This window comes from Mesorhizobium sp. RCAM 06353 (genome assembly GCF_059683585.1).
The window spans coordinates 5966720-6024390 of sequence record NZ_CM185031.1 but is presented as its reverse complement, the minus strand read 5'-3'; the positions used below and the strand labels follow the sequence as shown (position 1 = coordinate 6024390).

At 60.8% G+C, this 57671-nt stretch carries 50 protein-coding genes, 1 tRNA gene and 2 pseudogenes (2 of these 53 running past the window's edge); 33 read left to right on the top strand and 20 right to left on the bottom strand.

The annotated features are described in order from the left end of the window. The 3 genes from smc to AC56QX_RS29260 all read left to right on the top strand — a co-directional run. Positions 1-2639, top strand: partial view of a chromosome segregation protein SMC gene (gene smc, locus AC56QX_RS29270; protein WP_497111991.1) — the 3' portion only. Its footprint begins 820 nt before the window's first position; the window shows 2639 of its 3459 coding nt (coding positions 821-3459); the start codon falls outside the window, past its left edge; it ends in the stop codon at positions 2637-2639. 333 nt (positions 2640-2972) lie between these two features. Beyond that, positions 2973-3974, top strand: coding sequence for a class I SAM-dependent methyltransferase (locus tag AC56QX_RS29265; RefSeq protein ID WP_497111989.1), 1002 nt, complete (start codon positions 2973-2975; stop codon positions 3972-3974). Further along, positions 3971-4786 (top strand): phytanoyl-CoA dioxygenase family protein, encoded by an 816-nt coding sequence (locus AC56QX_RS29260; protein ID WP_497111987.1) that lies wholly within the window; start codon positions 3971-3973, stop codon positions 4784-4786. Before AC56QX_RS29265 ends, AC56QX_RS29260 begins: the two co-directional genes overlap by 4 nt. Before the next feature lie 34 nt (positions 4787-4820). Here the strand turns inward: AC56QX_RS29260 and AC56QX_RS29255 are convergent, their stop codons facing one another. Then, complete coding sequence (locus tag AC56QX_RS29255) at positions 4821-6899, bottom strand: hypothetical protein (protein ID WP_497111986.1); 2079 nt, start codon at positions 6897-6899, stop codon at positions 4821-4823. Positions 6900-7174: 275 nt separating this feature from the next. Here AC56QX_RS29255 and AC56QX_RS29250 point away from each other — a divergent pair, with 275 nt between their 5' ends. Then, positions 7175-7648, top strand: a complete 474-nt coding sequence (locus AC56QX_RS29250; protein ID WP_497111984.1) for a DMT family transporter — start codon at positions 7175-7177, stop codon at positions 7646-7648. Positions 7649-7732: 84 nt separating this feature from the next. Here the strand turns inward: AC56QX_RS29250 and AC56QX_RS29245 are convergent, their stop codons facing one another. From AC56QX_RS29245 to AC56QX_RS29225, 5 genes are all read right to left on the bottom strand, one after another. After that, complete coding sequence (locus tag AC56QX_RS29245; protein ID WP_497111983.1) at positions 7733-8488, bottom strand: class I SAM-dependent methyltransferase; 756 nt, start codon at positions 8486-8488, stop codon at positions 7733-7735. Between the two features lie 129 nt (positions 8489-8617). Then, positions 8618-9520 (bottom strand): glycoside hydrolase family protein, encoded by a 903-nt coding sequence (locus tag AC56QX_RS29240; RefSeq protein WP_497111982.1) that lies wholly within the window; start codon positions 9518-9520, stop codon positions 8618-8620. A gap of 48 nt (positions 9521-9568) precedes the next feature. Then, complete coding sequence (locus tag AC56QX_RS29235) at positions 9569-10495, bottom strand: glycoside hydrolase family protein (RefSeq protein ID WP_497111981.1); 927 nt, start codon at positions 10493-10495, stop codon at positions 9569-9571. Further along, on the bottom strand, positions 10492-11157 hold the full coding sequence (locus AC56QX_RS29230) for an acetyltransferase (protein ID WP_497111980.1): 666 nt from the start codon (positions 11155-11157) through the stop codon (positions 10492-10494). Before AC56QX_RS29230 ends, AC56QX_RS29235 begins: the two co-directional genes overlap by 4 nt. Continuing rightward, positions 11154-11765, bottom strand: a complete 612-nt coding sequence (locus AC56QX_RS29225) for a class I SAM-dependent methyltransferase (RefSeq protein WP_497111978.1) — start codon at positions 11763-11765, stop codon at positions 11154-11156. Before AC56QX_RS29225 ends, AC56QX_RS29230 begins: the two co-directional genes overlap by 4 nt. Positions 11766-11887: 122 nt before the next feature. Here AC56QX_RS29225 and AC56QX_RS29220 point away from each other — a divergent pair, with 122 nt between their 5' ends. Beyond that, positions 11888-12868 (top strand): class I SAM-dependent methyltransferase, encoded by a 981-nt coding sequence (locus AC56QX_RS29220; RefSeq protein ID WP_497111976.1) that lies wholly within the window; start codon positions 11888-11890, stop codon positions 12866-12868. Here AC56QX_RS29220 and AC56QX_RS29215 read toward each other — a convergent pair whose 3' ends face one another. Beyond that, positions 12869-13867 (bottom strand): glycosyltransferase family 2 protein, encoded by a 999-nt coding sequence (locus AC56QX_RS29215; RefSeq protein WP_497111975.1) that lies wholly within the window; start codon positions 13865-13867, stop codon positions 12869-12871. It lies immediately after the preceding gene. A gap of 340 nt (positions 13868-14207) precedes the next feature. On the opposite strand from AC56QX_RS29215, the gene rffA reads away from it, so the two are divergent. Together rffA and AC56QX_RS29205 are read left to right on the top strand one after the other, a co-directional pair. Further along, positions 14208-15296 carry a dTDP-4-amino-4,6-dideoxygalactose transaminase gene (gene rffA, locus AC56QX_RS29210; protein WP_497117954.1) on the top strand — a complete coding sequence of 363 codons (1089 nt, stop codon included), beginning with the start codon at positions 14208-14210 and terminating at the stop codon, positions 15294-15296. A gap of 59 nt (positions 15297-15355) precedes the next feature. Further along, a complete protein-coding gene (locus AC56QX_RS29205; RefSeq protein WP_497111974.1) occupies positions 15356-16057 on the top strand; it encodes a WbqC family protein in 702 nt (233 codons plus the stop codon). Between the two features lie 56 nt (positions 16058-16113). On the opposite strand, the gene AC56QX_RS29200 is transcribed toward AC56QX_RS29205, so the two are convergent. Continuing rightward, positions 16114-16188 (bottom strand) — tRNA-Gln (locus AC56QX_RS29200). A gap of 128 nt (positions 16189-16316) precedes the next feature. Beyond that, positions 16317-16661, bottom strand: a complete 345-nt coding sequence (locus AC56QX_RS29195) for a VOC family protein (protein ID WP_497111973.1) — start codon at positions 16659-16661, stop codon at positions 16317-16319. 225 nt (positions 16662-16886) lie between these two features. On the opposite strand from AC56QX_RS29195, the gene ppdK reads away from it, so the two are divergent. From ppdK to AC56QX_RS29180, 3 genes are all read left to right on the top strand, one after another. Next, positions 16887-19565, top strand: coding sequence for a pyruvate, phosphate dikinase (ppdK, locus tag AC56QX_RS29190; protein ID WP_497111972.1), 2679 nt, complete (start codon positions 16887-16889; stop codon positions 19563-19565). 128 nt (positions 19566-19693) lie between these two features. Further along, positions 19694-20797, top strand: a complete 1104-nt coding sequence (locus AC56QX_RS29185) for a glycosyltransferase family 9 protein (protein WP_497111971.1) — start codon at positions 19694-19696, stop codon at positions 20795-20797. 260 nt (positions 20798-21057) lie between these two features. Continuing rightward, positions 21058-21798 carry a polysaccharide deacetylase family protein gene (locus tag AC56QX_RS29180; protein ID WP_497111970.1) on the top strand — a complete coding sequence of 247 codons (741 nt, stop codon included), beginning with the start codon at positions 21058-21060 and terminating at the stop codon, positions 21796-21798. A 25-nt stretch (positions 21799-21823) separates the two neighbouring features. Here AC56QX_RS29180 and AC56QX_RS29175 read toward each other — a convergent pair. Next, positions 21824-22212, bottom strand: a pseudogene (locus AC56QX_RS29175) (DUF427 domain-containing protein). Between the two features lie 129 nt (positions 22213-22341). Then, positions 22342-22698, bottom strand: a complete 357-nt coding sequence (locus AC56QX_RS29170) for a hypothetical protein (protein ID WP_064989949.1) — start codon at positions 22696-22698, stop codon at positions 22342-22344. A gap of 321 nt (positions 22699-23019) precedes the next feature. On the opposite strand from AC56QX_RS29170, the gene AC56QX_RS29165 reads away from it, so the two are divergent. Together AC56QX_RS29165 and AC56QX_RS29160 are read left to right on the top strand one after the other, a co-directional pair. Beyond that, positions 23020-24648: a fatty-acid--CoA ligase gene (locus tag AC56QX_RS29165; protein ID WP_497111969.1), complete on the top strand. Its 1629-nt coding sequence runs from the start codon at positions 23020-23022 to the stop codon at positions 24646-24648. 80 nt (positions 24649-24728) lie between these two features. Then, positions 24729-25514 carry a DUF1499 domain-containing protein gene (locus AC56QX_RS29160; protein ID WP_497111968.1) on the top strand — a complete coding sequence of 262 codons (786 nt, stop codon included), beginning with the start codon at positions 24729-24731 and terminating at the stop codon, positions 25512-25514. A gap of 71 nt (positions 25515-25585) precedes the next feature. Here AC56QX_RS29160 and AC56QX_RS29155 read toward each other — a convergent pair whose 3' ends face one another. Beyond that, a complete protein-coding gene (locus tag AC56QX_RS29155) occupies positions 25586-26599 on the bottom strand; it encodes a LacI family DNA-binding transcriptional regulator (RefSeq protein WP_497111967.1) in 1014 nt (337 codons plus the stop codon). 198 nt (positions 26600-26797) lie between these two features. Between AC56QX_RS29155 and AC56QX_RS29150 the strand changes: the two genes are divergently transcribed. Genes AC56QX_RS29150 through AC56QX_RS29130 form a run of 5 tightly spaced genes read left to right on the top strand, consistent with a single transcriptional unit; the run spans position 26798 to position 31520 of the window. Beyond that, entirely contained in the window at positions 26798-27841 is a 1044-nt protein-coding gene (locus tag AC56QX_RS29150) for an ABC transporter substrate-binding protein (protein ID WP_497111966.1), read from the top strand. A 37-nt stretch (positions 27842-27878) separates the two neighbouring features. Further along, entirely contained in the window at positions 27879-28916 is a 1038-nt protein-coding gene (locus AC56QX_RS29145) for an ABC transporter ATP-binding protein (RefSeq protein WP_497111965.1), read from the top strand. After that, on the top strand, positions 28913-29800 hold the full coding sequence (locus tag AC56QX_RS29140) for an ABC transporter permease (RefSeq protein WP_497111963.1): 888 nt from the start codon (positions 28913-28915) through the stop codon (positions 29798-29800). Before AC56QX_RS29145 ends, AC56QX_RS29140 begins: the two co-directional genes overlap by 4 nt. Further along, positions 29793-30584, top strand: a complete 792-nt coding sequence (locus AC56QX_RS29135) for an ABC transporter permease (RefSeq protein ID WP_497111962.1) — start codon at positions 29793-29795, stop codon at positions 30582-30584. Before AC56QX_RS29140 ends, AC56QX_RS29135 begins: the two co-directional genes overlap by 8 nt. A 15-nt stretch (positions 30585-30599) precedes the next feature. Beyond that, positions 30600-31520, top strand: coding sequence for a phosphorylase family protein (locus AC56QX_RS29130; RefSeq protein ID WP_497111961.1), 921 nt, complete (start codon positions 30600-30602; stop codon positions 31518-31520). Between the two features lie 35 nt (positions 31521-31555). On the opposite strand, the gene AC56QX_RS29125 is transcribed toward AC56QX_RS29130, so the two are convergent. Beyond that, positions 31556-32464 (bottom strand): MBL fold metallo-hydrolase, encoded by a 909-nt coding sequence (locus tag AC56QX_RS29125; RefSeq protein ID WP_497111960.1) that lies wholly within the window; start codon positions 32462-32464, stop codon positions 31556-31558. Between the two features lie 114 nt (positions 32465-32578). Between AC56QX_RS29125 and AC56QX_RS29120 the strand changes: the two genes are divergently transcribed. From AC56QX_RS29120 to AC56QX_RS29065, 12 genes and pseudogenes are all read left to right on the top strand, one after another. After that, positions 32579-33169: a biotin transporter BioY gene (locus AC56QX_RS29120; RefSeq protein ID WP_497111958.1), complete on the top strand. Its 591-nt coding sequence runs from the start codon at positions 32579-32581 to the stop codon at positions 33167-33169. Between the two features lie 36 nt (positions 33170-33205). After that, positions 33206-34240 (top strand): NAD-dependent epimerase, encoded by a 1035-nt coding sequence (locus tag AC56QX_RS29115; RefSeq protein ID WP_497111957.1) that lies wholly within the window; start codon positions 33206-33208, stop codon positions 34238-34240. A gap of 82 nt (positions 34241-34322) precedes the next feature. Then, the gene (gene rfbA / locus AC56QX_RS29110; protein WP_497111955.1) at positions 34323-35204 is read left to right on the top strand and encodes a glucose-1-phosphate thymidylyltransferase RfbA; all 882 of its coding nucleotides are present in this window, start codon (positions 34323-34325) and stop codon (positions 35202-35204) included. 3 nt (positions 35205-35207) lie between these two features. Then, positions 35208-35759 (top strand): dTDP-4-dehydrorhamnose 3,5-epimerase, encoded by a 552-nt coding sequence (gene rfbC, locus AC56QX_RS29105; RefSeq protein WP_497111953.1) that lies wholly within the window; start codon positions 35208-35210, stop codon positions 35757-35759. Then, a pseudogene (rfbB, locus tag AC56QX_RS29100) lies at positions 35759-36830 on the top strand (dTDP-glucose 4,6-dehydratase). The gene rfbC and the pseudogene rfbB overlap by 1 nt, the downstream one beginning before the upstream one ends. After that, positions 36827-37714 carry a dTDP-4-dehydrorhamnose reductase gene (rfbD, locus tag AC56QX_RS29095; protein ID WP_497111952.1) on the top strand — a complete coding sequence of 296 codons (888 nt, stop codon included), beginning with the start codon at positions 36827-36829 and terminating at the stop codon, positions 37712-37714. The pseudogene rfbB and the gene rfbD overlap by 4 nt, the downstream one beginning before the upstream one ends. 92 nt (positions 37715-37806) lie before the next feature. After that, positions 37807-38028, top strand: a complete 222-nt coding sequence (locus AC56QX_RS29090; RefSeq protein WP_497111951.1) for a sugar phosphate nucleotidyltransferase — start codon at positions 37807-37809, stop codon at positions 38026-38028. A 163-nt stretch (positions 38029-38191) separates the two neighbouring features. Next, complete coding sequence (locus AC56QX_RS29085) at positions 38192-39565, top strand: phosphohexomutase domain-containing protein (RefSeq protein ID WP_497117952.1); 1374 nt, start codon at positions 38192-38194, stop codon at positions 39563-39565. 3 nt (positions 39566-39568) lie between these two features. Then, positions 39569-40984: a mannose-1-phosphate guanylyltransferase/mannose-6-phosphate isomerase gene (locus AC56QX_RS29080; protein WP_497111949.1), complete on the top strand. Its 1416-nt coding sequence runs from the start codon at positions 39569-39571 to the stop codon at positions 40982-40984. A gap of 109 nt (positions 40985-41093) precedes the next feature. After that, positions 41094-42083 carry a GDP-mannose 4,6-dehydratase gene (gene gmd, locus AC56QX_RS29075; RefSeq protein WP_497111948.1) on the top strand — a complete coding sequence of 330 codons (990 nt, stop codon included), beginning with the start codon at positions 41094-41096 and terminating at the stop codon, positions 42081-42083. 21 nt (positions 42084-42104) lie between these two features. Further along, the gene (locus tag AC56QX_RS29070; RefSeq protein ID WP_497111946.1) at positions 42105-43061 is read left to right on the top strand and encodes an NAD-dependent epimerase/dehydratase family protein; all 957 of its coding nucleotides are present in this window, start codon (positions 42105-42107) and stop codon (positions 43059-43061) included. 48 nt (positions 43062-43109) lie between these two features. Then, positions 43110-44354, top strand: coding sequence for a class I SAM-dependent methyltransferase (locus AC56QX_RS29065; RefSeq protein ID WP_497111945.1), 1245 nt, complete (start codon positions 43110-43112; stop codon positions 44352-44354). Between the two features lie 100 nt (positions 44355-44454). Here AC56QX_RS29065 and AC56QX_RS29060 read toward each other — a convergent pair whose 3' ends face one another. Next, on the bottom strand, positions 44455-45243 hold the full coding sequence (locus AC56QX_RS29060) for a hypothetical protein (RefSeq protein ID WP_497111943.1): 789 nt from the start codon (positions 45241-45243) through the stop codon (positions 44455-44457). 216 nt (positions 45244-45459) lie between these two features. Here AC56QX_RS29060 and AC56QX_RS29055 point away from each other — a divergent pair, with 216 nt between their 5' ends. The 3 genes from AC56QX_RS29055 (at position 45460) to AC56QX_RS29045 (ending at position 47992) form a co-directional block, all read left to right on the top strand. After that, entirely contained in the window at positions 45460-46269 is an 810-nt protein-coding gene (locus AC56QX_RS29055; RefSeq protein ID WP_497111941.1) for an ABC transporter permease, read from the top strand. A gap of 8 nt (positions 46270-46277) precedes the next feature. Continuing rightward, complete coding sequence (locus AC56QX_RS29050) at positions 46278-47018, top strand: ABC transporter ATP-binding protein (RefSeq protein WP_497111940.1); 741 nt, start codon at positions 46278-46280, stop codon at positions 47016-47018. Positions 47019-47206: 188 nt separating this feature from the next. Continuing rightward, positions 47207-47992: a hypothetical protein gene (locus AC56QX_RS29045; RefSeq protein ID WP_497111938.1), complete on the top strand. Its 786-nt coding sequence runs from the start codon at positions 47207-47209 to the stop codon at positions 47990-47992. A 34-nt stretch (positions 47993-48026) separates the two neighbouring features. Here the strand turns inward: AC56QX_RS29045 and AC56QX_RS29040 are convergent, their stop codons facing one another. Beyond that, positions 48027-49643 carry a glycosyltransferase gene (locus AC56QX_RS29040; protein ID WP_497111936.1) on the bottom strand — a complete coding sequence of 539 codons (1617 nt, stop codon included), beginning with the start codon at positions 49641-49643 and terminating at the stop codon, positions 48027-48029. Between the two features lie 67 nt (positions 49644-49710). Then, positions 49711-50481, bottom strand: a complete 771-nt coding sequence (locus AC56QX_RS29035; protein ID WP_497111933.1) for a Stf0 family sulfotransferase — start codon at positions 50479-50481, stop codon at positions 49711-49713. Between the two features lie 222 nt (positions 50482-50703). On the opposite strand from AC56QX_RS29035, the gene AC56QX_RS29030 reads away from it, so the two are divergent. Then, positions 50704-52329, top strand: coding sequence for an FkbM family methyltransferase (locus AC56QX_RS29030; RefSeq protein WP_497111932.1), 1626 nt, complete (start codon positions 50704-50706; stop codon positions 52327-52329). Positions 52330-52449: 120 nt separating this feature from the next. On the opposite strand, the gene AC56QX_RS29025 is transcribed toward AC56QX_RS29030, so the two are convergent. From AC56QX_RS29025 to AC56QX_RS29010, 4 genes are all read right to left on the bottom strand, one after another. Continuing rightward, positions 52450-53628, bottom strand: coding sequence for a glycosyltransferase (locus tag AC56QX_RS29025; protein ID WP_497111931.1), 1179 nt, complete (start codon positions 53626-53628; stop codon positions 52450-52452). After that, positions 53618-55954 (bottom strand): glycosyltransferase, encoded by a 2337-nt coding sequence (locus AC56QX_RS29020; RefSeq protein WP_497111929.1) that lies wholly within the window; start codon positions 55952-55954, stop codon positions 53618-53620. The genes AC56QX_RS29025 and AC56QX_RS29020 overlap by 11 nt, the downstream gene beginning before the upstream one ends. Before the next feature lie 199 nt (positions 55955-56153). Continuing rightward, positions 56154-57269 carry a glycosyltransferase gene (locus AC56QX_RS29015; protein ID WP_497111928.1) on the bottom strand — a complete coding sequence of 372 codons (1116 nt, stop codon included), beginning with the start codon at positions 57267-57269 and terminating at the stop codon, positions 56154-56156. Position 57270: 1 nt separating this feature from the next. Beyond that, positions 57271-57671, bottom strand: the 3' portion of a protein-coding gene (locus AC56QX_RS29010; protein WP_497111926.1) for a glycosyltransferase family 4 protein. It continues 718 nt past the right edge of the window; only the last 401 of its 1119 coding nucleotides appear in the window; its start codon lies beyond the right edge, outside the window — the gene reads right to left on this strand; its stop codon occupies positions 57271-57273.

Below are 57671 nucleotides of genomic sequence, written 5' to 3'. Positions count from 1 at the left end.
TCAGTGCGCATCGCCTGCCTGACCTGCGCGACGCGGAAGCCGCGGCCGCCGCCGCCTTCCAGCGCCTGTCGATCGCCAAGTCGCAGATCGAGGAAGAGGCCGGCCGCATCCGTGCCCGCCAGACGGAAATCGAGCGCCGGTTGCAGCAGCTCGACGGCGACATCGCCCGCGAGGAGCGGATGGTGCGCGACAATGCCGATGTCCTCGAGCGCCTGCGCACCGAAGAGGCTACGCTGAATTCCGAGAACGCCGGTGCTGCCGAGCGCGAGGCCACCACCCGGGCGGCGTTCGAACAGGCGGCATCGACGCTTGCGCAAAGCGAAGCCAAACTCGCCGCGCTGACCGCCGAACGCGCCGAGGCCGCCGCCTCTCGCCATCAGATCGAACGCACTTTGCGCGAAACCGCCGAGCGCCGAGACCGCTTCGCCCGCCAGCTCGCCGAGGTCGACCGCGAACTGTCTGATATTCTCTCCAAGGTCGCCGGCCTGCCGGATCCGGCCGAAAAGCGTGTTCTGGTCGAACAGGCGATGGAGATTCTCGAGGAATCCGAGGCTGCCGTGGCGCAGGCCGAGCAGTCGGTCATCGATGCCCGTGCCGCCGAAAGCACTGCCCGTCCGCCGCTTCAGGACGCCAGGGCCGAGTTGGCGCGGATCGAGACCGAAGCGCGCACGCTGGCCAAGATCCTCAACGCCGCCAGCGGCGATCTCTTCCCTTCGGTGCTCGAACAAATCAGCGTCGAGCGCGGCTTCGAGACAGCACTTGGTGCAGCCCTTGGCGAGGACCTCGACGTGCCGCTTGATCGCAGCGCGCCGGCGCATTGGGGCGAAAGCCAGATCCAGCCCGGCGACGCGGCCCTGCCGGAAGGCATCAAGAGCCTGGCCAGCGTGGTGCGTGCCCCGGCGCAACTTGCCCGTCGCCTGGCGCAGATCGGCATCGTCGAGACCACTGATGGCCGCCGGTTGCAGGGGCTGCTCGCGCCGGGCCAGCGTCTGGTCAGCCGCGAGGGCGCGCTCTGGCGCTGGGACGGCCTGACCGCCAGCGCCGATGCGCCGACGGCCGCGGCACAAAGGCTGGCGCAGAAGAACCGGTTGGCCGAACTCGATGCCGAAGCGGTGCAGGCGACACTTGTGCTGCGCCACGCCGAGGAAGCGCTGGCGCAGGCCGAGCAGGCACTTCGCCAGGCGAGCGAGGCAGAACGCAACACGCGCCAGGCTGGGCGCGACGCCCAGCACCGGCTGGATGCTGCCCGCAATGCACTGGCCGAGGCCGAAAAGGCCGGCGGCGAGTTGGCGAGCCGGCGCGCGGCACTCGACGAGGCCCGCGCCCGCATCGTCGACAGCCATGAGGAAACCTCGGCGGCATTCGTCGAGGCCGAAATGCTGTTACAGGACGCGCCCGATCTCGGCGACCTGCAATTGCAGCTCGAACAATCCTCGGCCAACGTCTCCCGCGACCGTGCCACGCTTGCCGACGCGCGTGCCGTGCATGAGGGGTTGCGGCGCGAAGCCGAGGCACGCGTACGCCGGCTCGATGCCATTGGCGCCGAACGCAGCAACTGGCTGGTGCGTGCCGAAAACGCCTCGACGCAGATCGCCTCGCTCGGTGAACGCAAGGCCGAGGCCGAGGCCGAGCGCGAGCGGCTGGCCGATGCACCCGACGAGATCGACGCCAAGCGGCGCGCATTGCTGTCGCAGCTCACCGAGGCTGAGACCTTGCGCAAGGCGGCGGCCGATCGTCTGCAGGAAGCGGAGAACAGGCAATCCGAACTGGACAAGGCGGCCACATCAGCCATCCAGTCGCTGGCCGAGGCGCGCGAGACCCGTGTCCGTGCTGAGGAAAGGCTGACTGCGGCCGACGAACGGCGGCTGGAGGTCGAGGCGCGCATTCAGGAAACGCTGAACACGCCGCCGCACCTGGTCATCCGCCATACCGGCCTGGAAGCCGACGATCCGATGCCCGATATGCCCGAAACCGAACGCCAGCTCGATCGGCTGAAGATCGAGCGCGAGCGGCTCGGCGCCGTCAACCTGCGCGCCGAGGAAGAGCAGAAGGAGCTGTCCGACCGGCTGGAAGCGATCGTTACCGAACGCGAGGACATCATCGAGGCGATCCGGAAGCTGCGGCAGGCGATCCAGAGCCTCAATCGCGAGGGCCGCGAGCGGCTTCTCGCTGCCTTCGATGTCGTCAACAGCCATTTCCAGCGGCTCTTCTCACATCTGTTCGGCGGCGGCACGGCGGAATTGCAACTGATCGAATCCGAGGATCCGCTAGAGGCAGGGCTTGAAATCCTGGCCCGCCCGCCCGGCAAGAAGCCGCAGACCATGACGCTGCTGTCGGGTGGCGAGCAGGCGCTGACGGCGATGTCGCTGATCTTCGCCGTGTTCCTGACCAATCCGGCGCCGATCTGCGTGCTCGACGAAGTCGACGCGCCGCTCGACGATCACAATGTCGAACGCTTCTGCAATCTCATGGACGAGATGGCCAAGACCACCGAGACGCGCTTCGTCATCATCACCCACAATCCCATCACCATGGCGCGCATGGACCGGCTGTTCGGCGTGACCATGGCCGAGCAGGGCGTCAGCCAGCTGGTGTCGGTCGATCTGCAGGCCGCCGAAGCGATGCGCGAGGCGAGCTAACGCATCCGGGCTGACAGCGCTGCGGCCCGCAGGACCAGATGCGATTGGAGGTCAGCCTTTGCGGTGCATGATCCACTATGCACAGATCCCGACCGCGAGGCCGCACGCCATGTTATTGGCCCGGTATAGCGACGACGGGGGGCGAACAGGTTGATTGAATCCGTTTGTCCTGCTTGCGGTGCCGGGGAGCCAATGAGGCTGGCGTTGCCCCATTCATCCCTTTCCATGACGAGCGATGGCGCAATTCTCAGCCGCCCCCTGCAGAAGGCCTCATGTCTGAGGTGTGGCCATGGCTTTCATCTCACCCCACTGAAGCCCGAAGATCGGGACGCCATGTACAGCGACGGATACGATCTCGGCCTGGTCGATCCGGCCGCCGATGCCGCGCGAGCAGAAGCCTATGCCACTTGCATAGACGAGTCTGCGGTCACGCTTCTCGGACGCACTCTTCGCCCTCGCAGCGTCGTTGAGTTCGGGGCGGGGACCGGTGCCCTGCTCGAAGAGCTTGCGCGGCGATGGCAATTGGGGGAAGCGCTGGGCTTCGAAGCGGCATCTCAACTGGTCGCCGCTGCTCGGCAACCGGATCAAGCACGGGCGACGATCCGGCAAGGCTATGCCGAGGAAGCCCTTGGCGAGATTGCCGGACGGTACGACCTCTGCCTCTCGGTGAACGTCCTTGAGCACGCCCTCAGCCCGGAAGTCTTCCTCTCCGTGTCCAGGCGGGCCCTCGCCGATGAAGGCACCGTGGTGGTGATCTGCCCGGATGGTGATGTTGCCGACACGGAGCTGTTGTTCCTCGATCATGTCTCGAGTTTCTCTCAGCTGTCCCTGCGGATGGTCGCGGCGGCAGCGGGATTGCACGTCATTGGAAGCGTCGCACTGCGTGGACAGCAAAAGGGCTTTCGATTGACCCTCCTGAATCCCGATTCGACCGCGCTGAAGGATCCCATGGACCTCCAATACCTGTCGCTGGCGCAGGCGCGATCGGATTTTCTGAAGGGCTGGTCGGAAATTGATGATGGCGCGTCAGAATGGCTGGACGACAAGCCCTACGCGATGTTTGGAGCCGGGGAGTTCCGAAATCTGCTGCGGACCTATGCCCCCCGGCTCGTCAAAGGGGCCGAAGCATTCCTGACGGACGAGCCGCTGGCGACCACTCTCGACGACCGCCCATGGCTGAGAGCCAACGAGTATGCTTCCGGGCACCCCCAGACTATCATCGTGGCCGCCGTGAATCCGCGAAGCTGGCCGGCGCTGGCCGGAAAGTTTCGGGGCTGCGGCATGCAGATCGTCCATCCCTACCTCTTCTCCAGCCGTCTCAAGGAGCAGCTGTGACCGAGATAGATCGTTACGGCGTCAAGGAAACCGCGGTCGTACGCGATGAGATCGATGTCCTGATCGAAGATCTCCGTCTCACCGGCCATACGTCGCTCGACGCAGGGCTGACCGGCGAGCAACTGGACGCGTTGTCCCGTGACTTTGACGCCGCTGAAGCGGAATACGCCGAACAAGCCGCGACTGCGGGCTACGAGCTTTCGACGATCGGCGAGCGCGACACGATCCGCGTCCTCCCCAAATACGCTCCAGCGTTCATGGCCATCGCCTTCAATGAGCGGCTGGCGCAGTTGCTCTCAAGGATGCTCGGCGGCTACTACATCCTCAATCAGGTCAATGGGCTGATCAATCGCGCCAACAACAGCAAGTACGGACAGGCGGCCTTCCATCGCGACATTCCCTACCAGCACTTCGTCAGTTCACGGCCGCTTGCCATAAATGCGCTGTTTGCGCTTGACGATTTCACCGCCGAAAATGGAGCCACCCGGGTCATACCCGCCAGCCATCATCGCGAGGATTTCCCCTCCGACGAGACGGTGCGCCGGCGTCAGCTTCAGATAGCCGTGCCGCGGGGGACATTCATCATTCTGGATTGCATGCTCTACCACGCCGGATCGATCAACCACACCGACAGAAACCGGCGCGCTGTGAACCACGTTTTCACCATCCCGATGCTGCGGCAGCAGCTTCATCTTCCGTCGGTCCTGTCCGATTTCCCGGGATTAAGCGCGGATCAGAAGAAGATACTCGGATTCGGTCTGGACGAGTATCGCTCGCTGGACGCGTGGTTCGGCGCGCGGGCGAAGAAGTAGATGCTGCGAAAGTGGCACGGCCCTGCTTCCGCTGCTACGGAACTGCCCGCTCGATGGTGACGGATTTGAACGCCGCCGCGCCGTTTCCGAGGGCCCAGACCCGAAACTCCATAACCGATGTGTGGTCGAGCGAGAAGAGCAGCTGTTGGGGGCCGTGACTTTCCGTCAAATCCTTCTGCGCTATAACTATTCCGCCCGGTGATACAGCCGCGTCAATGCGCAGCACGGCAGTCGGACTGCTGTTGGCTTCGACATCAAAGGTAAGGCGATACGTTCCCGGGGCGACGCTCACGTAGGGACCATAGTACAACGCGCCGTTCGCTTCCGGCGGCGCCACCAGCGCCTTCCCGTCGCCGCGCTCTTGCAGGGAGCCCACTTGTGTAAGCGCCTGGGCGTCGGCATGAAATGTTACCGGCTGCATGAACCGAACATCCCAGCCCGGCAGCTTCGCAGCAATGTTTTCTGCGAATACAAAGATGCCAAGATTGCCGAATTGAAGTTTCCGCGAAACGGGTAAGCCGAGTGCCGCCAGCCGCTTCCAGTCGATCTTGTTAGCTTCCTCCTGTGTCAGCAGAAGAAACGTCTCGCCCTTCCACGTATCGGCATTGTACCAACGGTCAGCAGACAGGAAGCGCATGGGCATCGGCAGGGCGCTGTCCAGGGCAATCTGCCGAACCAGGACATGTTCGTCGGACAACACGCTGACGGTGCCGGCGTTCCAATAGGTGGCGTAGCCATAGCTCAGCCCATTGTCTTGGAGGTAGCGCGCCAAGTTCGACAACTCGACGGCACGCGGCTTCTGCTGCCCCAGGCTCAGACGCGACAACGCATCCGACCTGACAAACGTCGGATAGGCACTTGTCAGCAATCCGGCAAGGACGACCGCGACGCTGAGGAACTCGATGGGTCTCTGTCGCAAGTCGAGAGGGGTAGCCAACGCCACGATGACCATCGTGACGAGCGCCGGTACCAGGTAACGGGAACTGCCGATCGGATCGGCAAGGTTGGGAATGGTCGTTGCCACTTGCAGAAGGCATACCGACAGAAGCGCCAACGATCCATAGATGGCGAGCGGTCTGACCTCGTCGTGCGGCCTCGCCGATGTCGCCACCGAGCGCACGATCAACGACACCAATAGAACTGCCACAATCAATCGCAGCGCGCCGTAAAGACCGACCACGGTCAGAAGCCCGCTGCCGCCGGGCGGAGACCCGCCGAAAACCGCCAGGACCTCCTTGCCCAGGACCAGGAGGTTGCCGACGATCGTCTCGTATGGCAGCCATTGGATGGAAGCCGCGTCGCGCGCGGCATTGTTTACATGTGCAAAGGTCACTCCATAAAGGATGGTCCCGCCAACGAACGCTGCACAGATCGAAGCGGCCGCGCCCACAAAGGAAGCTCTTCCCACACCTGCGGGATGCAGCCTGTGTATCGACCACAGCGCGGCGGCGATGAGCGGCATCCCTATGGTAACGATTGCTCGCTGAGGATTGCCCCAGAACTCGGCCGTAATCAGCGCACAGAGCAAAACGCTCCATATGACGACGTTCTTCGTCGATTTCTCTCTCATCAACCTGACGAGGCAGTATATCGAATACAGCGACATGTAGAGAATTGTGCCGTACGATGCCTGTCCGTAGAGATTTTCAGCCAGAACTCCGGATATTCCCGCCGCTACCGATGCCGTTATCAGCGTCCGCCGTGTCTTGCCGATCTGTGCCAGGCCGGCAGCCAGCCAGACGCTGTGCAGCACGAGTATGGATGTGACGAGGCCCGAGATCGCATGAACTGTAAAGCCGGCAGGAAGAAAAGCCAGGGCCGGTATAATAAAGAGATGGCCGAATACAACGACAATGTCGTTGTTTCCGTAATACCAATCCGGCGGGAAGAAATTGTGGCTTTGGACGATTTCTCGCGCCAAGAGCACTTTCATCGCGCTATCGGAGTGAAATATGGTTTTGTATTTCACGAAAACGTAAAATACGAGGAAGCAGAAATTGATCGCCAGAATTAATACAGCCGCAGGAAACCAATAGGACCTGGCTTTAGACAATCCCTCTGCTGGCAAATTCTGCTCAGCCGGGATTGTCCGGGACTGCTCCTGGATTGCCATGGTTCGGTAAGGCTCCCCCTAGAGCAGTTCAGCGTTCACGGAAACAGCGAGCCGCTCCAACTTGTTGTTTTGACGCAATTCCTGTGGGAAAACCGTTACACACTTTTCCTGGAATTGCTCTATGCCGTGCACGCGGTCCGAAACCAGGGCCGGGCACGACAACTGGTCTAGATGGACCGTTTGGCTTCGCCTTTGTCAACCTGAACTGGCCAATCGAAGCCGGTATCAACGGTTCATGGTCGACGGAGAGGCTGCCGGGAGAGCGCCCCGCGCCTGTGGCCGCCAGCTCAGCCCAAAATGGACAGCTGGCATGCTACAGTCCAAATGCGAAAGCGCTGGCCGATTCGAGCGAATGGAGAAGCAATCTGGACAACCGCGCCACCGGCATTGCCCTCATTGTTGCGGCTGTGCTTCTGCTCACCACGGCCCAGATCATCATCAAGTCTCGCCTGACCGAACATGGGACGGTGCCGTTCAGCTTTGAGCAGGGCTGGCCCTATTTGCTTGGTTTGCTCGCCGACTGGAAGGTTTGGGTAGGCGGCCTTGGCCTCGTCTTCTCGAGCGTTCTTTGGTACGCCGCGATCTCAAGAATTCCGCTATCGGTGGCCTTCCCGTTTGCAGCGCTGGCTTATCCTCTGGTCTTTGCCAGTTCGGTCCTGTTCCTGCACGAACGGTTCAGCTGGCAGTCCCTTGCCGGCAATGGCTTGATTGTCCTCGGTGTGGTGCTGGCGGCGACCCGATTGCCATAAGATACACACCGAAGCCGGCAGGAAATCCCTAAAGCTCACTTTGTCGGTGAGCGGATACGCGAAGCGCCGCCCTTGCCGCACCAGTCATGGACGCCTTGCCACCACCAGTCGGGATCCGCCGACAGGAAGGGTGAGGCCCGATGCGAGGATCAGGCTTTCGATCCCCATGACGGCCCGCAAAGAGGCATTTGTGGCCGGTCCAAGGCGCAATTCCCTGCCGACGTCGAACTCGGCGCTGTCGCTCTTGCGTTGCCGCGACAGGAACATCAGCGGCACCAGAAGCGACACGAAGGACGTGCTGTAGACGATCTCCAGTCCCACGCCCTCGATCTTTTCATGCAGTTCCCGCTTTTCATAGCGCCGGAAATGAAACGATTGCTTGTCGATGTCGCTCCAGAGCCATTTGTGTTGCGGCACGGAAATGACCACACCGCCTCCAGGCTTCACTGCGCGTTCTAGGTTCTCCAACGTATCGACATCTTCCGCGATGTGCTCGATCACGTCGAACGCTCCCACGACGTCGAATTCCGCGGCATAGGGCAATCGTCTTGCGTCCATCTGCGCAAAGCTTGCCGACGGCACGCGAGAGGCGGCAAAGGGCAATCCTGCAACGAAGATTTCGGTCCCGACAAGCCGGACGTCGGGAAAGGCGCGAGCGATGCCGCTCAGCACAAACCCAGTGCCGCAGCCGATCTCGAGGAATGACTGCAACTGCGGAAAGAACCGCCTCAGGGTGCGAACGATGATCGTATTGCGGGCCTCGAACCAGAAATTTCCGGCCTCGCGCTGAGCGAGTTCGGCAAAGAAGCTCTCGTGGAACCCGCCGCCTTCGGTTGCCATTTCGGGCGCCCAGGCAGTGAAGCCGTTCAGCCTGGCCGGAACGAAGCCGCAGGCCGGACAGCCTGCGTCCGGGGATGCATGGTGCAGACTGCAGCGCGGACAAACGATCATATGTCCGCTTGATCCCCGTTAGACGAGCACGGCCAGGCCGAAGCCGGTCTTCCCGTAGCCATTGCCGTTGTAGAGCATGTAGCGCTGCCCCCCATGATCGAACACAAATGGATACTCGATCATCTCACAATCCCAGCCTGACTTTGAACGCGCGATGCCCACGTCATGGTCCATCCGGGTCCAGTTCAGGCCATCGGCCGATTCGGCGTACCCGATGCGATAGCGGTCGCCGCGATAGGCATACCACATGCGCCACAGTGCGCCGTCTCGCTTAACCGCAGGGCGAGATATCGCATATTCCTGTTGGTTCGCGAAATCGATGGCAACCAGTCCGTCACGGCGCCAGTGGATGCCGTCGTCGGAGCTCGCATATTTGATGTGGTAGCGATGGATTGGTCCATTCGCCGATGGGCGCCAATCGACGCAGGACGTGTACCACATATGCCAGAGGCCGGCCTCATGCAGCACACAGCAGCTGCCGACAAAATGCGGCTCTGTCATCGAGCGATCAACCAGCGGACCCGCGGCGAACCGTGAAAACGAACCATCGGGCGGCGCCGTGGCGAGGCCGATGGCGTTGCGAAAGGGAACGGTGACGCCCAGATTCCAGCCGACATAGTAGAGATATCGCGTCGGACCCGCGACCGTGAGCCAGCTGGCCAGGGCGCCGCTGTCGTCAAATTCGCCGAGACTTCCCGGCACCAGGACAGGCGACCGGGCTACCTCGAGGATCCGCGCCGGCGACGACAAATCGACGATGACATAGCCGGTATGCGAGCGTTGCGATGCATCCCGAGAGCCGAAATAGATTTTGAACAGATCGCCCGAAACATGCTCGGCGATCGGCATGGTGGCGTGCGACCGCATCCAATCGATATCACCGGTCGGGCAGAACAGGCGGCCGAGCTTCTCCCATCGCACCGGGTCATATCCCTCTGAGCCGCGAACGCGGCACGGTCGACCGCTCGGTCATGGTTCCAGGATGGCGGCCCCGACCCCATCCCTCCCGTAACCATTGCCGTTGTAGAGCAGGAAACTGGCTTCCGCGGTGTGCAACAGGCTGGCATAGCAGACCATCTCGCAATCCCATCCGCTGGCGCTGGTGTCGAGCAGTGGCACCCTGTCGCGCTCCCAGTGTACCCCGTCGACGGATGTGGCGCGGTACACTCGGTAGGTTTCGCCCAAACGCCTTGCACAATAGAGCATTTCGTAGCCGGCATCGGTCCTCTGGACGACCGGTCGGGCGATGGCGTGCTCTCCCTCATGGAAGGGCAGGCAGATTTGCTCGTTGGTCGTCCAATTCATGCCGTCGCGGCTCGTCGCGTGCTTGACGGTGTAGTAGTGGATCGGAGCATTTTTCCCTTCCGGGTCGACCTCCCATCGCAGGCCCGACACGTACCACATACGGAAAGTGCCATCTTCGACAAGCACCCAGGGCGCGCCGGCAAGCAGAGGATCGTAGTGGTTGCGGCCGAGCACAGGCGCTTCGGACAGACGATCGAAATGCCGGCCTCCGTCGCGCGATTCCGCGATCCCGATTGCGAAGGTGAATGGCACCGTGCGGGTGAGCGACCAGCCGGTATAGTAGAGTAGCAAGCGACCTTCGTGATTGACGAGACAGCCGGGCATGGCGCCGGCGTCATCGAATGTCCCTGGCTGGCCAATATCGAGGGATGGACGCTCCGAGCGGGCGGTCTCGGTCAATCCGTCAGCGGTCGCGGTGACCTCGGCCCAGCCGCCTCGCGAGCGATTGCTGTCATCGCGGCTTGCAAAATGAATGCGGTATTTCTCGTTGCCCAGCCTCTGGGCAAAGGGGTTCTGGCAATGCGAACGCTCCCAGGGCGAGCCGCCCGGCCGGCATACCAATCCGGCGCGCTTGAAACGTAATTGCCTCATATCTTTCTCAGCCGCGAACTCGGCACTTTCGACCGCTCCGTGGCGTTGCCGAGATAGACGCCGTCCGGCGCCGCATCCGCCAGGATCAACGCTCCGGCGCCGATCACACACCTCTCGCCCACACGGATATGATCACGCAGCGTCGCGTTGACACCCAGGAAGCAAGCCTCGCCGATATCGACCCCGCCCGAGACCACGATATGCGAGGCAAGAAAGCAATGATCGGCAATGCGTGAATGGTGCCCGATGTGATTTCCGCTCCACAGCGTCACATTGTTGCCGATCGATGCGAAAGGCTGAATGACGTTGTGCTCGAGAATGAAGCAGTTTTCGCCGATTTTGCCGTCGTTGAGGACTGTTGCCCTGGAACTGATATAGCTGGCGAAATCATAGCCCAACGCCTTGAGCGCCAGGTATTTTTCGCGGCGGACCTCGTTCAATTTGCTGTAGCTGAGCGCCACGAACGCACTATGGCTGCTTGCCGGATAGTACCGGGTCAATGTCTCGAATGGCACGACAGGAAGGCCCGCCAGCCGGTCCTGGGTCAGGTATGCACTGTCCACGGTAAAGGCGGTTACGTCGTAAGAGGAATCGCGCGTGAAATAGTAGTGGGCGAGTTCAGCGATATCGCCTGCTCCGAATATGACGATGGGCCGCTTCATGACTTCCTGACCAGCATGGTGAATTCATAGAGACCATAATCGTGCACCAATGCCACGCGCTGCGCATATTTTTTCTTGCAGATGTCGAAAAGGTACCTTGGATCGGCATAGAACAGATCGGCTCTTCTCTTGTCCGGATCCGAATAGGAGGTAAGGCAATTGAAGGCGAAGCCGCGCCGGCTGGTGGCATGGAGGACATCCAGTGTCGACTCCAGATAAGCCGCCCATTCATCGTCCGGACGTGAGAGCTTGACGTTGAAGATACCGCTCGCAAAGCCGAAATCGGCAATCTGCGCCGGCACTGATCCGACAGCAAACTGCGCTTGGGAACGATCACCAAAAAGTGTGGCCGCTGCTTCGATCATCTCTGCAGCCACATCGCAGCCATAGTATCGTACGCCGGGAAAGCGATCGGTGAGGAACGGCAGCAAAGCACCGTAGCCGCACCCCAGGTCGTTGACCGTGAAGTCGCCCGGCAGGTCGATCAACGATGCCAATTGCCTGAAGCGAAGGATCTGGCCTTCTTCCGTATTCCAATCCACACCCTTGGGGCTGGGCCCGTGCGCCTGCACCTTGTCGCCATAGTAGCGGGCGACCTCAAGCAACATTGCCCCGCTTCTGTCCGTTGCAGGGGTGCCAATAGACGTCATGGGTAGAACCATCAGTGGGTTTTCGCTCACAGAATCGTGTATCCAAGTCTAAATGGGCGGTTCCGCGAATGATACCGGAATTGAATTTTGTTTCCCCCTTGACCAGGCAGCCGCTGACAGAGGCGTCGGACGGCTCCGCTTTGCTGGGCGGGCCGGACGAGCGCTATCCCCTGATCGACGGCATTCCGCAACTGCTCATCCGCTCCGGTTTGGCGCAGGCCTCTTCCGAGAGCCAGGCCTACTACCGCGAGCGGGCAAGCGAATATGATCGCGGCATCGAGGCACTATTTGCCACGCTGCTGGCGGACGAGGAACAGACGCGCAGGGACATGTTTGCTCAGCTAGAGCTTCGGCCGGATAGCAAGGTGCTTGAGATCGGTTGTGGGACCTGCCGAGACACCATCCATCTGCTCGATATGCCCATTGACGTATTTGCCGGCGATCTCTCACTCGAGATGCTGCTGACGGGCCAGGGTCGCCTGCATCGCGCCAAGAAGGACACTTCACGCCTGCAGTTGTTCTGCGCCGACGTGATGCACTTGCCTTTCGCCGACGGCTTCTTCGATGCGGCCTATCATTTCGGTGGCTTCAACCTGTTCCCTGACCGCAAAGAAGCTTTGGCGGAAATCACCCGCGTCGTGAAGCCGAACGGCCGGGTCTTGGTCGGCGACGAAGGAATCGCACCCTGGCTGGCGAACAGCGAGTTCGCCAGGGTCCTCGAGAACTCCAATCCCCTGTTTCGCCATCGTGCGCCGCTGGACTGCATCCCGATCGATGCGCGACACGTCGCCTGCCGGTGGATTCTCGGCGGGTCCTTCTATCTGATCAGCTTCGTGAAGGGCCAGGGAGAGCCACCGCTCGACCTCGACGTCACATTCCCCGGCCGACGAGGCGGATCACACCGGACCCGCTATTTCGGCAAACTGGAGGGCGTTTCCCCGCAATTGCGCGACCATGTGCTGGATGCGGCGGCGGCCGAGGGGATGTCGGTGGTCGACTGGCTGGAAAAAGCGCTTGGCAGAGCCGTTCAGAATGCCAAGCATGATGGCGTCGAAGACTAGCTAGTCGCGAACACGCTCCGACCCAAGGGATGATCGATCGACGGCATTGCCATCGGCCTGCCCCTCGATACCCATTGCTGCGCCGCGATGAATATCTCGAATTATCGTGTAGGGACGACGTTTAGTTTCGGACAATATATTGGCGATGTAGACACTGAGAAGACCAAGAACAAGCATCGTCATGCCGCCGAAGAACCAAATCGAAATGATTATGGATGTAAATCCGGTAACACCAATTCCATGGACAACATATCTCATAAGATAAAATCCCATCGTAAATACCGATAGAAGTGAAATCGTTAATCCAAAATATAATATCAGGTAAAGAATTTTTGTCGATGTCGTCATCAGATAACGGACCGCCATTTGAATGCGGCGACCGATCGAATACGTCGTTGGGGACAGGGCGTGCTTGATGACGATCTGTGAGTCTTGACGAAAACCGGTCAGCTGAAACAGATGAGCGATGATAAACTCATGATCCTGATGGCTGACGAGCGCGGCGACGTAAGCGCGAGTCATGAGCCGCGCGATCACCAGATTGCGCGGCAGATGGAAGTCGCTCAGCCAGTCATTGATTGTGAAGAATAGCGCGCCGGTCCATCTCTCAAAGGCGCCGCCACGGCGAGATTCCTGCACCCCATAGACCACATCGAGCTTGTGTTCCGACATCTGCTCCGCGAAGGTCAGCAGGCACTCGGGCTCTTCCTCGAGATCGCTGTCGATGAGGAAGACCCGATCGCCCTTGGCGTGGGCCAACCCGGTCATGATCGCCTTGTGGTGGCCGAAATTCCGCGACAGGTCGATGACGGTCACGTGCCGATCAACCGTGCTGCGCGCGACGGCGAGGTCGAGGCTGCCATCGGGGGAGCCATCATTGACGAGGATGATCTCGAATTCATCCCCGACCAGGCGACGCGCCACGGCAGAGACCCGGTCGCAAAACTCGGCGATATGGGACTCTGATTTGTAGAGCGTGCTGACGACGGAAAGCTTCATGAGGGGGAACCGGTCCGTTGCTGCGCCAGGCGTTTCCGCCCGACGTCTCATTTCAGCTATCGTTGCCCCAGGAAAAGCAGCAGCGTCAACCTGGCTTCCTTAATTCTACGCCCCCAGCGCCAAAATCGGATGTTCTCACGTCCAATTTCCCAAGTTGGCTTGCTCAAGCCGGCAATTAATGGAACTGTCCTGGTTGAAGTACAGGAGGTGCTTTCTTTCGGCGACACCAGTAGCGCCGTCTGGCGGGGGGATGACAGTGTCCGATTCTTTGAACAAGCCTTTGCGGACTGCAGGATCGCTGCCTGTTGCATTCAATCGCTTGCATTTGACCGGGCGGGAGATGCTCTACATCGCTGAGGCGCGGGTAGCCCAGCATATGTCCGGTGATGGGACTTTCACCAAACGCTGCCATGCCTGGATCGAGGAGCATGTCGGATGCGCAAAGGCGCTGCTGACCCACTCATGCACGGCGGCGCTGGAGATGTCGGCTCTCTTGCTGGATATTGTTCCCGGCGACGAAATCATCATGCCGTCCTACACATTCACATCGACGGCGAATGCGTTTGTGCTGCGCGGCGGCGTGCCGGTATTCGTCGACATAAGAGAGGACACCCTCAATCTCGACGAGCGCCTGATAGAGGCCGCGATAACCCCAAGGACACGGGCGATCGTGGTGGTCCGCTATGCCGGAGTGGGCTGCGAGATGGACACCATACTCGATATCGCGCACCGGCACGGGCTGAAGGTCGTCGAAGACGCTGCTCAGGGTGCGATGGCGCGCTACAAGGGGCGGCCGCTCGGCAGCATTGGCGATCTGGGGACGCTAAGCTTCCACGAGACCAAGAACCTGATTTCGGGTGAGGGCGGCGCGCTGCTGATCAATGCCCCAGAACTCAGCCAACGGGCTCAGATCATCCGTGAGAAGGGAACCGACCGCAGCCGGTTCTTCCGTGGCGAGGTCGACAAATACACCTGGCAGGACGTCGGCTCCTCCTATCTGCCCAGTGATTTGCTGGCGGCATTCCTGCTCGCCCAGCTCGAGGATGCGGAGTCGATCACCGCGGAGCGTTTGCGGGTATGGAACCGCTATCACGAGTTGCTGGCGCCGCTGGAGCAGGCCGGGCAGCTTCGCCGGCCAATCGTTCCGGCCGAGTGCGAACACAATGCGCATCTCTACTACGTGTTGCTGCCTGAAGGAGTGGACAGGCGTGGCGTGCTGGCCCGTCTGCGGGAAAATGGCATCGACGCCATTTTCCACTATGTTCCGCTGCACGAATCGCCGGCGGGCCGACGCTACTGCCGGACACACGGCGACCTGCGCGTCACCACCGGAGCCGCCGCGCGCCTGATCAGACTGCCGCTGTGGTATGGCCTCAGTCTCGCCGCCCAGGAGGGCGTGGCCGCGGTACTGAGCGCCGTTCACCGCTGAACAATCCGCAAGGACGTTGAGCTATTCCCAGGATTCTTGGTGAGTGAAGCTGCGGGCAGATGACGAAGCGGGTGGCCATTCTCCAGTCGAACTATATCCCCTGGAAGGGATATTTCGACCTCATCGCTTCGGTCGACGAGTTCATCCTCTACGACGACATGCAATATACCCGTCGCGATTGGCGCAATCGCAACAAGATCAAGACACCCGCCGGGGCCCAATGGCTGACCGTGCCTGTCCTGACCAAGGGAAAATACCTTCAGAAGATCCTGGAAACCGAGATAGACGGCGCCGACTGGGCTCAGTCGCACTGGCGGCAGCTGCAGCTAAACTATCGCCGGGCGAGCTGCTTTTCGGAAATAGCCGAATGGGTCGAGCCGCTCTATAGCCGCCACTACACGCACATATCGGAGCTGAACCGCTGCTTCATCTCGGCAATATGTGGGTATTTGGGGATCACAACGGCCATCACATCGTCCAGCGCGTACCAGCTCAACGGTGCCAAAACCGAGCGGTTGGCCGACATTTGTGCCCAGGCCGGAGGGACGGTCTACGTTTCCGGGCCGTCCGCGAAAGACTACATCGTGCCCAACGTCTTCGAGCTCAAGGGCATCGATCTCGAATGGTTCGACTACGAGGGCTATCCTGCCTATCCGCAGCTCTGGGAGGGATTCATACACCAGGTGTCGATCCTCGATCTGCTGTTCAATTGCGGCAAGCAGTCGGCTCAGTTCATGCGGTTCGTTGCCAAGCGGGCCTAGTCTGGTGTCCTGATGAGAAGTTCATTAAGTTATTGATTTAATACACAATCATGAACTGGCTGGGGCGCCAGGATTCGAACCTGGGAATGTCGGTACCAAAAACCGATGCCTTACCACTTGGCGACGCCCCAATTGCCGTCAGAGTCGCTTGTGCGGCGCGTTATTAGCAGAGCAGCCGAAAAGCACAATGCTTTATGAGCGAGGGCAAGAACGCCCAAATCGAGCAATCCACAATGCCACCGGATCCTGTCCGAGCGGGCTATTCACCCCAGACAGCCAGCTCGTTCCCGGCCGGATCGACGAAGTGGAAGCGCCGGCCGCCGGGGAACGGGAAGATCGGCTTGACGATCGTGCCGCCGGCGCTTTCGACGGCGCCAAGGGTTTCCTCGAGGTTGTCGCTATAGAGCACCGGCAGGGGCTTGGTCGCTGCTTCCGTGACATCGGCCTGAAAACCGCCATCCAGGCCTTCGGCAAAGGCCGAATAGGTTGGCCCATAATCGGTGAACGACCAGGCAAAGGCGGAACTGTAGAAAGCCTTCAGCCGGTCCAGCGTGCCGCCGGTCGCCGGCATTTCCAGATAGTCGAGTTTTCCAGTCAGTTTCATGGGGCACCTCTATGTTCCCTTTATGTTCTAGTCGTCGAACCGTGAGGTGGCAAGTCTTTTTGCCGCATGTCCGGGCGAGGCTTTTTCTTAATCGATTGTAGCCGCAGGAGGGCTTTGCCGGCGCTTGCCTTTCGCACTGCAGCATCATATCGGTCCAAAGTCGGAGCAGGGCGGAACTTTCCGTTTCGCCAATCTTTCCAATCTCCTGCAACCGGAGAGCAAAGCATGACCAAATGGGTTTTCACCTTTGGCGATGGTGCGGCGGAGGGCCGTGCCAGCGACAGGAATCTGCTGGGCGGCAAGGGCGCCAACCTGGCTGAGATGTGCAGCCTGGGCCTGCCGGTGCCGCCGGGCTTCACCATCACCACCGAGGTCTGCAACGCCTATTACGCCAATGGCCGTGCCTATCCGGCGGGGTTGGAAGCCGATGTCGCGGTCGCGCTCGATCAGATCGGCCGGCTGACCGGCCGCCGGTTCGGCGATCCGTCGAAGCTGCTGCTTGTGTCGGTGCGCTCCGGGGCCCGCGCCTCGATGCCGGGCATGATGGACACCGTGCTCAATCTCGGCCTGAACGATGAGACCGTCGAGGCGCTGGCCGCCGATTCCGGCGACGCCCGCTTTGCCTATGACAGCTATCGCCGCTTCATCCAGATGTATTCCGATGTCGTCATGGGCCTCGATCACGAGGTGTTCGAGGAGATCCTGGAAGATCAGAAGGGCGGGCTCGGCCATGAGCTCGACACCGAGCTGACGGCCATCGAATGGCAGGGTGTCATCGCGCTCTACAAGGCCAAGGTCGAGGAAGAGTTGGGCCGGCCGTTCCCGCAGGATCCGCATGAACAGCTCTGGGGCGCCATCGGTGCGGTGTTTTCGAGCTGGATGAACAACCGCGCCATCACCTACCGGCGTCTGCACGACATCCCCGAAAGCTGGGGCACGGCGGTCAACGTCCAGGCCATGGTGTTCGGCAATATGGGCGAGACCTCGGCCACCGGCGTCGCCTTCACCCGCAACCCGTCGACCGGCGAAAAGCAGCTCTATGGCGAATTCCTGGTCAACGCGCAGGGTGAGGATGTCGTCGCCGGCATCCGCACGCCGCAGAACATCACCGAGGCCGCCCGCATCGCCGCCGGCTCCGACAAGCCTTCGCTGCAGAAGCTGATGCCGGACGCCTTCCAGTCCTTCGTCACCATCTCCGACAGCCTGGAAAAGCACTACCGCGACATGCAGGACCTCGAATTCACCATCGAGCGCGGCAAATTGTGGATGCTGCAGACCCGGTCCGGCAAGCGCACCGCCAAGGCGGCGTTGAAGATTGCGGTCGAAATGGCAAGGGACGGCCTGATCACGAAGGAGGAAGCCGTCGCGCGCATCGACCCCGCCTCGCTCGACCAGTTGCTGCACCCGACCATCGACCCGAAGGCCGCGCGCGACGTCATCGGCGTCGGCCTGCCGGCGTCGCCCGGCGCCGCCACCGGCGAGATCGTCTTCTCCTCCGGCGATGCCGAGGATCTGAGGACGCAAGGCCGCAAGGCGATCCTGGTGCGCATCGAAACCAGCCCCGAGGACATTCACGGCATGCATGCGGCCGAGGGCATCCTGACCACGCGCGGCGGCATGACCAGCCATGCTGCCGTCGTCGCGCGCGGCATGGGCAAACCTTGCGTGTCTGGCGCCGGCTCGCTGCGCGTCGACTACAAGGCCGGCACGCTCCTCTCGATGGGACAGACGTTCCGCAAGGGCGACATCATCACCATCGATGGCAGCAATGGCCAGGTGTTGAAGGGCGCCGTATCGATGCTGCAGCCTGAGCTATCAGGCGACTTCGCCGCCATCATGGAATGGGCTGACGCCGTGCGCCGCATGAAAGTGCGCACCAACGCCGAAACGCCGCTCGACGCCCGCATGGCCCGTTCTTTCGGCGCCGAAGGCATCGGTCTCTGCCGCACCGAGCACATGTTCTTCGACGGTGAGCGCATCGTCGCCATGCGCGAGATGATCCTGGCCGACACCGAGAAGGAGCGGCGCGCCGCCCTTGCCAAGCTTCTGCCCATGCAGCGCTCGGATTTCCTGGAATTGTTCGAGATCATGGCCGGACTGCCGGTGACGATCCGCCTGCTCGATCCGCCGCTGCACGAATTCCTGCCCAAGACCGAAGCCGAAATCGCCGAGGTCGCGGCCGTCATGAATGTGTCGCCCGACAAGCTCAGGCAGCGCACCGAGGCCCTGCACGAATTCAACCCGATGCTCGGCCATCGCGGCTGCCGGCTGGCCGTCTCCTATCCCGAGATCGCCGAGATGCAGGCACGCGCCATTTTCGAGGCCGCCGTCGAGGCCGGCAAGAAGGCCGGCGCGCTGGTCGTGCCCGAGATCATGGTGCCGCTGGTCGGCCTGGTGAAGGAACTCGATTATGTGAAGGCGCGCATCGATGCGGTCGCCAAGAGCGTCATGGACGAGACCGGCGTCAAGATCGACTACCTGACCGGAACCATGATTGAGCTGCCTCGCGCGGCCATCCGTGCCCATGTCATCGCCGAATCGGCCGAGTTCTTCTCCTTCGGCACCAACGATCTTACCCAGACCACCTTTGGCATCTCACGCGACGATGCGGCCTCGTTCCTGGAGACCTACCGCCAGAAGGGCATCATCGAGCAGGACCCATTCGTCTCGCTCGACATCGACGGCGTCGGCGAACTGGTGCGCATGGCGGCGCAAAAGGGCAGGGCGACCCGGCCCGACATCAAGCTCGGCATCTGCGGCGAACATGGCGGCGACCCCGCATCGATCCGTTTCTGCGAGGAGGTCGGTCTCGACTATGTGTCGTGCTCGCCATATCGCGTGCCGATCGCCAGGCTGGCGGCCGCGCAAGCCGCGGTGCTGGTCGCGAAGGCAGGCAAAGGTTAGGATCTTAGGCCTCGCTGAAATTTACCGTTTTGTATGAAAACTCACGCGAACGTGCTGAAGGCATTGCGTAATCTCGACATTGTTGCTGCCCAATTTGCGGAGGTCCCGCAAATTGTCCCCGGAAGCACATGTTGCAGATCTCACCCGCGCCGTTCCGCTCGATCCTGATCATTCAAACGAAGTTCATCGGCGATATTGTTCTTGGCTCGACGCTCGCCAGGAACCTGCAACTCGAATTCCCGGGCGCCAGGATCGTGTTCCTTTGCGAAGCGCACTTCGAGAGTTTCGTGGTGGCGCATGGCATCGCTTCGGAGGTGGTTCCGTTCAGGCGGTCCCGCATGCGGGGCACCCCGCTGGAGCGTGGGAAAGAGCTCTATGCCATGGTGCGGGCGCTGCGCCGCTTCCACTTCGACCTGACGATCGACCTGACCGATTCCAAGACCTCGCGCCTCGTCAGCGGGCTCGTCAATGCGAAGACACGCGTCGGCTACAATCCGCCCGAGAGGCCCCTGAAACTGCTGGAGCGGCAGCCCGCCAATCTGTTTGCAAAACCACAGGGATTTGGCGGCCAGCATTTTGTCTACCGCTATCTGTCGCCCCTTGAAGCGCTTGGCATCGATCTGCGTGTGACGGTACCCAGCATTCAGCCGCTGCCGTCAGAGACCATGAAAGCCCTGGCGCTCCTGAGCAAGCACCGTCTCCACCCAAACGGCTTCGTCGCCGTGCATGCGGGTGCGAGCTTCAAAGGCCGGCAATGGCAGCCGGAACGATTTGCCGAGGCCATCGATGAGATTGCAACCGACACCGGATTGGGTGTTGCCCTGGTGGGAGGTCCGGACGAACGCGAGATCGCCAGGCGGATCATCGCCAGGACGGCGACGCCGGTCGTCGACCTTGTCGGGTCATTGTCGCTCGAGACCTTGCTGGCTGTTTTGAAACAGGCGCGGCTGTTTCTTGGCAATGAGAGCGGCCCGATGCATATGGCCGCCGCCGCGGGCACGCCGGTTGTCGGGCTTTTCGGCCTGACGCATCCGTCACGCTGGGGGCCCGTCGGCGTGCCCAGCATCGCGCTTCGTCCGCCGATGCCGTGCGACTGCGTGGCCAGGGACCTATGCCGCCCGAAGGACCCCAGCAAGGCGTGCTGTGTCTGGCGGCTTGAGGTGAAACCTGTCGTCGATGCGGCGCGCGAGCTCCTGGCGCGCACCGAGATGAAGCGGGAACGCGCTGTCTGAACGGTGATCGAATGTCGAAGGCTGTCGAATGGCCCAGTGCACCAGTGCGCGGTCAAATTGCCGCGCCGGGCATTTTTCTGCTATCCATCGTCCCGATTTCCGCCTTCATGCGGGTCTTGGGATACCGGCTTGAAATCGGTAGAGCAATTCCAGGAAAAGGGTGAAGCGGTTTTCCGTCCGGAATTGCTCCAAAATAAGGAGTTGGAGCGGGTCGCCGTTTCCGCGAAACGGCGAACTGCTCCAATCGGGAATTTGGTTTGATGCGTCTGCTGCAAAAACATCTCTGCTTGATCGCCATGTCGTTGGTGGTAGCATCCAGCGCCCATGCCGCGCCGCTGGTCGAGCCCACGCTGCACATCAAGCCCGCGGCAAGTGGGGCCGGCCGCGTAGCGCTGACGCTCGATGCCTGCGGCGGACAGACCGACACACGCATTCTCTCGGCGCTGGTGGAAAACAAGATCCCGGCCACCATTTTCGTCACCGGCATCTGGCTGAAGCGCAACGCCGCGGCGGTCGAGATCATGCGGGCGCATCCTGACCTGTTCGAACTGGAAAATCACGGCGGGCGCCATATTCCGGCGGTCGACACGCCGCAAAAAATCTATGGCATCCGCAGCGCCGGCAGCCCGGAGGCTGTGCTGGCCGAGGTCGAGTCGGGGGCCGCGGCGCTTGCCAGGACCGGCGAGCCGGCGCCGAAATGGTTCCGCGGCGCAACCGCCGAGTACAGCCCCTCGGCGATCGCGATGATCCGCAAGCTCGGCTTCAAGATTGCCGGCTTCTCGATCAATGGCGATGGCGGCTCGCTGCTGGGCGCCAGGGAGACCGCGAGGCGCATCGCCGCGGCCAAGGACGGAGACGTCATCATCTCACACATCAACCAGCCGACCCATGCCGCCGGCGAGGGTGTGGTACAGGGCCTGCTGGCGCTCAAGGAAAAAGGCATGACCTTCGTGCGCCTCGACGACGCCGATGGGACAGGCAATCACGGCACCACCGATTGAGGGTGCTGTCTTCAAGCCAAAGCCTTTAGCCCGGCGTAGCTTCGATCGTCACCTTGCTGGCGTAGAACGCACCGTGGTCGCGGATTTCGGTCATTTCGTCGAAAGGCCGCTCGTAAGCCCACATCGCATTCTGACCGGTTTCGCCGGCAGGCAGCACGCTCCAATAGCTGGCATCTCCCTTGTAGGGGCAATGGGTCGAATGCTCGGTGGCGCTCAGCCTGTCGAAATCGACGTCGGGAACGGAATGTAGAAAGCGGCGGGATAGGGGGCTTCGGTCAGCATCTTGGCATTGGTGGATGATGCGATAACCGTATCGCCGGCGCGCACCGTGACGGTGCCGACATAGGGCTCGATGGTGATGATCTTGTCGGGATTGCGCTGGAAGCCGGGTGCCGGATTGGCGATCTTGTCCATGCTGTTCTCCTTGCCTGGCTCCTTAAAGTGTGGCGGACACAGCTGTTGCGCAAGGGGGTTCGCATCACGAATACGAGCGCCAGTCGCCGAGGGCGTGGCACTAGCGTGCTTTCGCGTGTCAGCCGAGGCTCAGGCGGCGGTTTTGAATGCGTCCATCAGTCCGGCATAGGCGGCCGCGATGCCCGCCACCGGGTTGCTGCTTCTCGAAACGGTTTCGACTTTCAGCGAGCCGCCGCCGGTCGGCAAGGTGAGCAACAGGAATTGGCGATTGCCGCCGGCGCCGACGGAGGCGGCCGCGACGTGCTGGCCTTCCCCTTCATTCTTGACGCACATCTTGAACAGCAGCGTGCCGCCGACCGCTTCGAGCGCGCCGCCGACAACTTCAACAAATTCGTCTTCGGAAACCGTCTTTTCGTCCGGCACCAGATCGGCCAGACTTTCGGCAAGTGTGCTCTCAAGGGCCTTGTCGTCGAGCTGCGCGTCCATGCGAACCTCTTTCAGTCGCCAATCGCCCCTTGCCCGTTAACGAACCTTAACGCCGACGATGGCCGGATTGTGGCGGATTTCCCGGTCATTTCGCGGAGTAGGATACTGCCGCCCTTGTGGTGGCTTTGACCCTGCTGCCATCGCGTTGGCACGAGTGCCCAGCAATCCGAATTCCAAAACATGCCAGAATTCAACCGCTTGCCGTTGCGGCAGGGACTTTGAAATTCGTGTCCCGCGCAAGCGGATGACTGGACAATCCGCCGGTTCGCTTCACAATGAACCAAAGCTACGACGCAAAATGCGCGAGGGAGGAGGAACCAGATGCTGGGGCTGATGCAGGAATGGCCGCTGCTGTGCCACAAGCTTATCGACAACGCTGAACGGCAGCATGGGGTGCGCGAGATCGTGTCGCGCTCGATCGAGGGACCGATCGTGCGCACCACCTACGCCGACATCCATCGTCGTTCTCTCAAGGTCGCCCAGCGGCTGGAGGGCGACGGCTATGGGTTGGGCGACCGCATCGCCACGCTGGCCTGGAACACGGCGCGCCATATCGAGGCCTGGTACGGCATCATGGGCGTCGGCGCCATCTATCACACGCTCAATCCGCGCCTGTTTCCCGAGCAGATCGTCTGGATCATGAACCATGCCGAGGACAAGGCCGTCTTCGTCGACCTCACCTTCATACCGTTGCTCGAAAAGATCGCCGTTGCCGTCAAATCGCTGAAAAAGGTGATCGTGCTGACCGACAAGGCGCACATGCCGCAAACCACCTTGCCCAATGCCGTCGCCTATGAGGACTGGCTTGACGAGGCCGATGGTGATTTCGCCTGGAAGACCTTCGACGAAGGCACCGCCGCCGGCATGTGCTACACGTCGGGCACGACAGGCGATCCCAAGGGCGTCGTCTACAGCCATCGCTCGAATGTGCTGCACGCCATGATCGCCGCCATGCCGGACGCGATGGGCCTGTCGTCACGCGACACGATCCTGCCGGTGGTGCCGATGTTCCACGCCAATGCCTGGGGCCTTGGCCAGAGCGGCCCGATGATCGGTGCCAAGCTGGTCATGCCCGGCTGCAAGATGGACGGCGCCTCCATCTATGAGCTGCTCGACACCGAGAAGGTGACCTTCAGTGCCGCCGTGCCGACCGTATGGATGATGCTGCTGCAATATCTGGAGGAGACCGGCAAGAAGCTTCCCTATCTGAACAGGGTCGTGATCGGCGGCTCGTCCTGCCCGCGCGCGATCATGACGAAATTCCAGGACAATTACGACGTTCAGGTCATCCATGCCTGGGGCATGACCGAAATGTCGCCGCTCGGCACGCTGTGCACCTTGAAGCCCGAATATGACGATCTCCAGGGCGAGGCCCGCCTCGATGTCAAGCAAAAGCAGGGCTACCCGCCCTTCGGCGTCGAAATGAAGGTGACCGACGACGAGAACAATGCGCAGCCCTGGGACGGCAAGACCTTTGGCCGCCTGAAGGTGCGCGGCCCGGCCGTCGCTCGTGCGTACTATGGTGGCGTCGGCGCGGAGCAGTTCGATGAGGACGGCTGGTTCGATACCGGAGACGTCGCTCACATCGATGCCGGCGGCTACATGCAGATCACCGATCGGGCCAAGGACGTCATCAAGTCCGGCGGCGAATGGATTTCGACCATCGATCTTGAGAATCTGGCCGTCGGCCACCCGGACGTGGCGGAAGCGGCGGCCATCGGCGTCCATCATTCGAAATGGGGCGAGCGGCCCTTGCTGGTCGTCGTTGCCAAGCCGGGCAAAGAGCCAACCAAGGCTGATATTCTCGACTTCATGAACGGCAAGGTGGCCAAGTGGTGGATGCCCGACGATGTCGCCTTCGTCGGCGAAATACCGCATACCGCCACCGGCAAGATCCAGAAGATCACCTTGCGCCAGCAGTTCAGGGATTATCGCTTGCCGACGGATTGACGGGATGTTGCGTGTTTCGGCTTCAAGCCGCCGCGAAAAGGCACTAAACCTCCGTCCGGGTTGGGGCAGCGCAGAGAACAATGGTTAGCATTCCCGAACGGCAAACGTCGAAGGCCGCCGGCTGGTCGCGGCGCACGGCCGCGTTTTCAGCGGTGCTTTTGCTGACCGACTTCGTCGGCCATCGCTTCGATCTCGTCGAAACGCCGGTGTTCCTGTGGGTGCTGGGCATTGTCGCGCTGCTGGCGGCGCTGGCGCTGCTGTTTGCCGCCTTTGCCTTTTCGAGGCTGTGGAAATTTGGTGATCGCGGTGGCCGCGACCTCACCGTCGGCGCCTTGCTGGCACTGCTGGTGCTGGTCCCCTATGGCGTTACCGCCTACTGGGCGACGATCTATCCGCCGCTCAGGGACATCTCGACCGATTTTGAAGATCCGCCCGCGCTCGACGTCAGCGACCGGACAAAGGACATGAACGTGCTTGTCCCATCCACACCAGGCGAACAGCGGTTGCAGACCGACAGCTATCCGCTGGTCACCGCGCGCAGCTACGACCTGCCCTTCGAGACCATCGTCAACGCCGTCGAAACCGTGCTCGATCGGCGCAGCTGGGAGCTTTCCGAACCCTATCCCGACCTTGCCGGGCAAAGCGACGTCACCATTACCGCTGTCGCCAAGGGCTTCGTGCTCGGCCTTCCCTCCGATGTCGCGATCCGCGTGACGGACGATGGCGATACGGTGATCGTCGACATGCGGTCGGCTTCGCGTTACGGCCGCTACGACCTTGGCGACAATGCCGCGCGCGTCACCGATTTCCTGGCGGAACTCGATCAGGAAGTCGCCGGCCAGGTCGGGGCGGCGCCTGCCGAGTGAAGTCCATAACATCTTGCGGCCAGGCGGATTTGCGCCGTGCCGCACAAATGTGGCTTCAGTCTGCGAGCGGACTATTCGGCCGGCTCGAACCTGCCTTGCAGCAAGATCGTCGCGACGGGACCAAGCGGATTGGCGATCCGGCTCTCGAGGACCTCGATAAGTTTGTGCCCGACGTCTGCCATGTCCACGGAATGAACGTCGATGTTCGCCGGCAGGAAACGCGCCAGACGCGTATTGTCACGGGTGACGATGTGAACGTCGCGGCCCGGCACCAGACCCCGTCTGCCGAGAGCGTGCAACGCGCCCAGAAGGCCCAGTTCGTTGGCGCATGCCAGTCCTGTCGGAGGATCTGACGACGCCAGCAGGCGATCGAACCAGGCCGCGCTCGATTCCATTGTGAACGTGCCGTCACTGATCAGCGATTGGTCGATCGCGATACCGGCCTCGGCCATCGCCCTTCTATAGCCGGCGAGACGCGTGGCGCTCGCCTGATCCTTCTGCACGAGAAGTTGTAGAGCAATGCGTCGACAGCCCTTGTCCATGAGCCGCCGGGTCGCCTCATAGGCGATCTGTTCATTGTCGATATCGACATAGGGATAGGCGATGTCCAGGTCGGTTCTTCCAAACGCGACGAACGGTATGCCCTGATCCAGCAGCAGCTTGACGCGCGGATCGCCCGAGACCATGCGCGTGATGATCAGACCGTCCGCGCTGCGCGCCTGAAGCAGGCGCTGCACGCTTTCGACGGGATCGTCGTCGGGCGTGGTGGAATAGATGGACAGACTATAGCCCGCTTGCCGCGCCGCCAGCGTCAGTCCTTCGATCAAAGGAAGCTTCGCCAGATCCGACAGGTAGTCGCGTGTTTCCATCGGCAGCACCGCCGTCAGCGTCAGGGTCTGTCCGGTTTTCAGCGCGCGGCCGTGATGGTTCGGGACATAGCCGACCCGCTTCGCCACCTCCTTGACGCGCGCCACGGTCGAGGCATGCACCTCCGGCCCGTCCTTCAACGCGCGTGATACCGTGGTCACCGAAAGGGAAAGTTCCGCCGCGATCTGTTTTAGATTGGCCATGTCGCCCGACTTCATTTGCGAAAGCGCCGGCTGATTTGCTTGGCATCGTAACGTTACCGGATTCGACCCGGGGGTCAAATCCAGGCTCGCCGAAACTGACCGAGTCCGCCTGAAAGCAGCTTGACTCTTAGGCGTTTCGCGGTAATCGTAACGTTACGATTTCAAAAAAAGCCCACATAAGGCGATATTTCGACGAATCCTGGAGGAGAACACATGTCCCGGTTACTACGCATTTCGTTGGCGGCGATCGCAGTCTCGGCTGCCGTGCCCGTCTATGCCCAATCAGTCACCATCACGACCGCGGGCGGCGATTATGGCAACGCCATGAAGGAGGCGATGTGGGCCCCCGCCGCAAAGGAACTTGGCTATGATGTTCGCGAGGAGACGCAGAGCGATGGCCTGGCCGCTTTGAAGATGCAGGTCACCGCGGGTGCGGTCACCACCGACATCATCCACCTCGGCTCGCCGGAAGGCGCGCAGGCGGCCGCCCAGTCGCTGCTGGAGCCGCTTGACTACAAGATCATCGATCCCAACTCCGTGCCGGCCGGCGCAAAGTCCGACTACTGCTATCCGTTCGACTCCTATGGCACCGTCATGTCGTGGAGTACCAAGACCTATGGCGAGAATCCGCCAAAGACCTGGGCGGAGTTCTGGGATGTTGCCAAATTCCCGGGCCGTCGCGCGCTGCGCGCCAATGCGCAGGACCTGATCGAGATCGCGCTTCTCTCCGACGGCGTGGCGCCGCCGGACGTCTATCCCACGCTCAGCACGCCCGAGGGCCTGGCGCGCGCCATCAAGCGGCTTGAAGCGATCAAACCGAATGTCTCCGTGTGGTGGACCTCCGGAGCGCAGTCGGCGCAATTGCTGAAGGACGGCGAGGCGGATCTGGTCGTTACCTGGAATGGGCGAGCCCAGACGGTGAAGGCGGATGGCGGCTCGGTTGACTACACATTCAAAGGTTCCGTCATCGGCACGGACTGCCTTGGGGTGCCGAAGGGAGCGCCGAACAAGGAAGCGGCCATGAAGCTCATCGCGGCGATGACGCAGCCCGCACGGGTGGCGAAGCTGACCGACTTCATCGCCTATGGTCCGGTCAATCCTGCCGGCTATGAGGGTGGTCTTATCCCCAAAGATCGCCTGAAAACCTTGGCGACGGCACCTGAAAACGCCGGCACCTCGGTGTTTTCGAACGCCGACTGGTGGGTCAAGAACGGCGAGGCCGCTCAAAAAGCCTTCGATGAAATGATGAGTCGCTGAGCCTATGGTGCGTCAGCTCTAGACGTTCGAGCCCATCATGAAGTCGCTCCCGATCACCATCGACAGCGTGTCCAAGGCCTATGGGTCCTACGCCGCGCTGGATGACGTTTCGCTCGACATTCAGGCTGGCGAATTCCTCACTTTGCTGGGGCCGTCCGGGTCGGGCAAGACCACTTTGCTCATGGCTCTGGCCGGGTTTGTCCGGCCCGATTCCGGCAAGCTTCTGTTGGGGGATCGGGACATCACCCGCCTGGCCCCCAACAAGCGCGACATCGGCATCGTATTCCAGAACTATGCCCTGTTTCCCCACATGACCGTCCTGGCAAATGTCGAGTACCCGTTGGTGCTGCGCAAGACGCCGAAAGCGGAGGCCCGTCAGCGGGCACTCGACACCTTGGCTCGCGTGAAGCTCGAAGGTTTGGCGGAGCGCAACATTGCCGCATTGTCCGGTGGTCAGCGCCAGCGGGTGGCGCTGGCGCGGGCGATCGTCTTCGAGCCACGCGTGATGCTGATGGACGAGCCGTTGTCGGCGCTCGACAAGAATCTGCGCGAAACCATGCAGTACGAGATCCGGCGTCTGCACGATGACCTGGGGATCACCACGATCTATGTGACGCATGACCAGCGCGAAGCACTGATTATGTCAGACCGGGTTGCGGTGATGAATTCCGGCCGCATCCAGCAGATCGATACGCCGCAGCGAATTTATGATCGTCCGTCGACCCGCTTCGTCGCGCAGTTCATGGGCGAGGCCAACATTCTGGCCCCGGGCTCGGTGCGCACAATCGACGGGGGCGATGCATCACACGAGACCCTGATGATCCGCGCGGAAAGCTTCCACCTGGATGCCAGGCTCGCCGGGCCAGACGCAGTGGCGCTCGAAGGAATGCTGCGCGCCAAGGCGTTTCGCGGCGAGAACTGGCTTTTGACGCTGGCACCTGACGGTGGGCAGGAGGTTCTTGTCTGCATTCCGTCAGCACTTGCCGGCGGCTGCGCCGAGCTTGCCACCGGTCAGCGGGTGACCGTGTATGCATCGGCAGCGAAAGCTCACGCCATACCGGGAGCGATGGCGTGACCATCGCCGCCGATCCTGCGCTCGCCGCCGATGCGCGAAGTGAACGGCGGTTCTTCCTTGCGCTTTCGCTACCGGCGCTTCTCATCGTCGGACTGGCGGCGATACTGCCCATCCTCTGGATTATTCGGCAATCCTTCCTGACCACAGGGGGCGAGTACACTGTCGGCAATTACGAGAAGGTGCTTTCGAGTGGACTGACATGGTCGGCACTCATGACAACCGTTGAGCTGTCCCTGGGGACGCTGGCGTTCTGCATCCTTCTAGGCACCCCCCTGGCGCTCGCTCTGGCCAGCGTCAGGCCAAGGGTGGCCAATTTGCTGATGGCCTTCGTCATGCTGCCGCTGTGGACCTCCATTCTGGTGCGCACCTATGGCTGGCTGGTGCTGTTGCGGCGCGATGGCCTGATCAACGCGGCTTTGACGGGCTCGGGCCTGACAGGGGAGCCATTGCCGCTGGTCTACAACTTCACGGGAACGCTGATCGGCATGGTCCACTACATGCTGCCGCTCTTTCTGCTGCCTGTTTATGCGGCGATGCGCGATATCGACGCAAACCTTGTTCGCGCATCGGCGAGCATGGGAGCGACGCTCGGGCAGGTGATCCGTACCGTTATTCTGCCCCTTTCGGCCGGCGGCATCGTCTCGGGTTCGATGATCGTTTTCATCTACACCATAGGTTTTTTCATCACGCCGGCGGTGCTGGGCGGCGGCAAGGTAAATCCTCTCTCCATCCGGATTGAGCGCACGCTGTCGACCTTTCAGGACTGGGGCTCAGCGAGCGTCCTGGGCATTCTGCTGCTCGTTCTCATGGCGCTGGTCGGTGTGATGTTCCTGGTGGCGCGGCGACTGGTGGCGCGCAACAAAGTCGGTGCGGCCCATGCTTGAAGCCTATCCGGACAACAGGATGGCCCGCATCTTCCTGTGGGGCTTTTCCGCGCTCGCAATGGCGTTCTTGATGCTGCCGACGCTGGTGGTCGTGCCACTCTCCTTTTCGGCGTCCGATCTTCTCGAATTTCCGCCGCGCGCATACTCGTTGCGCTGGTACGAGAATTTCTTCGGTTCGGCGACATGGATGGCCGGACTCAGGACGAGCCTGATCCTTGGGACGTTGACGGCGATGGTCGCGGTGCCCCTAGGGCTGCTGGCCTGCATCTCGATGAACCGGCTCGGCGGAAAGACCGCCTCAGCGATCCAAGGTGTTCTGCTCGCCCCCTCCATCGTGCCGGGAATCCTGCTTGCGATCGGCCTCTTCTTCGTACTGGCTGCGCAAGGCCTGGTCGGAACGCTGTTCGGCGTGCTGGTCGGACATGTGGTGCTGGCCATTCCGGTGGCGTGCATTGTGCTGTTGCCTGCCGTGGTTCGCTTTGACTGGAACCAGGTCCAGGCGGCGCGCAGCCTTGGTGCGGACTGGGCGAGGGCCATCGGCGGAATAATCGTTCCGCAACTTCAAATCAGCCTGTTGTCGGCGACGCTGATGGCCTTCCTGACGTCGCTCGACGAGTCCGTCATTTCGATCTTCGTCGCCAGTGGTCGCAACAGCACTCTGCCGAAGCTCATGTTCCTGTCGCTACGTGATCAGATCGATCCGACCATCGCGGCGATCTCGACATTGTGGACCGCCATCGTCGTGGTCGTCGTCCTGATCGTGACCCTTCGCCAAAAATCCTGACCGAGACTGGAAAACATGCCTGCCCATCATCACGCAACCGCCGAACTGACGGATCAACCGACGGACATACCCCAGGTGGGGTTGGCAATCATCACCGGGTCGGCAAACTGGGGGCTTGCCTTCCCGGAAGATGTCCAGGTCGACGGCGTGCGCACCTTGCGGCGCGACATGAGTTTTGAAACGCCTTTCGGCCGCACCGACAACTGGAAGCTGCTCGAGTTCGATGCGTCGATTACCGCCGAAGGCAAAACGAAACGCGCCTTGTGCATGTATTCGCACGGCAATCCCCGCGACCATATCGATCATTCCTGCCATCGCCGCGCGTTCTGGGTGTTGATGCGCGCGGGTGTCCGACAGGTCCTGTCCTGCTCGACCATTGGCGCCGTCAACAAGGCCATCAAGCCCGGTGACATGGTGGTGAACGCCGATATTATCGAACTGACGCAGACACCGTTTTCGCTGCTTCCTGGCCGCCAGAGCTTCGACTGCTCGGGCAAGCAGATCGTATGTCCAAGATGCGCGGCGGTTCTGGTCGAAACCGCCCGCCGTCATTGGCCAGCCGAATGCCGTGTTCATGGCATCGAACAGCAGTTGGTCGCCGCCCACTGTTACGGGCCGCGGCTGACGACCCCGGCCGAGGCGCTGGCGTTCCGCAGCATGGGGGCGGATGTGCTCAACCATTCGATCGCCCCCGAAGCCACCCTGTCGCGGGAGATCGGCGCGTGTTTCGTGCCTTTGGCGTTCGTGACGGCAGGCTTCAACGACTATATGGACCGCAATCGCCAGCAATTGCTGCAGGATGACGTGTTGCCGAACCTGTCCATGACAGCCTCGCGGGTCGCGCTGGAAACCGCCGCACGACTCCCGGCCAATCCGGAATGCTCTTGCCAGGGTTTGAAGTCGCCTCAACCAGAAGAACGGTCCAGCCGGTTCTGAGGGAGGGCAGTGCAAGGTCGTGGCGAGGTTTTGGATTAGCCAGCCGATGTGAAAATGCCGTCGATGGCGGGGGCGGCTTCCGTCGACACCATGCCGCGCGCCACCAGATCCTCGAGATGCGCAAGCACCGACAGTCCGGCGGCGCCATGCAGCCGGGGATCGGTGTCGCGATAAATTGCCTTGACCATGTCGGGAATGGTCCCGTCGCCGGCCCTGACCCGCTCCAATATGGCCCGCTCGCGCATCTTGCGATGCGTCTTCAACCCGCGCATGAAAGCGCGAGGCTTCGTCACCGGCCCGCCATGGCCAGGCAGCAGCAGGCTGTCGCCGCGCGCGATGAGCGTGTCCAGCGATGCCATGTAATCGGCCATCGCCCCATCCGGCGGCGCGACAATGGATGTCGCCCACGCCATGACATGATCGGCCGAAAACAGGATGCCGGTTCCTTCCAGTGCGAACACCGCATGATTGGCGGTATGGCCGGGGGTCAGAACCGTGCGGATCGCCCAGCCGTCGCCGGCGACCAGCGCGCCGTCCGGCAGCGCGATGTCGGGAACGAAAGCGGTGTCGGCGCTGGCGTCGAGCGCATTGGTCTCGCCGATATGCAATGGCCTTGCCGGCCGGTGCGGTCCCTCCGCCAACACGGCCGCGCCGGTGCGCTCCTTCAGCCGGGCCGCCAGAGGGGAATGGTCGCGATGCGTGTGGCTGACGAAGATATGGCTGACCGGCCTGCCGGCGATCACGTCGAGCAAGGTCTGAAGATGTGCCTCGTCTTCCGGCCCGGGATCGATCACCGCCAGCGTGTCGTGCCCGACGACATAGCTGTTGGTGCCATGAAAAGTGAAAGGGCTGGGATTTCGGACCGTGACGCGCTGTACGTCCGGTGCCACGTTCACGCCCTGGCCGTAGTGCGGATCGAAGCTGGTATCGAATTTGAGAGCCATATCGGCACATTGTTCCCGGAACGGCAAAACCGATTGCCGCATAGCACGCAAGCCAATATAGGAAAACGTAAGACCACGATTATTGGATCGCGACAGATCGGATTGGGGATGACCATGGCAACTGCAACGACGATGCGCCCGCTTGTTTCTCTGGCTTTGCCGCAAGAAGGCGCGGCGCGACTGGCAACACAGCTTTTGCTGGCGATCGCCGGAACGCTGCTTTTGACCCTGTCGGCCAAGACCAAGGTTGTGCTAGGTCCCGTCGACATCTCGATGCAGACGCTCGCCGTCTTGCTGATCGCCGCCGCCTTCGGCATGCGCCTCGGCGTCGCCACCTTGCTGCTCTACATGGCGGAAGGCGCCATGGGCTTCCCGGTCTTCCAGGGCACCCCGGAAAAGGGCGTCGGCCTTGCCTATATGGTCGGCCCCACGGGCGGCTACCTCGCCGGCTTCGTGGTCATGGCGGCGATTGTCGGCTGGGCTGCCGATCGCGGCTGGGATCGCCACCCGATCAAGCTTTTCAATGCGATGCTGGTTGCCGAAGTGGTGATGATGGCGATGGGCTTCGCCTGGCTGGCGCTGCTCATCGGCCCGGAAAAATCCTGGCAGTTCGGCGTCGTGCCGTTCATCGTCGGCGACCTGATCAAGGTTGCGCTGGCGGCAAGCCTTGTGCCGGCCGTGTGGTCGCTGCTGAAGCGCTCCTAAGGTCTGTCAGGGCATTCCCGAGGACGGGCGCTTCTGATGAAGGTTCTGGTCACCGGCGCCGCCGGCTTCATAGGCTATCACGTCGCCAGGCGGCTCCTGGAGCGTGGCGACGAGGTTGTCGGCATCGACAGCGTCAACGATTACTACGATCCCGCGATCAAGCAGGCGCGGCTGCGGCTGCTGACCGATGCAAGCCGCAGCACCAATGCCGGCTATCGTTTCATCCATGGCGATCTTGCCGACAGACAGATCGTGGACGGCTGCTTTGCCGACCACGCCTTCGACCGGGTGATTCATCTCGCCGCCCAGGCCGGGGTGCGCTACAGCCTGGAAAACCCGCGCGCCTATGTCGAAAGCAACATCGTTGCTTTCACCAACATGCTGGAGGCCTGTCGTAGCGGCGGCATAGCGCACCTGACCTATGCCAGCACCTCGAGCGTCTACGGCGCCAACACCGACATGCCGTTTTCCGAGCACCGCCCGGCCGATCATCCGCTGCAGTTCTACGCCGCGACCAAGCGCGCCAACGAGTTGATGGCGCACAGCTACAGCCATTTGTTCGGGCTGCCGACCACCGGGCTGCGGTTCTTCACCGTGTACGGCCCCTGGGGGCGTCCCGACATGGCGCTGTTCCTGTTCACCAGGAGCATCCTGGCCGGCGAGCCGATCAAGCTGTTCAACAATGGCAACCACACGCGCGACTTCACCTATGTCGATGACATCGCCGAAGGCGTAATCCGAACCAGCGACAGCCCTGCCGCCGCCAACCCTGCCTGGGATTCCGGCCATCCGGATCCGGCAACGAGCAGTGCGCCCTGGCGCATCTTCAACATCGGCAACAACAATCCGGTGAAGCTGACCGCCTATGTCGAGGCGCTGGAAAACGCGCTTGGCCGCAAGGCCATCATCGAGTTCTTGCCGCTGCAGGCCGGCGACGTGCCGGACACCTTCGCCGACACCTCGGCTCTGCAAGCCGCCGTCGGCTATCGGCCCGGTACGTCGGTGTCCGACGGGGTAGGGCGGTTCGTTGAGTGGTACCAGGCGTATTTTGGTAACGACTCTAGGATATAAGCGGGCGCTGGCAGCAGCTTTTCAAGGTGTCGTATGGCTACCACTACTGCCGAGGGGATTTGGGCATGTCAGGGAGAGCTTCTTGAAAGGAATTATCCTTGCGGGAGGTAGTGGAACGCGCCTTTATCCGCTGACATTGGCAGTCTCTAAACAAATTCTTCCGGTATACGACAAGCCGATGATCTACTATCCGCTGAGCGTACTGATGCTCGCGGAAATTCGCGAGATCCTGGTCATTTCGACGCCGCGAGATCTGCCCGTTTTTCGTGAGTTACTCGGCGACGGATCGGATTTTGGGCTGGATATCTCCTATGCGGAGCAGCCGCAACCCAATGGGCTCGCGGAAGCTTTCATCATCGGCCGTGACTTCATCGGCAAGGACAGCGTGTCGATGATCCTGGGCGACAACATTTATTTTGGCGACGGGCTGTCGCAGCTTTGCCGCACCGCCGCTGCGCGCGACACCGGTGCTTCGGTGTTCGCCTACCGCGTCGATGATCCCCAGCGGTATGGTGTTGTGTCCTTCGACAAGGCCACCGGAACCGCGCTCACGATCGAGGAAAAGCCGCAAAAGCCGAAATCCAACTGGGCCGTCACAGGGCTGTATTTCTACGACAACACCGTCGTCGACATCGCTTCGTCCATTAAACCTTCGGCCCGCGGCGAACTGGAGATCACGGCGGTCAACAACGCCTATCTCGATCGCGGCCTGTTGCATGTGCACCGGCTCGGGCGCGGCTATGCCTGGCTCGACACAGGGACCCATGACAGTCTGAACGACGCGTCTTCCTTCGTGCGCACGATCGAACACCGGCAGGGCATCAAGGTTGCTTGCCCTGAGGAGATCGCCTTCGAGCAGGGCTGGCTGACGGCAGACGAAGTGCTGCAACGCGCAACCCGGTTGGGCAAAAATGAGTATGCCGCCTATCTGCGCCGGCGCGTCGCCGATCTGTCGGAGGGCTGAGCGTTGGAGATCAGGTCCCTCGGCCTCAAAGGCGTGCTGGAAATCGTTCCAAAGCGGCATGGCGATGCACGCGGCTTCTTCATGGAGACATACAATGCCGAGCGCTTTGCGCAGGCCGGAATAAAATTGCATTTCATTCAGGACAACCATTCCTATTCCGCGGCGGCGGGCGTCTTGCGCGGCCTGCATTATCAGCTTGCGCCCCGCACCCAGGACAAGTTGCTGCGTGTTATCCGCGGCCGGATTCTGGATGTTTGTGTCGACATCCGCCGCAGCTCGAAGACCTTTGGAAAATGGATCGCTCACGAGATTTCGGCCGAAAAGGGCAACCAGATTCTGGTGCCAAGGGGCTTTGCCCATGGCTTTGTGACGCTCGTGCCCGACACCGAGGTCCTCTACAAGGTCACCGACACCTATTCGCCCGACCATGAACGCTCGATCCGTTTCGATGATCCTGCCATCGGCATCAAGTGGCCGTCCATCGCTGGCGGGTTCCAGCTTTCCGACAAGGACCTGAAGGCGCCGATGCTTGCTGTCGCAGAGGTGTTTGCCTGATGAATTTTCTGGTGACAGGAGGTGCCGGTTTCATCGGTTCAGCGGTGTGCCGGCATCTGTGCGCCAATCCGGCCTACCGGGTGACCAATCTCGACAAGCTGACCTATGCCGGCAACCTGGCTTCGCTGCGGCCGATCGAAAACGCGCATAATTACAGCTTCGCCCATGCCGATATCTGCGACGAGAGGACGGTGCTCGATCTCCTGCGCCGTGACGATATCGACATCGTCATGAACCTTGCCGCCGAGAGCCATGTCGACCGTTCGATCGACGGGCCCGGCGCCTTCATCGAGACCAACATCGTCGGCACCTACCGGATCCTCAATGCGGCGCTCGAATACTGGCGCGGCCTTGCCGACGACAGGAAAAGCCGTTTCCGCTTCCATCATGTCTCGACAGACGAGGTGTTCGGCGATCTGCCTTTCGATGGCGGCATGTTCGTCGAGGAGACGCCTTACGCGCCGTCCTCGCCCTATTCCGCCTCGAAGGCAGCCTCGGACCATCTGGTGCGGGCCTGGCACGAGACCTATGGCCTGCCGGTCGTGCTCTCCAATTGTTCGAATAATTACGGCCCCTATCATTTTCCCGAAAAACTGATCCCGCTCGTCATCCTCAACGCGCTCGACGAAAAACCGCTGCCGGTCTACGGCGCCGGCGCCAATGTGCGCGACTGGCTGTTCGTCGAGGATCATGCGCGGGCCCTGGAACTCGTCGCCACCAAGGGCACGCCGGGCGAGAGCTACAATGTCGGAGGCAATTCGGAACGGACGAGATCTCGCCGTCGTCGAGACGATCTGCGACCTGCTCGATACCAGGCGTCCCCGGGCCGGGGGCAAGCGCTACCGCGACCTGATCTCCTTCGTCACCGATCGCCCCGGCCACGACCGCCGCTACGCCATCGATGCCTCCAAGATCGGCCGCGAACTCGGCTGGGCGCCGAGGGAGAATTTCGACAGCGGCCTGGCCAGAACCGTGGACTGGTTCCTCGACAACAAATGGTGGTGGGGGCCGATCCGCGAGCAGCGCTACGCCGGTGAAAGGCTGGGCGAAGCGCGCAAGGGTAGCGCGTGAGGCTCGTCGTCACAGGACGCGACGGCCAGGTCGCGGCAAGCCTGCTGGAGGCCGGTCAGGGAATGGCCGGCGTGGAGGTCGTCGCTATCGGCCGTCCGGAGCTCGACCTGGCAAGACCCGAGACTGTCATCAACGCCATCGCGGCGGGCAAACCGGATATCGTCGTCTCGGCCGCCGCTTATACGACCGTGGATCAGGCCGAGGACGAGCCCGAACTCGCCTTCGCGGTCAACGCGACCGGCGCCGGCAAGGTGGCTGAGGCCGCCGCACGCCTTGGCGTTCCCATTGTCCATCTTTCGACCGACTATGTTTTCGACGGCAGCGCTTCCCACGCCTATGTCGAGACCGACGCGACGGCGCCCCTTGGCGTCTACGGCGCCTCCAAGCTCGCCGGCGAGCAGGCGGTGGCCGCTGCCGGCCCGCGCCACCTGATCCTGCGCACCGCCTGGGTCTACAGCCCGTTCGGCAAGAATTTCGTCAAGACCATGCTGCGGCTGGCCGCCGACCGCGACGAGATTTCGGTGGTGGCCGATCAGTGGGGCAATCCCACCTCGGCGCTCGATATCGCCGACGCCATCCTGCATGCGGCAATGATGCTGCACGACGACAAGAGTTTTGGTGCGTTCGGTACCTATCATCTGGCTGGTACGGGTGAGACCAACTGGAGCGGCTTTGCCCGTCACATCCTGGACACGAGCCAAGCGGCTGGCGGTCCCTGGGCGCAGGTGCGGGATATCGCCACCAAGGACTATCCGACCAAGGCACGGCGCCCCGCCAGTTCGCGGCTGTCGAACGCGAAATTCGCGACCGTATTCGGATGGAACGCGCCGGAATGGCGAAAATCCACCGAGCGGGTCGTGCGCCGCATCCTGGATCGTCAGTGAACTCGAGGTTTCAATCGGCGTTCGATTTGCCTGAACTCGGCAGGCTTGCTCCGGAGCTTTTCACCGCCGAGGTCGCCTGAACCCCCCACAGCGTGTTGAAATCGAACCCGGTCCCGCGTCCGAGATTGACAAGCCATTGCGTGAAACCTAAGCACGGGCAACTTGGGTGTCAGGTGGGGGCTTGGCAATTCACGGAGAGCTTCTTGAAAGGGATCATCCTTGCTGGAGGCAATGAGAACCGGCTGTACCCAGTAATATTAGCGGCCTCTAAGCAAACACTGCCCGTCTATGAAGATCAGCTCGCGTGGCTTTGATCTATAGCAACACGCTGTCCGACGTCTCCGCTCGTCAGCACAGGCTGCGGCAGGTGAGGGGCCTTGCTGTAATTTGCACCGGGGCAGCATTCCCGGAAAAAGGTAGCAATCAGTGACTTTGAAGTTCGGCACCAGCGGGCTGCGCGGTCTCGTCAGCGAACTCATGGGACCACCGGCGCGCACCTATACGATTGCCTTCGCACGCACGCTTATGGCGCGTGGTGTGTTGAGCGAGGGCGACAAGATCCTTGTTGGGCGCGACCTTCGCTCTTCCAGTCCTGAGATTGCGGGGTTTGTCCATGCTGCGATCGCCGAAGCCGGTTTGGTGCCGGTCGATTGCGGAGCCTTGCCCACGCCAGCACTCGCACTTTATGCAGCAGGCAAAGCCCCGGCGATCATGGTGACCGGCAGTCATATTCCCGACGACAGGAATGGGCTTAAGTTCTACCGGGCGGACGGCGAGATCGACAAGCGCGATGAGCTTGAAATTGTGGCAATCCACGCAGCCTTGCAGATAGCCGACCGATCGCCGCCATCCGTTGAGCCCTTACAGCCGGACTCGGAACCGTCCGCAGGCTATAGGGATCATTTTCTTGGTTTCTTTCAGCCGGGTAGCTTGTCTGGTGTCCGTGTCGGGGTCTACCAGCATTCGTCCGTAGCGAGAGACATCATTGTCGATATCCTTCGTGCGCTGGGGGCGGAGGCAGTGCCGCTCGGCAGGTCCACGCATTTCATTCCGGTGGATACCGAAGCACTCAGGCAAGAGGATCTATCACTTCTCAAAAACTGGGCGGCGGCGGAGCCGTTCGATGCCATCGTGTCCGCTGATGGCGATAGCGACCGGCCGCTTGTGGCGGATGCGCAGGGCAGTTTCGTGCGCGGCGACCTGATCGGCGCGATCACGGCACGTTTTCTTGATGCCGACTGGATCGTCACGCCAGTCAGTTCCAACTCTGCCCTTGAGCGTTGCGGGCATTTCGCAACCGTGGTGCGCACACGCATAGGCTCGCCCTATGTCATCGAAGGTATCGGCGCTGCCCTCGCTCAAGGGGCAAAATGCGTCGTTGGGTTCGAAGCAAATGGCGGCGTTCTTCTGGGGTCATCCGTCGAGAAGGATGGCCGCACGCTCGCGGCCTTGCGAACCCGTGATTCGCTGTTGCCAATTCTCTGTGCGCTATCAACGATTGCGGCGACAGGTCGCCCGCTCGCCGAGATCGCGGCCGGGTTCGGATTCCTTGCCGCGGCAAGTGGCCGGCTTGAGGGCGTATCGGCGGAAGATAGCGCGTCGTTCCTCAAAAGACTGGCGACGGATGCCGGCTATGCCGATACTCTTTTCGAGGTTCTGGGCGGCGTCGCGAACATTGACAATCGCGATGGCGTGCGTATCACCGCCCGCAACGGAGAGGTTGTACACTTCCGTGCGTCAGGCAACGCGCCCGAATTGCGCTGCTACATCGAGGCAAAGACAGAATCCCGCGCAGACGAATTGCTCGCTTGGGGTCTTGACCTCAGCCGAACTCAAATCCTGGAAGGCTGACGTTTGACCAATATCGTTCCTGTCATCATAAGTGGCGGTGTCGGTTCCCGCCTCTGGCCTATTTCGCGTGCGTTGCACCCCAAGCCTTTTATTCCCCTGCCGGGAGGGGGAACCCTCATTCGCAGGACATACGCCCGCGCAGCCGGACTTGCAGGCGTTGATCAAATAGTGACGGTCACCAACCGCGATCTGCTGTTCCTGACGGCGGACGAGTATGCGGAGGTGGCGGCGCCAGGTGTCAAGAACACCTTCCTGCTGGAGCCTTTCGGCCGTGACACGGCAGCGGCGGTCGCGCTCGCTGCGTTGCAGGTCGCCCGCGACAATCCAGACGCGGTTCTGGTTGTGCTGCCTGCGGATCACCTGATCATGGACGAAGCCGGCTTTGGCGCGGCCGTGGCGAAGGCGGCGGCGATCGCGGCCACGGGAAGGATCGTCACGTTTGGCATGAAGGCCGAGAGCCCTGAAACCGGGTTTGGCTATATCGAGGCCGAAGGAGATACGGTCCTTCGGTTCGTCGAAAAGCCGAATGCGGAACGAGCGGCCCAATTTATCGCCAGCGGTCGGTTCTTCTGGAATTCGGGCATGTTCTGTTTTGCCGCCCGCTCCATGATCGCCGCGATGCAGGAACTGTGTCCGGATGTGCTGTCCAATGCGCGCACGGCGCTCGAGGCGGCCAGGACAAGCAATGCCGCGGACCGCATCACTGTTGAGATAGACAAGGATGGTTTCGCGGCCGTTCCTGCTGTTTCCATCGACTATGCGGTCATGGAGAAAGCAAAGAACGTGGGTTTCGTGCCCTGCAGCTTCGATTGGTCCGACATCGGCTCATGGACCGTTCTGTCGAAACTTGTTCCAGCCGACGACAATGGCAACCGCACGACCGGGGAGACCATGCTCCATGACACGACGAACTGCTATGTGCACAGCGAAGACCGGCTTGTCGGTCTTGTCGGTGTTTCGGATCTGTTGATCGTCGACACGCCGGATGCGCTTCTTATTGCCCACAAGGACAAGGCGCAGGAGGTCAAGGACCTCTACAACCGCCTCAAGGCGGAGGGGCATGAGGCGGCGACCGTGCATCGCACCGTGCATCGCCCATGGGGTACCTACACCGTCCTGGAGGAAGGGCCGCGCTTCAAGATCAAGCGGATCGAGGTGAAGCCGAACGCGCGCCTGAGCCTTCAGGCGCATCATCACCGCTCCGAGCACTGGGTGGTGGTGAGCGGGACTGCGAAGGTCGTCAATGGCCAGAGTGAAATCCTGCTGGCGACCAACCAGTCCACCTACATCCCCTGCGGCCACAAGCACCGCCTCGAAAATCCCGGCATTCTTCCGCTCGTCATGATCGAAGTGCAAAGCGGGGAATATCTTGGCGAAGACGATATCGTGCGCTTCGATGATGTTTATGGCCGCACGTAACCTGAAGACAACCCGTCCGGCACGTCCGCAAATTGGGTACGGTTTCCGTTTTCGGGCAGATGGTTTGCATTCCTGAAATAGCGATCAACAAAGTAGAGACAGGTTCATCATGAATTCCAAAATAGCGTTTATCACCGGCGTGACCGGGCAGGATGGAGCCTATCTCTCGAAGTTCCTGCTTGAGAAGGGATACGAGGTCCATGGCCTTCTGCGGCGCAGTGCCTCGGCCGATGTGGTCGGTTCACGGCTGAAATGGCTTGGAATCGCGGACAAGATCGTGCTTCACGATGGCAATCTGACGGATCTCTCCGGCCTCATCCGGGTTCTCCAGGAGGTTCGTCCGGCCGAAGTCTACAATCTTGCCGCCCAATCCTTCGTCAAATCGTCTTGGCAGCAACCGCTTTTGACGGGCAACGTGACGGGCATTGGCGCAGCCAATGTGCTGGAAGCGGTGCGGATAACGTGTCCCGAAACCCGTTTCTACCAGGCATCCTCTTCGGAAATGTTCGGGCTGATCCAGGAACCCATCCAGTCGGAAAAGACCCCGTTTTATCCACGCTCTCCCTATGCCGCGGCCAAGCTCTATGCACATTGGATGACGGTCAATTATCGCGAGAGCTTTGGGCTCCACGCGTCGAGCGGCATTCTCTTCAACCATGAATCGCCGCTGCGCGGCATCGAATTCGTCACCCGCAAGATTACCGACGCTGTCGCCCGCATTAAGCTTGGACTGCAGGAAAAGCTGGCGCTCGGCAATTTGGACGCCAAGCGCGACTGGGGCCACGCACGCGACTATGTCGAAGCCATGTGGCTGATGGTGCAGCAGGACACGGCAAGCGACTATGTGGTCGCCACGGGCAAGACCGTCTCCGTTCGGGACTTCTGCAAGCTCGCCTTCGAACATGCCGGTCTCAATATGGAGGATCACGTCTCCATCGATGAACGCTTCCTGCGGCCTGCGGAAGTTGAAGTCCTGCATGGCAATCCGACCAAGGCCAAGGAGAAATTGGGCTGGGAGGCAAAGACGAGCCTCAAGGAACTCGTCATCGAGATGGTCGAAGCCGATCTTGAGCGTGTAAGACGTGACCAACACCTTTGAGGTGCGGTTAGCGAGGTCGGCATGCGAGTTTTGATCACGGGCGCACGGGGCTTTGTCGGTCCCTATGTCTATGAAGCGTTGCACAGCATCTGCGGTCGCGACATCACGATTATTGCGACCTCCAAGGACGCTGGACCGCATCCCGTATTCGGTCAAATCGCGGCGCTCGACGTGACGGACAAGGTCGCTGTTCATGAGGCGATTGCCCGTCACAAGCCGACGCATGTTGTCCACCTGGCGGCCGTCGCCGCGCTTGGCGCCGCCCAGGCTGACCCTGAAAACACCTGGCGCATCCATGTCCAGGGTGCGCTCAACGTGGCCCACGCCATTCTCGACGAGGCACCGGGATGTTGGTTGATCTATGTCGGGTCGGGCCTGGTCTATGGCGAGAGCGCGAAAGCTGGCCGACCGCTTGATGAAAATGCGCTGCTTGCGCCGATGGACGACTATGCCGTGACCAAGGCCGCGGCCGACCTCGCATTGGGTGCGCTTTCCCGTCACGGCCTTAAGTGCATTCGTCTGCGCCCCTTCAATCATACGGGACCAGGGCAAACCGAGGCATTTGCCGTACCTGCCTTCGCTATGCAGATCGCGCGGATTGAAGCAGGCCTGGCCCCGCCGGTCATTCGCGTCGGCAATCTAGACGCGGAGCGGGATTTCCTCGACGCGCGAGACGTCGCCAGCGCTTATGCGCACGTCGCCTTGAACAGCGACGGTCTCCAGCCAAACACCATCTTCAATGTCGCATCTGGCATCTCATGGCGGATGGGAGATATTTTGGACCAGCTCTTGGCGCAAAGCAGTGTCAAGATCGTCACCGAACAAGATCCGCTGCGGCTGCGACCGAGTGATCTGCCGTCCATTGTGGGGGATGCAACCCGCGCCCGAACGCGTCTTGGCTGGGTGCCGGAGCATCCCTTCGAGGAGGCCCTTGCCGCGGTTCTGAAGGATTGCCGCGCACGGGTGGCCCAAGCTTAGAGAACTGCAATCAATGCCCTTTCACCAACAAATTGAGAGTCAGAATTCATGAATGAGGTAAGGTATCACGCCATCGAGACCTGCCGTGTCGGCAAGGCCAAGGATCTGGTCTCCGTGCTCAATCTCGGCGAGCAGGCGCTCACCGGAGTGTTTCCCAAATCGGCGTCTGAACCTGTGACCAAAGGGCCGCTCGAACTGGTCTGGTCTGCCTCCAGCGGACTTCTGCAGCTGAGACATTCCTATGAGCCGAGCGAAATGTACGGCGACAATTACGGCTATCGCTCGGGTCTCAACCAGTCGATGGTCGATCATTTGACGCACAAGGTTCGCTTCCTGGAGAGGCTCGCCTCGCCACGCGGCGGTGACGTCGTTCTCGACATCGGAAGCAACGATTGCACGACCCTCAAGGCCTATTCGACCGCAGGATTGACGCGCATAGGCATCGATCCGACGGGCAAGAAGTTTGCGCAGTATTATCCGGACGATGTGAAACTGGTGCCGGACTTTTTCTCGGCCGAAGCCTATCGTGGCATCTCACAAAAGCGGGCCAAGATCGTGACATCCATCGCGATGTTCTATGATCTTGAGGATCCTATCGCCTTTGCTCGTCAGGTGGCCGAGGTCCTTGCCGAAGACGGAATCTGGCATTTCGAACAAAGCTACATGCCGTCCATGCTTCGCCTCAACTCCTATGACACGATTTGCCACGAGCACGTCGAGTATTACTCCCTCGGAGTCGTGGCGAAGATACTGGAGGCGGCTGGTCTCAAGGTCGTCAACGTCGTTATGAACAACATCAACGGTGGCAGTTTCGCGGTCACGGCCACCCACAAGGGCAACACAAGTCTCAGATCCGATCAACCGGTCATCGATTGGCTGCTGCAACAGGAAGACCGCATGGGCCTGTCCACACCGCGGCCTTTTCGCGACTTCGAGGAGCGCGTGTTCCGGCACAAGGACGACCTGTCACGTCTTATCAGGACACTCGTGGCCGACGGCAAGAAAGTGCTGGGCTACGGCGCCTCGACCAAAGGCAATGTCGTCCTGCAATTCTGCAACTTCACGCAAGCCGAAATCCCGGCCATCGCCGAAGTCAATCCGGAAAAGTTTGGCCGCATGACCCCTGGGACGCACATACCGATCATTTCTGAAGCCGAAGCGCGAGCGATGAAGCCGGACTATTTTCTGGTCCTGCCTTGGCATTTCAAGGACGGTATCCTGCGCCGTGAGCGCGAATATCTCGCTGACGGCGGGCGGTTTATTTTCCCGTTCCCCGAGATAGAGATAATCTAGATCGGTAGTTGGAGAGCGCCTGCTTTTACAAGCGCTGCTCTGGGCGCCGTCCAGCGCAGCGCCCGCGTCGTGATCAAATGACGAGGCTCGGCATGGGGAGTCAAACGGCCGCGTCATAGAGTTCCTGGTCGATTCGCGTGAGGTCTCGCAGTCTCCGAAGCGCTTCCTCCGGCAGTTCCTCGGCGTCGTCCCGTTCGGTGCCGTTTGCCCGAGGTACCTCCGCCGCTATGGGTGGGGGGATATCGGCTGCTTCTGCGACCTGGACAAGGAAGTCGTGAAGGCGCTCGGTAACTCCGACGACCGCCATACCCTTGAGCACTGTCCTGGCCCCCTCCAGCAGCTCCGGCTTGAGCAGAGGCAGTGACATTTGCTCCAGCGCCTCGGAGAGGGCGAACAGTGCGTGGTCGGCCTCGGAGTAGCGACTGCCGAGTACCGCCAGGCTGAGCGGCAGTTTCATAAGGTAGCGGGCCTGATAGTCCTCGATCATAACACGATTAAGATCGTCCATCACGAAGTCGGTGAAAGTTTGGCCCAATACCCTGAGATGATGCGGGTGCTCACGCGCCCGGCGAACATGGTGCCAGTGCGAGCGCGTCCTGGCGACGGGCTCCCGCAGGACAGTCACCGTCACGACGTCGCGACCAAGATATGGCTTGAGATAGCTATGGAAATGGCCGGCGAATGCCTGGTAGCCGCGAAGCGTTTCCGGTGGACGCATCACCAAATCGTCCGCAAGCCAAGCCGGGCAGAGGCGGTCGCCATAGTGGGAATGCAGCCATGTCCTGACGGAAACGCCGGCCGTTTTCGGGATGTGCTGGAAGTAGATCGGGAGGCCCTGCAACCGTGCGCGTGCCCGCCTTTCGATCCAGCCTCTGACGCGAGATACCATAGTCTTTTTCCTTCTGCGCCGGCCGCTTGTAGCCTCTCCCGACGATTTCGTAAGAAGCCTTCCATTGAATGCGTCGTGCAATTTCGCCGCGAATCGCGCGCTTTGCTCAATCAGTTTGATAAAGTCATCAACTTGATGTCCTGGAGGCAATAATGTATCGAACCTGTCGCACACCGCCGGGCCTGGGCAGAACACACGATCGGGATATCTCGACATATGCTGCCGACTGAGACGGGCGTCCTCGCAGAGGCTTTCGCCGACATAAGAGCGTCGCTGAAGAAACACCACCTGGCGACAACTTTCAGCTGGCAGGACGTGGCCCAGCGGTACCGGCGCTCGCGGGTCGGAGCGTTTTGGCTGACCATCAACATGGGCGTCCTGATCAGTGCGCTCGGGCTCGTCTTCGGCACGCTCTTCCGTGCGCCGATGCAGGAGTTTCTGCCTTACATCTGCGTCAGCTTGATCTTCTGGGGGTACATTTCGTCGTCGATCAACGAGGGGTGCACCACCTTCATCGGGGCCGAAGGCATCATCCTTCAGGTGCGCATGCCATTGTTCACGCACGTGCTGCGCACGCTCTACCGCAACGCCATCATCCTTGGTCACAATATTCTCATCTATCCTCTCGTTCTCCTGGTCTTCTGGCGCATGCCGACATGGCACGTTTTCCTGGCGCTGCCGGGCTTTGTCATCCTGTCGCTCAATTTGCTCTGGATCATGCTGATCCTAGGTGTCTTATGCGCCCGCTATCGCGACATGACGCAGGTCATGCAGAACCTCCTGCAGGTCATCATGTACCTGACCCCGGTGATGTGGATGGCACGAACGCTACCCGAGGGCATTTCGCGGCTGTTGCTGGATCTCAATCCCTTCTACCACCTCATCAGCGTCGTGCGCGACCCGCTGCTGGGCGAGCTTGCGTCCGCGACGAGCTGGATGGCGTGCATCGTGTTTGTGATCGTCGGCTGGACGGTCGCCCTGTTGCTGTTCGGCCGTTATCGTCATCGCATTCCGTATTGGCTTTGAACATTCCCATGGTCTCAATCATACTGACCGGTGTCTCGGTCGAATTTCCGGTCTTCAACGCGGCAAGCCGCTCTCTCAAGAACAGGGTGCTGAGCGTCGCCACGGGAGGCGCGATCGACCGTCGGGTTGATGGCCATGTCATCGTGCGCGGCCTGGAGGATGTGAGCTTTTGCGTGAACGAGGGGGACCGGATCGGCCTCGTCGGCCACAACGGTTCGGGCAAGACGACGCTACTGCGGGTGCTGTCGGGCATTTACAGACCGACGAGAGGCTCGGCGGTGATCCACGGCGAATGCGTATCGCTCATCAACATCTCCCTGGGCATCGACCCGGAAGCGACGGGCCGCGAAAACATCAGGTTGCGGGCAGCCATGATGGGCATGCGGCCGAACGAATTGCGCGAGCAATTCGATGGGATCGCCGAGTTCACCGGACTGGGCGACTTTCTTGACATGCCGTTCCGGACCTACTCGTCGGGCATGCAGCTTCGCCTGGCTTTCTCGACATCCACGGCGATCCGGCCGGAAATCCTCGTCATGGACGAATGGCTCTCAACCGGCGACGAGGACTTCAAGCAGAAGGCCGACAAGCGGCTGCGCGAGATCGTGGAGACGACCAAGATACTCGTCCTTGCCAGCCACTCGCGCGATCTGCTGCAAAAGAATTGCAACCGCATTCTGTGGATGGAACATGGTCGTGTGCGGATGGACGGTCCCACCAATGAGGTTCTGACAGCTTATTTCGGTTGATAGTTTTTTGAATGGAGGTAGAACGAACTCGGTTGAGGTAGACAATATCAAGCAATAGTCATGCGGCCGCTGGAACTCGTACGATTCGAATGAAATGTACGGAGAAATAATGGAGATCCAGGCAATGCCCGCACGGGATGTATCCACCCTCACAGCCGCCTCGAGCCCACCGCCGGAACCGGCGTCTCATGCCTAGCGGCAAGCAAGGCTGGTGGCGCGGCAGGAAGGCTGCGTTGATCGTTGCTCATCCGGGGCATGAATTGCGGGTCCATCATTGGATGGAGACCAGCAAGCCTCTGGTCCTGGTGCTGACAGACGGCTCGGGGCATCTCGATGCCGGCCGGCTCGACCGCACGGCCGAAGTGCTGGCCGGCGCCGGCGCGCGTCCAGTGGCAACGTTCTTCGGCAGGATGGCGGACCGCGATCTCTACCGGGCTATTCTGGCCGGCGAAGTGGAGACGTTCAGGGTGCTCGTTGACGAAATAGCCGCGATCCTCGCCGATGAGGCGATCGACTATGTCGCTGCCGACGCGGTCGAGGGGTTCAATCCGGGGCATGACGTCTGTCGGCTGCTCGTCAACGCGGCGCTGGCGCGGCTGCACGAGCGAAGTGGTCGCGATCTGCCCAATCTCGAATTTCCGCTCGAGGCGGTTGCACTGAAGCGCCAAACCGCCACACGGGAGGGAATAGAGCTTCATCTCGACGCAGGCGCCTTCAACCGCAAGCTCAGGGCCGTCGACAATTATCCGGAATTGACCGAGGAGGCCGACCGTCTGCGCGCGGCGCATGGCCTTACAAGCTTCAGCGTGGAACACCTCACCCCGGTCGACTATGACATGGACATTTCAGAATGTTCCGAGCAGCCGCCAGCCTATGAGCGTTGGGGCACGGAGCGAGTGAAAAGCGGCTACTACAAGACGGTGCTTCGCTTCAAGGAACACGTCGAGCCGCTGGCCAGGCAACTGGCGATCTGAATCCCGAACGAGCGTCCTGGCCGAAGTCAGGACCTCATTCGCCAAGTTCGATCAGGCATAGCCCCAATCCAAGCCGCCGCCGGTCGTCTGACAGTCCCACCTCCAGCGGACTTGCCGGATTCTCAATCCGCAGACCAACAGAGAGACTGCGGGCCAGCGCAGCATCGGGCGGCAACGCCACCTGCCAGTCTTGCTGAAGGAAAAGCGGTGCACCGGGAATGGTCGATCCAAACACCCGTCGTTCAATCCACATTCCGTTGATGAAGAGCTCAGCGACCACTTCCGGATGGTTCTCATGAAGAAAAGCCACCAAACCCAGTCTTAGCCAAGTCGGCGCAGCCGCGGAGGATATTTTGAATTCGACTGTCGCCAGGTCGCCGTCAGTCCAGACTCCCCAATGTTCAACCGCGGAGAATCCCGTCAGGCGCACAAATCTTTGCGGATCGTCGGCCTGGGCGAACGATAGCGCCTTGTTCGCCTCGACCGGTTCTAGCCCACCCTGTTCCGGCTCGGCCTGCGCCAGCTTGGCCTGTTCCAACGCGGCCTGCGTTGTCATCTCGGCCTGTTCCAACTCGGCCCGCATGCGAGCTAGCTGCGCCAGCAGATCCTCACGCTCCGTCATCCACGGCCATATCGGCCCAGGCTTCGGCAGCCAGGTCTGCATGTGATGCGCCAGCGATAGGTCTAATTCGTCCTTGTCCGCAGGTGCGGCGCGGTGTTGGCTCAGTGCTTCGCGATAGAGCGACAGGCAAGCGTTCAGCCATTTTGACATGCCTGCCTCTTGGCGGGTTCTGCTCGAGATTTCCGCTGCATCGACGGCATCGTAGCGGTCGATCTCGGCTGCAACGGCCTCCGTCGACAGGCGCTGTTGCAGCACCCGCAGTCCGAAGTTGCGCCGCCGCCATCCATCCCAAGTGTCGGAACGAGCCATTCCGGCAAGGCCGCGGCCGTCGCAAACGATGACTGCGCGTCCGCATGCCATGGCTTCAAGGGCGCTTAGCGCAGACGCGAAGACGAGGTCATATCGCGGCAGCAGGGTTTCGGGTTCGCTCACGATGCTGCCGATGGAGGCTCCTATCACATCCAGCTCGATGCCGCGCTCCGCGCAGGCGGCGCGCACCGCGTGCAAATGCTGCGTGTTCTTGGCGAAAGCCAGGGCTCGGCGCGGACGCTCCGGCAGCGGCGGCCCGGGGACGAAACGGTCGGTGTCGACAGCATTGAGCAGCGTGACAATACGATCGGCCGGAATGCCGGCTTCGAACTGCAGCCGCTCGGCAACCGTGTCGTCGACAGCAACATATTTGCGGATGTTGGCGAGAAGCGGTGGGGCGCTGTGCCAGGCGACGAAATCATGTGCGAAGTAAACGGCCGGGGCATTCGGGAAGCGCGCCATGGCGATCGCGGTAACCTGGGTGTGGTTGCCGTGGATGATGTCAATGTCTGCGGCGATGGTCGAGATATCGTCGGTGACAGGTATGCCGCGAGCCTGGATCTCTTCTGCGATCGGTCCCAGCCCGGGAGCATAGACGATCGGCCTGTGCCCGGCGCGCATGAGGGCGAAGGCGACTTCCCGGGTGACGATCTCGGTTCCCGAGCGGCCTGTCAGATAAATGTTGGCGATCAGGACCGTCAGCGGCTGTTCGAAGGTCATGGATCGGCAGGCTCCTCACGAAACTGTCCGCTCAGTCAGTCCACGGCGCACGGCGCCACGACCAACTCTACAGCTTATCAACGCTATTCGGATCGCCGAATTCCTCGACAAAGCGTTTGCGCCAGCTTTCGGTGATTTCGTCCCGCTGCACAATGACGCCGACCTGACGCGAATCGATGTGTACAGGATGCAGATCGAAGAGCTCGGCTACCCTGTCGATTGCCTGCTGCGGTGCATCGACGATCTCCTCGTAGACGAAGCGAAGCGCTGCTATCTCGTTCCTGGCGAAATACATTTCCCATCGGGCATATTCGGTCGCGATCGCGCGAAGACGGCCCAAAATTGCCGCACCATCAAATTCCGCTTCGCCAGTCGAGGTTTGCCCATGCCGATATTGGCCGGTCTGCAAAGCCCGCGCCCAGGAGATCGCCTGGCCCAGTATATCGCGCCTGCGCAGGAATATGAATCGCAGGTTCGGAAGCATCGAGGTCCATTGGGTTTGACCTTCGATCCAGTCGTACTGATGTGCAAAGATCTTCAGCCCGTAGATCCCGTTGGATGTCGCGCCCATGGTCAGGATTCTGTCGATCTGCATGCCCCTGTCGTCAGGGTAGTCCGGATCGTCGAAATAGCGTCGTCCCGGGCCGTTGAAATATTCCAGCGGACGGCCAAGTTGGCCGCTACTGGAAAGCAGTTGTGACAGGAAATTGCTGCCTGACCGTGGCTCCGTGCAGATCGCGAAACCGCGCAAGAGAGAACAATCCTGATCCATTGGCAGGTTTTTAGCCGATGTCCCGCTTTCAGCAAACAGTTCGACAATTTTCGGACACGCCAGCATGCGACCAGCAAGGCGAAGCCGACCCCACGTGTGCTGATGGACGGTCCAACAAAGAGGGGCTGCAGACCTGCCTCGGTTGAGAGTTTCCCACTGATGTCAAACGGCTTCGGCTAAGTTAGACAACAACGAGGCTGCGGGGCCAATGGAGCTTTTTCGATTCTGAATGAAATGCACGGAAAAACCATGGGCGCCGACGCAACGCCCCCGACGGCAGTGCCCGCAATGATCAGTTACGCCCAAAATTGTGAAGACGTTTTGCTCGAACGCGTTTTCAAGGAGACCGCGACCGGTTTCTATATCGACATCGGCGCCTATCACCCAACCATAGGATCCGTCACCAAAACTTTCTACGATCGCGGATGGTCCGGCATAAACGTCGAACCGGGAGCGGTTTTCGACGAGTTGGCCCGGGAACGATCGCGTGACACGAATGTAAGGGCCGTGGTCACAGATCAGGACGGTGAAGTTGATTTCTTCCAGAATGAATCCGATCCCGGCATGTCCAAAGTGGCCGAAGAGCCGGTCATGGCCGACGGCGAAGGGGAGATGCTTCGAGTTCGGGCTGTGACGCTGGACGGTCTCGTCGCCCAGCATGCCTTCGGACAAGAGATCAACTTTCTCAAGATCGATGCGGAAGGGTCGGAAGCTGCAATCATTGGAGCGACAGACTGGAGCTTGATTCGACCGCTGGTGCTGGTGATCGAAGCAACTGCGCCGTGGTCGAACGAACTCGTCAATCAGAGTTGGGAGCCAGTTCTGCTCGCGAGCGGGTTCTTGCGTGCCTACTTCGATGGCATCAATGTCTTTTATGTGAGGGCCGAGAGCAAAGAGCTGCTCCGCCACTTCCATGTGCCGGTAAACGTTCTCGATGGCCATGTTACATTCGAACAATGGCATTCGAGCGTAGCCGTGGAACAGCTGACGGCCGAACGCAGTGAGATCATTGCGCAGCGAGATCAGTTTTCCGCAGAATGCGAAGCCCAACGCCAAGAGAACGCGGAAATTCAAAAACGATCGGTTGAGCTCACGGCGGCAATCAAGCAGACGGAGGCTGAAAGCCAGCGTCTGACAGTCCACGCAGCGGCTCTGACCAAACGCCTTGCGCGGGAACAAAAGCAGGCGGAGGCCGAACGCAAGCGCCTGACAGCCCAAGCGGCGGCTCTGTCTGCGCAGCTGGAGCAAGAACGCGAGCGGGCGGAGGAAGACGGCAGGCGTCAGGCGGCCCATATTGCTGCCCTGTCCGGACAACTGGAGCAGGAGCGTCATTCACTCGCTTCGGCGGGTTCTCTTGCCGCACGTTACGATCGCCTCGTCCTTGAGCTTCGCGATGATGGGGCGCCCCGCGCCTTGGGGAGCGTTCTGCCATTGGCGCGGCTTTTGCGCCGGTTTCATCATGCTGTCGGTCGTGATAATGCGATTGATATCACCCCTATGGAGAGTTCCATGGTTTCACAGGCTAGTTCTGAGCCGCCCTCCAGCCCTGCTCCAGGTCGCCTGCGCTCAACCGTGAAGAAGGGCGCTCTCGGCGTCTACAAGGCTCTTTTCAGGCCTATCGTGCGTCCAGTCATGTGGCGGACCAGAACATTTCTGTTGCAACCCGTCCAGGAACGCCTCGATCGCTCATATGAGACCCTACATCAGGCTCAGCTCGCGAGGAGCCTGGAAAATCATGCACGCTCGGATGACATCCAGGCGTTGCGACAGGAGCAGGCTCAGCTCGCGAGGAGCCTGGAAAATCATGCGCGCTCGGATGACATCCAGGCGTTGCGACAAGAGCAGGCTCAACTCGTGAGGAGCTTGGAAGCACTGGCTCTGACGATAGCGTCAAACCCGCCGCGAGGCCGTTAGAGCAATTCGGGAAAAGCGTGAACCGGTTTTCTCGGGAAAAGCGGGTAGCGCTTTCCCTGGGGAATTGCGTCAAAATAAGGACTTAGAGCAGTCGCCGTTTCCGTGGAGCGGCGAACCGCTCTAGCCTGCGCCGTGCAGCCACGCTGCCAGTTTGCGCACAAACCCGTCCCAGGTCGGTATTCGCAGTCTCGTCACTTCACCCCAAAGCCTTTCCGCGAACCGATCGTCAAGCAGTTGATGCACCGCGCTCGCAATCGCGTTGGGGCTTATCTGGTCGAGGATGACACGGCCGCCTGGTGGCAGCACGTCGAGGCTTGGCAGGTTTGCCGATGCAATGACCGGGATGCCACTTGCCAGGCTTTCATAGGGCGGAATGCCAAAGCCCTCCAGTGAACTGACGAACAGGGTTGCTCGCGTTTTTTCCAGGGTTTGCCTGATCGCATCATCGCTTGCATGACCCAGATATCTGAACCGCGGTTCGGCCTTGAGGCGTTCCAGGATCACAGGCTCGCGCGTCGATCGGCTTTCCATCCGACCAATGATGGTCAATTCGACGTCGATATCTTGCTGCCAAAGCAGCTCAAAGGCCTCGAGAATATCGGCAACGTTTTTTCTGGGCTCGATTGTCCCGACATATGTGAACATTCGCTTTTGGGCGTCGAACGTTTGCCGGGACATCGCTACGCCATCGCCGCCCAGCGGGATCGCGGGACCTGCGCGACCAACCTTTCGTATGACGCGATGCACGTATTCGCGGCGGGTCTGTTCGCTGATAAACGCAGCGCGCGGTACTTCGCGAAGCGCGCGCAGATAATGCATCAGTCGCCCAGTCGTGCGCGGCTCCCAGTCCTGCGGATGAAGATAGGGCAGGAAATCGTACACCAGCCAACTGACCGAAGCGGTGCCCTCATGGCACAGAGCCCGGTATGCTTCGCCACGTTGCGCATCGAAAAACACCTCGGGGTTGTGCAGGCCGGCTTTCAGATCGATCGTGGAAATCGGGGTGCCCTTCTGGAGATGTGGCAGAAGTCGTTCTCTTTCGTCCTCGAGTGAGTGCTTGCCGTCACTGGTGAGTATCTCCACCACCGCGTCCGGGAGCGCGCAAAAAACCAATTTCTCCGAGTCGAACCGACACGGGACGAGCGGCCGCGGACCGCTCCAGCGGCGCAAGATCTCGCGTTCTACCCGCTGGATACCCGTGCGCAACGGATGGGTCGTCAACTCGGTCAGATCGACAAAGATTGGGGCTCGTGACAATTCGCTTCTCTTACGGTCTTTGGCGACAGTCTCAGAATCCAAGCCCCTCGCACAGCTGCTGCGCGTAGTTTTTGAAACTATGAACGTCGCAGTAATGTCGCCGCGCCTCGTCAAATTGCGACCGATTGGCACCTTTCTGGCTGATCTTGGCCAGCGCTTCCGCGATGAGAACCGGGCTCGGGTGATCCGGCACGGTGGAGACAAATGTCGGCCCTTCCATTGCCAGCGCCAAGTCCTCGTTTGCAACAGTGGGCAGCCCAACGGCGATGCAGTCGAGCAGCGCACCGGACAAGCCTCCGAAGAAGTGGGTTCTCAGCTGGACCGCAGCGTCGGCTGCAAGCAGGTAATCTCGATATTGCGCCTCGCCGACAAAGTCGGCTGAGAACACGACATGATCTGCCAAGCCGACGTTGGAAACCAAATCCCTGAACGGACGCTCATCCGATGCAAATCCGCCAACAAAATACAGTTTTGCGGGAATGCCCCAGCTGCGCAGAAGGTCAACAGCCCAAATGCACTCCTCGGCCGCTTTATTGGAGTGGACAAAACCAAGCGATATGATCGCAAATTCTTTTTTGGCGATGCCGAGCCTCAGTCTGGCCGCTGATTTTAGCCTTCGATCGGTGGGATCGGTCTCCCACTGCCGATAGATCGAAAAGGGCAGATAGATCGCCATTTTGGAAAAGCGCTCTTGAACGATCCGAGCCGTCACGCGCGAGTGAACGAACATCGGCGAAGCCCACTCGGCGATTTCGCCGAGAAATGTTGCTGGCAGCCTCGATTCATCCTGCAGCCAGGACCCGACCTCTTCCGCAGTCACGGATCGCCCGAGTTCACGCTCCGCAACCGCGCAAGCGCGCGGCGAACCCAGGAGACTTCCGTAGAAGCCGAGGAGGCGATTGTCGTGCTCGATGCAAGCTCCGCCATACCGTTCAAGCAGCTGGAACACTTCCAGATGAAAATATGAGTTCCCCACCACCCCAACCACTCGATCAAAGCCCGAAGACAAGCACGGAAGGGTGGTGATCTGCTGCGCCGATGCTGCTCCGTCAGGTGTGGTCACAGGCGCATGTTTCGAGAACACATGGACATCGGCCAGTTTTCCCAGTTCCCTGATTGTTGCGGCGGAATAGTCCGCAACGCCGGATTGGTCAGGCGGCATCGGACTGAGGAATGCAATTTGTGGTCGCGCGCCTCTGAGGATGGTGGACTTCGGATGACGACGCGTAACCAAATCGCCCACCGTCGACCAGAATTCCGCCGCGATTTTTTCGGCCCGAAACCGCTGCCACCGTGTCGACTGATCCTGGATAATCTTGCCGCGCTCCGCTTGATCGACGGCAATCGCTTCGAGCTTCTGTCTGAGTTCCTCCGCGCTGTCGGGAGAAAACATCAAATCGTCGCGCCCGATCAGTTCCCTGTGAGCAGGGATGGAAGACGCGATTACCGGTGAGCCAGCCGCCATCGCCTCGACGACCGGAATCGAGAACCCTTCCATGTACGTTGCAACGACCGTGCAGAGCGCGCCACGGTAGATCGATACGAGTTCATCTTCGTCGACAAAACCCGGGAAAACAAGAAGCTCGGGCCTGCCACCGTTGCCGGTGTACAGGTCGCGCAGGATTGCCTGCCAAACCGGCGGGTAATTCCCCATGACTATGAGCTGAATGCCGGCGTCTTGCATCACGGCGCTTCCGGCATGAGCGAGGATCGGGCATTCGACATTCTTGCGAGGTTCGGCTCCGCCGCAGGCAAGAACATAGCGCTCGGAAGATCCTTCCCGCCGCCTGGAAGTGTCGGCGCGCTCGAACGCGCTGTGTATCGGCGCCCCGGTCTTCGTGATGCGCATCGGGTTTACGCCGAGAATGCGCCGGAGTTCGTCGGATGTATGCTGCGAGATGGGAAAGAAATGATCGTAGCGAGAAAGCCAAATGAGCTGGGTGTGATAGTCGAGGCGATTGGAAGCGGTTGGCAGGTAACGTTCCGGCTTCATGAGCGGGATGAAGTCGTAGACAATCGCGAGCTTGAGAATGTCGGGGTCGTTCACGATGCGACCCAGGAAGAACGGGTCATGGGTCATAGGGGACAGTTCGAAGAACACCGTCGAACATCCTTTGGCGCCCAGATAGGCGTTGCTGCGCACCTGATCGACGAGATGTAGGAAACGATCCTCGAGCGGTGGCAAGGCGGGATCAACCAGCCCGAGAGTTGACACGTCAACTCTTTCGCGAAGGTGGCCGACAGCCCTGACCAGATTCGCCGACAGCTTGCCGACGCCGCGATCCTTATAGGAAGGGTCTTGCAGGCATCTCAAATCGAATACAATTTCGCAGTTGTCCATGCCGCAACCCAACCCGTCGTAGCTCACTTCCTACTCGCTGCAAACGGAAGATGACAAGCGAAAAGGGCCTGGGATATCGCGCCCTATGGGAAGAGGCCGCCCGGAAATCGATTCGATGATTAGTTATGATTAATATAGGGGTCGAGAAGAATCTTGACTATCGCTTTGGTCGCGTGGCGTAAAAGGCACGATGATGTTGGATTTATTTGCTGTTGCCGAGGCAGTATTAGATATTCCTGATGAGATCCTGGTAGAGATTCATATAGGAGGTCGCCATTTTCTCAGATGTGAACAGGCTCTCATATCGCTCTACTGCGTTTTGCCCGAAGCGTTGCGCCATGTCCGTGTCGTTCCACATCTGAGCCATGGCGGCGGCCAAGGCCGGCGCATCGGCGGGTGGGACGACCAATCCCGTCACCTTGTCCAGGTTGATAAAACTCGTGCCCGTGCCGATCTCGCAGGAGATCATCGGTTTACCGAACATCGCTGCCTCGACAAGAGACAACCCGAAAGCTTCCGAGCGCAGATGGGACGGGAAGACGACTCCGCTGCACAGGGTCAGAAGCGCGATCTTGTCCGCTTCTTCCAGCGCGCCGACGAAATGCACATTCGACAGCCGGCTCGCGTCAGCTTGCGCGTGCAGGGCCTGCTCCATCGGACCTGAACCGACAATAACCACCGGATAGCCGCTCAGGCGCGCCGCCTCGATCAGCACATGCAGGCCTTTGTAATAACGCAGCACGCCGGTGAACAGGAAAAACCTGCCAGGAAACCGCGCGCGCCAATGTTGCAGCTGTGCCTCGGTGGGAGCCGGATAAGTCTTCGCATCCAGGCCGTTCGGAATGACGATTGTCTTGGCACGCCGTCCTCGCAGGACAGCGCTCGTTTCCAGATAATTGGGCGAGGCCACGACAATGCGGTCAACGCTGTTGAGGAAGAGGTGCATCAGCGGACGATAGACCTGCAGCAGCGTGCTCTGCTTGACTATGTCGGACTGATAGGTGACCACGGTTGGCTTTCGCACCCGCATGCCGAAATGAACCAGGTCCATGAAAGGCCAGGGGAAGTGATAGTGAATGACGTCGGTTTGCGCCGCCAGTTCGCCGAAGCGCTTGAAGGCGCCGAGCGAGAAACCCGTCGAAGCAATCTCCAGATCGAGCCGTGCCTTGTAGGCCCAATGCCCGTCGAAGAAGACGCTGTTCTCCTCCGGCCTGCGGCTGAGTGAAAGCACCGTTGGCTCAACGCCCAGTTTCGACGTTCCACAGGCGATTGCATGGATCGCCCGTTCCATGCCGCCGAACGTGTCAGGCCAGTACGTCTTGAAAAAATGGAGGACGCGCATGTCAGCGGCTTTTCCGCTTGGCAATGGCCTGGTCGAAAACCTCGATCAAACGCTTTGCGCTGAGATGCCAGTCGAAACGCGCCGCATTGGCCTTGGTGGCCGCGGCCCGTCGTGCGATGTCGCGATCGTCGGTAAGCAGTTGATGCAGTTTCGCGGTAAGGTCGCTGATTGACAGCGGATCGACCAGCAGGGCCCCTTCGCCGGCAACTTCGGGCATCGAAGAGACGTTGGAGGTCAGAACCGGTACCCCAAAGCCGTTTGCCTCCAGAATGGGCAAGCCGAACCCTTCATAGAGGGACGGCATCGTAAGGGCGCGAGCTCCGGCATAGAGCGATGCCAGATCGGTGTCATCCAGATACCCGGTGAGCCGAATTTGGTCGGAAATGTCGAGATCCGCCAGGC

Excerpts from the sequence above, each read along its gene's own strand:
- AC56QX_RS29265 (WP_497111989.1), top strand. The coding sequence starts at position 2,973 with ATGTACAGCGACGGATACGATCTCGGCCTGGTCGATCCGGCCGCCGAT.
- AC56QX_RS29255 (WP_497111986.1), bottom strand. The coding sequence starts at position 6,899 with ATGGCAATCCAGGAGCAGTCCCGGACAATCCCGGCTGAGCAGAATTTG.
- AC56QX_RS29245 (WP_497111983.1), bottom strand. The coding sequence starts at position 8,488 with ATGGCAACCGAAGGCGGCGGGTTCCACGAGAGCTTCTTTGCCGAACTC.
- AC56QX_RS29235 (WP_497111981.1), bottom strand. The coding sequence starts at position 10,495 with ATGAGGCAATTACGTTTCAAGCGCGCCGGATTGGTATGCCGGCCGGGC.
- AC56QX_RS29230 (WP_497111980.1), bottom strand. The coding sequence starts at position 11,157 with ATGAAGCGGCCCATCGTCATATTCGGAGCAGGCGATATCGCTGAACTC.
- AC56QX_RS29225 (WP_497111978.1), bottom strand. The coding sequence starts at position 11,765 with ATGTTGCTTGAGGTCGCCCGCTACTATGGCGACAAGGTGCAGGCGCAC.
- AC56QX_RS29215 (WP_497111975.1), bottom strand. The coding sequence starts at position 13,867 with ATGAAGCTTTCCGTCGTCAGCACGCTCTACAAATCAGAGTCCCATATC.
- rffA (WP_497117954.1), top strand. The coding sequence starts at position 14,208 with ATGCTCTACATCGCTGAGGCGCGGGTAGCCCAGCATATGTCCGGTGAT.
- AC56QX_RS29205 (WP_497111974.1), top strand. The coding sequence starts at position 15,356 with ATGACGAAGCGGGTGGCCATTCTCCAGTCGAACTATATCCCCTGGAAG.
- AC56QX_RS29195 (WP_497111973.1), bottom strand. The coding sequence starts at position 16,661 with ATGAAACTGACTGGAAAACTCGACTATCTGGAAATGCCGGCGACCGGC.
- ppdK (WP_497111972.1), top strand. The coding sequence starts at position 16,887 with ATGACCAAATGGGTTTTCACCTTTGGCGATGGTGCGGCGGAGGGCCGT.
- AC56QX_RS29185 (WP_497111971.1), top strand. The coding sequence starts at position 19,694 with ATGTTGCAGATCTCACCCGCGCCGTTCCGCTCGATCCTGATCATTCAA.
- AC56QX_RS29180 (WP_497111970.1), top strand. The coding sequence starts at position 21,058 with ATGCGTCTGCTGCAAAAACATCTCTGCTTGATCGCCATGTCGTTGGTG.
- AC56QX_RS29170 (WP_064989949.1), bottom strand. The coding sequence starts at position 22,698 with ATGGACGCGCAGCTCGACGACAAGGCCCTTGAGAGCACACTTGCCGAA.
- AC56QX_RS29165 (WP_497111969.1), top strand. The coding sequence starts at position 23,020 with ATGCTGGGGCTGATGCAGGAATGGCCGCTGCTGTGCCACAAGCTTATC.
- AC56QX_RS29160 (WP_497111968.1), top strand. The coding sequence starts at position 24,729 with ATGGTTAGCATTCCCGAACGGCAAACGTCGAAGGCCGCCGGCTGGTCG.
- AC56QX_RS29155 (WP_497111967.1), bottom strand. The coding sequence starts at position 26,599 with ATGAAGTCGGGCGACATGGCCAATCTAAAACAGATCGCGGCGGAACTT.
- AC56QX_RS29150 (WP_497111966.1), top strand. The coding sequence starts at position 26,798 with ATGTCCCGGTTACTACGCATTTCGTTGGCGGCGATCGCAGTCTCGGCT.
- AC56QX_RS29145 (WP_497111965.1), top strand. The coding sequence starts at position 27,879 with ATGAAGTCGCTCCCGATCACCATCGACAGCGTGTCCAAGGCCTATGGG.
- AC56QX_RS29135 (WP_497111962.1), top strand. The coding sequence starts at position 29,793 with ATGCTTGAAGCCTATCCGGACAACAGGATGGCCCGCATCTTCCTGTGG.
- AC56QX_RS29130 (WP_497111961.1), top strand. The coding sequence starts at position 30,600 with ATGCCTGCCCATCATCACGCAACCGCCGAACTGACGGATCAACCGACG.
- AC56QX_RS29125 (WP_497111960.1), bottom strand. The coding sequence starts at position 32,464 with ATGGCTCTCAAATTCGATACCAGCTTCGATCCGCACTACGGCCAGGGC.
- AC56QX_RS29120 (WP_497111958.1), top strand. The coding sequence starts at position 32,579 with ATGGCAACTGCAACGACGATGCGCCCGCTTGTTTCTCTGGCTTTGCCG.
- AC56QX_RS29115 (WP_497111957.1), top strand. The coding sequence starts at position 33,206 with ATGAAGGTTCTGGTCACCGGCGCCGCCGGCTTCATAGGCTATCACGTC.
- AC56QX_RS29085 (WP_497117952.1), top strand. The coding sequence starts at position 38,192 with ATGGGACCACCGGCGCGCACCTATACGATTGCCTTCGCACGCACGCTT.
- gmd (WP_497111948.1), top strand. The coding sequence starts at position 41,094 with ATGAATTCCAAAATAGCGTTTATCACCGGCGTGACCGGGCAGGATGGA.
- AC56QX_RS29070 (WP_497111946.1), top strand. The coding sequence starts at position 42,105 with ATGCGAGTTTTGATCACGGGCGCACGGGGCTTTGTCGGTCCCTATGTC.
- AC56QX_RS29065 (WP_497111945.1), top strand. The coding sequence starts at position 43,110 with ATGAATGAGGTAAGGTATCACGCCATCGAGACCTGCCGTGTCGGCAAG.
- AC56QX_RS29060 (WP_497111943.1), bottom strand. The coding sequence starts at position 45,243 with ATGGTATCTCGCGTCAGAGGCTGGATCGAAAGGCGGGCACGCGCACGG.
- AC56QX_RS29055 (WP_497111941.1), top strand. The coding sequence starts at position 45,460 with ATGCTGCCGACTGAGACGGGCGTCCTCGCAGAGGCTTTCGCCGACATA.
- AC56QX_RS29050 (WP_497111940.1), top strand. The coding sequence starts at position 46,278 with ATGGTCTCAATCATACTGACCGGTGTCTCGGTCGAATTTCCGGTCTTC.
- AC56QX_RS29045 (WP_497111938.1), top strand. The coding sequence starts at position 47,207 with ATGCCTAGCGGCAAGCAAGGCTGGTGGCGCGGCAGGAAGGCTGCGTTG.
- AC56QX_RS29040 (WP_497111936.1), bottom strand. The coding sequence starts at position 49,643 with ATGACCTTCGAACAGCCGCTGACGGTCCTGATCGCCAACATTTATCTG.
- AC56QX_RS29035 (WP_497111933.1), bottom strand. The coding sequence starts at position 50,481 with ATGCTGGCGTGTCCGAAAATTGTCGAACTGTTTGCTGAAAGCGGGACA.
- AC56QX_RS29030 (WP_497111932.1), top strand. The coding sequence starts at position 50,704 with ATGATCAGTTACGCCCAAAATTGTGAAGACGTTTTGCTCGAACGCGTT.
- AC56QX_RS29015 (WP_497111928.1), bottom strand. The coding sequence starts at position 57,269 with ATGCGCGTCCTCCATTTTTTCAAGACGTACTGGCCTGACACGTTCGGC.